Origin of the sequence: Kribbella sindirgiensis (assembly GCF_004331435.1) — a bacterium.
Classification (GTDB): Bacteria; Actinomycetota; Actinomycetes; order Propionibacteriales; family Kribbellaceae; genus Kribbella; species Kribbella sindirgiensis.
Genome location: NZ_SJKA01000028.1, coordinates 1 through 57,671, shown reverse-complemented (window position 1 = coordinate 57,671; position 57,671 = coordinate 1). Strand labels below are relative to the sequence as shown.

44 protein-coding genes (1 of these 44 running past the window's edge) are annotated in these 57,671 nt (G+C 67.2%); 18 read left to right on the top strand and 26 right to left on the bottom strand.

The features are described 5' to 3' along the window. The 5 genes in view from E0H50_RS40405 to E0H50_RS40385 are tightly spaced (at most 54 nt apart) and all read right to left on the bottom strand, a layout consistent with a single transcriptional unit that may run on beyond the window. Nucleotides 1-1,015: the 5' portion of an ADP-dependent glucokinase/phosphofructokinase gene (locus tag E0H50_RS40405; protein WP_131296456.1), read on the bottom strand. 239 nt of this gene lie to the left of the window's left edge; 1,015 of the gene's 1,254 nt are visible here — the first part of the coding sequence; its start codon is at nt 1,013-1,015; the stop codon falls past the left edge of the window. A 1-nt stretch (nt 1,016) separates the two neighbouring features. Beyond that, nucleotides 1,017-1,877 carry a ketose-bisphosphate aldolase gene (locus E0H50_RS40400; RefSeq protein ID WP_131296455.1) on the bottom strand — a complete coding sequence of 287 codons (861 nt, stop codon included), beginning with the start codon at nt 1,875-1,877 and terminating at the stop codon, nt 1,017-1,019. 33 nt (nt 1,878-1,910) lie between these two features. After that, nucleotides 1,911-2,753: a carbohydrate ABC transporter permease gene (locus tag E0H50_RS40395; RefSeq protein ID WP_131296454.1), complete on the bottom strand. Its 843-nt coding sequence runs from the start codon at nt 2,751-2,753 to the stop codon at nt 1,911-1,913. 6 nt (nt 2,754-2,759) lie between these two features. Then, entirely contained in the window at nt 2,760-3,722 is a 963-nt protein-coding gene (locus tag E0H50_RS40390) for a carbohydrate ABC transporter permease (RefSeq protein WP_131296453.1), read from the bottom strand. 54 nt (nt 3,723-3,776) lie between these two features. Continuing rightward, nucleotides 3,777-5,087: an ABC transporter substrate-binding protein gene (locus tag E0H50_RS40385; RefSeq protein ID WP_202868548.1), complete on the bottom strand. Its 1,311-nt coding sequence runs from the start codon at nt 5,085-5,087 to the stop codon at nt 3,777-3,779. Between the two features lie 178 nt (nt 5,088-5,265). On the opposite strand from E0H50_RS40385, the gene E0H50_RS40380 reads away from it, so the two are divergent. Next, a complete protein-coding gene (locus E0H50_RS40380) occupies nt 5,266-6,096 on the top strand; it encodes a DeoR/GlpR family DNA-binding transcription regulator (protein ID WP_131296452.1) in 831 nt (276 codons plus the stop codon). On the opposite strand, the gene E0H50_RS40375 is transcribed toward E0H50_RS40380, so the two are convergent. The 4 genes from E0H50_RS40375 to E0H50_RS40360 form a co-directional block, all read right to left on the bottom strand. Then, nucleotides 6,089-8,515, bottom strand: coding sequence for a S8 family peptidase (locus E0H50_RS40375; RefSeq protein WP_238151680.1), 2,427 nt, complete (start codon nt 8,513-8,515; stop codon nt 6,089-6,091). The two genes, E0H50_RS40380 and E0H50_RS40375, sit on opposite strands and share 8 nt — an antisense overlap. 641 nt (nt 8,516-9,156) lie before the next feature. After that, nucleotides 9,157-10,410, bottom strand: coding sequence for a right-handed parallel beta-helix repeat-containing protein (locus tag E0H50_RS43340; protein ID WP_165547462.1), 1,254 nt, complete (start codon nt 10,408-10,410; stop codon nt 9,157-9,159). Nucleotides 10,411-10,414: 4 nt separating this feature from the next. Beyond that, nucleotides 10,415-11,815, bottom strand: coding sequence for a glycoside hydrolase family 6 protein (locus tag E0H50_RS40365; RefSeq protein WP_131296450.1), 1,401 nt, complete (start codon nt 11,813-11,815; stop codon nt 10,415-10,417). Between the two features lie 52 nt (nt 11,816-11,867). Continuing rightward, nucleotides 11,868-14,096, bottom strand: a complete 2,229-nt coding sequence (locus E0H50_RS40360) for a glycoside hydrolase family 9 protein (protein ID WP_131296449.1) — start codon at nt 14,094-14,096, stop codon at nt 11,868-11,870. A 187-nt stretch (nt 14,097-14,283) separates the two neighbouring features. Here E0H50_RS40360 and E0H50_RS40355 point away from each other — a divergent pair, with 187 nt between their 5' ends. The 5 genes from E0H50_RS40355 to E0H50_RS40335 all read left to right on the top strand — a co-directional run bounded on the left by E0H50_RS40355 (nt 14,284) and on the right by E0H50_RS40335 (nt 19,434). After that, a complete protein-coding gene (locus tag E0H50_RS40355) occupies nt 14,284-15,594 on the top strand; it encodes an ABC transporter substrate-binding protein (RefSeq protein ID WP_131296448.1) in 1,311 nt (436 codons plus the stop codon). Continuing rightward, nucleotides 15,591-16,553, top strand: a complete 963-nt coding sequence (locus E0H50_RS40350; protein ID WP_238151679.1) for a carbohydrate ABC transporter permease — start codon at nt 15,591-15,593, stop codon at nt 16,551-16,553. Before E0H50_RS40355 ends, E0H50_RS40350 begins: the two co-directional genes overlap by 4 nt. After that, entirely contained in the window at nt 16,550-17,395 is an 846-nt protein-coding gene (locus tag E0H50_RS40345; RefSeq protein WP_238151678.1) for a carbohydrate ABC transporter permease, read from the top strand. Before E0H50_RS40350 ends, E0H50_RS40345 begins: the two co-directional genes overlap by 4 nt. Then, complete coding sequence (locus tag E0H50_RS40340; protein WP_131296447.1) at nt 17,392-18,423, top strand: LacI family DNA-binding transcriptional regulator; 1,032 nt, start codon at nt 17,392-17,394, stop codon at nt 18,421-18,423. The genes E0H50_RS40345 and E0H50_RS40340 overlap by 4 nt, the downstream gene beginning before the upstream one ends. Before the next feature lie 72 nt (nt 18,424-18,495). Continuing rightward, entirely contained in the window at nt 18,496-19,434 is a 939-nt protein-coding gene (locus E0H50_RS40335; RefSeq protein WP_131296446.1) for an aldo/keto reductase, read from the top strand. Between the two features lie 21 nt (nt 19,435-19,455). Here E0H50_RS40335 and E0H50_RS40330 read toward each other — a convergent pair whose 3' ends face one another. The 8 genes from E0H50_RS40330 to E0H50_RS40295 form a co-directional block, all read right to left on the bottom strand. Further along, nucleotides 19,456-19,836 (bottom strand): MerR family transcriptional regulator, encoded by a 381-nt coding sequence (locus E0H50_RS40330; RefSeq protein ID WP_131296445.1) that lies wholly within the window; start codon nt 19,834-19,836, stop codon nt 19,456-19,458. A gap of 323 nt (nt 19,837-20,159) precedes the next feature. Next, a complete protein-coding gene (locus tag E0H50_RS40325; RefSeq protein WP_131296444.1) occupies nt 20,160-20,801 on the bottom strand; it encodes a choice-of-anchor M domain-containing protein in 642 nt (213 codons plus the stop codon). Continuing rightward, nucleotides 20,798-21,442, bottom strand: a complete 645-nt coding sequence (locus E0H50_RS40320) for a choice-of-anchor M domain-containing protein (RefSeq protein WP_131296443.1) — start codon at nt 21,440-21,442, stop codon at nt 20,798-20,800. The genes E0H50_RS40325 and E0H50_RS40320 overlap by 4 nt, the downstream gene beginning before the upstream one ends. Before the next feature lie 10 nt (nt 21,443-21,452). Further along, the gene (locus E0H50_RS40315) at nt 21,453-22,328 is read right to left on the bottom strand and encodes an anchored repeat-type ABC transporter permease subunit (protein WP_131296442.1); all 876 of its coding nucleotides are present in this window, start codon (nt 22,326-22,328) and stop codon (nt 21,453-21,455) included. Then, nucleotides 22,325-23,071 (bottom strand): anchored repeat-type ABC transporter ATP-binding subunit, encoded by a 747-nt coding sequence (locus tag E0H50_RS40310; protein WP_131296441.1) that lies wholly within the window; start codon nt 23,069-23,071, stop codon nt 22,325-22,327. The genes E0H50_RS40315 and E0H50_RS40310 overlap by 4 nt, the downstream gene beginning before the upstream one ends. After that, on the bottom strand, nt 23,068-23,823 hold the full coding sequence (locus E0H50_RS40305; RefSeq protein ID WP_131296440.1) for a choice-of-anchor M domain-containing protein: 756 nt from the start codon (nt 23,821-23,823) through the stop codon (nt 23,068-23,070). The genes E0H50_RS40310 and E0H50_RS40305 overlap by 4 nt, the downstream gene beginning before the upstream one ends. Continuing rightward, entirely contained in the window at nt 23,820-25,361 is a 1,542-nt protein-coding gene (locus tag E0H50_RS40300; protein ID WP_131296439.1) for an anchored repeat ABC transporter, substrate-binding protein, read from the bottom strand. The genes E0H50_RS40305 and E0H50_RS40300 overlap by 4 nt, the downstream gene beginning before the upstream one ends. Next, entirely contained in the window at nt 25,358-27,829 is a 2,472-nt protein-coding gene (locus E0H50_RS40295) for a TIGR03773 family transporter-associated surface protein (protein ID WP_131296438.1), read from the bottom strand. The genes E0H50_RS40300 and E0H50_RS40295 overlap by 4 nt, the downstream gene beginning before the upstream one ends. A gap of 185 nt (nt 27,830-28,014) precedes the next feature. Here E0H50_RS40295 and E0H50_RS40290 point away from each other — a divergent pair, with 185 nt between their 5' ends. The 3 genes from E0H50_RS40290 (at nt 28,015) to E0H50_RS40280 (ending at nt 30,616) form a co-directional block, all read left to right on the top strand. Then, complete coding sequence (locus E0H50_RS40290; protein WP_131296437.1) at nt 28,015-28,941, top strand: metal ABC transporter solute-binding protein, Zn/Mn family; 927 nt, start codon at nt 28,015-28,017, stop codon at nt 28,939-28,941. A 62-nt stretch (nt 28,942-29,003) separates the two neighbouring features. After that, complete coding sequence (locus E0H50_RS40285) at nt 29,004-29,753, top strand: metal ABC transporter ATP-binding protein (RefSeq protein WP_131296475.1); 750 nt, start codon at nt 29,004-29,006, stop codon at nt 29,751-29,753. A gap of 5 nt (nt 29,754-29,758) precedes the next feature. Next, nucleotides 29,759-30,616, top strand: a complete 858-nt coding sequence (locus tag E0H50_RS40280; RefSeq protein WP_202868552.1) for a metal ABC transporter permease — start codon at nt 29,759-29,761, stop codon at nt 30,614-30,616. Here the strand turns inward: E0H50_RS40280 and E0H50_RS40275 are convergent. After that, nucleotides 30,553-31,374, bottom strand: a complete 822-nt coding sequence (locus E0H50_RS40275; RefSeq protein WP_131296435.1) for a hypothetical protein — start codon at nt 31,372-31,374, stop codon at nt 30,553-30,555. The two genes, E0H50_RS40280 and E0H50_RS40275, sit on opposite strands and share 64 nt — an antisense overlap. A gap of 26 nt (nt 31,375-31,400) precedes the next feature. After that, the gene (locus E0H50_RS40270; RefSeq protein WP_131296434.1) at nt 31,401-31,907 is read right to left on the bottom strand and encodes a MarR family winged helix-turn-helix transcriptional regulator; all 507 of its coding nucleotides are present in this window, start codon (nt 31,905-31,907) and stop codon (nt 31,401-31,403) included. 114 nt (nt 31,908-32,021) lie between these two features. On the opposite strand from E0H50_RS40270, the gene E0H50_RS40265 reads away from it, so the two are divergent. The 4 genes from E0H50_RS40265 to E0H50_RS40250 all read left to right on the top strand — a co-directional run bounded on the left by E0H50_RS40265 (nt 32,022) and on the right by E0H50_RS40250 (nt 35,376). After that, nucleotides 32,022-32,960: an NADP-dependent oxidoreductase gene (locus E0H50_RS40265; protein WP_131296433.1), complete on the top strand. Its 939-nt coding sequence runs from the start codon at nt 32,022-32,024 to the stop codon at nt 32,958-32,960. Nucleotides 32,961-33,075: 115 nt separating this feature from the next. After that, a complete protein-coding gene (locus E0H50_RS40260) occupies nt 33,076-33,984 on the top strand; it encodes an NADP-dependent oxidoreductase (RefSeq protein WP_131296432.1) in 909 nt (302 codons plus the stop codon). Nucleotides 33,985-34,106: 122 nt separating this feature from the next. Further along, nucleotides 34,107-34,928: an endonuclease/exonuclease/phosphatase family protein gene (locus E0H50_RS40255; protein WP_131296431.1), complete on the top strand. Its 822-nt coding sequence runs from the start codon at nt 34,107-34,109 to the stop codon at nt 34,926-34,928. A gap of 16 nt (nt 34,929-34,944) precedes the next feature. After that, nucleotides 34,945-35,376 (top strand): SRPBCC family protein, encoded by a 432-nt coding sequence (locus E0H50_RS40250; RefSeq protein ID WP_131296430.1) that lies wholly within the window; start codon nt 34,945-34,947, stop codon nt 35,374-35,376. On the opposite strand, the gene E0H50_RS40245 is transcribed toward E0H50_RS40250, so the two are convergent. Beyond that, entirely contained in the window at nt 35,357-36,328 is a 972-nt protein-coding gene (locus tag E0H50_RS40245; RefSeq protein ID WP_131296429.1) for a TIGR03557 family F420-dependent LLM class oxidoreductase, read from the bottom strand. The genes E0H50_RS40250 and E0H50_RS40245 overlap by 20 nt on opposite strands. A gap of 118 nt (nt 36,329-36,446) precedes the next feature. Between E0H50_RS40245 and E0H50_RS40240 the strand changes: the two genes are divergently transcribed. Together E0H50_RS40240 and E0H50_RS40235 are read left to right on the top strand one after the other, a co-directional pair. Then, the gene (locus tag E0H50_RS40240; RefSeq protein ID WP_131296428.1) at nt 36,447-38,234 is read left to right on the top strand and encodes a thiamine pyrophosphate-requiring protein; all 1,788 of its coding nucleotides are present in this window, start codon (nt 36,447-36,449) and stop codon (nt 38,232-38,234) included. A gap of 9 nt (nt 38,235-38,243) precedes the next feature. After that, a complete protein-coding gene (locus tag E0H50_RS40235; RefSeq protein ID WP_131296427.1) occupies nt 38,244-39,260 on the top strand; it encodes a DNA topoisomerase IB in 1,017 nt (338 codons plus the stop codon). Here E0H50_RS40235 and E0H50_RS40230 read toward each other — a convergent pair whose 3' ends face one another. From E0H50_RS40230 to E0H50_RS40205, 6 genes are all read right to left on the bottom strand, one after another. Then, a complete protein-coding gene (locus E0H50_RS40230) occupies nt 39,261-39,815 on the bottom strand; it encodes a GNAT family N-acetyltransferase (RefSeq protein ID WP_202868546.1) in 555 nt (184 codons plus the stop codon). After that, nucleotides 39,799-41,283 carry an ABC transporter ATP-binding protein gene (locus E0H50_RS40225; protein ID WP_131296426.1) on the bottom strand — a complete coding sequence of 495 codons (1,485 nt, stop codon included), beginning with the start codon at nt 41,281-41,283 and terminating at the stop codon, nt 39,799-39,801. Before E0H50_RS40225 ends, E0H50_RS40230 begins: the two co-directional genes overlap by 17 nt. Next, nucleotides 41,280-42,062, bottom strand: coding sequence for an ABC transporter permease (locus tag E0H50_RS40220; protein ID WP_131296425.1), 783 nt, complete (start codon nt 42,060-42,062; stop codon nt 41,280-41,282). Before E0H50_RS40220 ends, E0H50_RS40225 begins: the two co-directional genes overlap by 4 nt. Next, entirely contained in the window at nt 42,059-42,997 is a 939-nt protein-coding gene (locus tag E0H50_RS40215) for an ABC transporter permease (protein WP_238151677.1), read from the bottom strand. The genes E0H50_RS40220 and E0H50_RS40215 overlap by 4 nt, the downstream gene beginning before the upstream one ends. Then, the gene (locus E0H50_RS40210; protein WP_131296424.1) at nt 42,994-44,535 is read right to left on the bottom strand and encodes an ABC transporter substrate-binding protein; all 1,542 of its coding nucleotides are present in this window, start codon (nt 44,533-44,535) and stop codon (nt 42,994-42,996) included. Before E0H50_RS40210 ends, E0H50_RS40215 begins: the two co-directional genes overlap by 4 nt. A gap of 136 nt (nt 44,536-44,671) precedes the next feature. Beyond that, nucleotides 44,672-46,906: a N,N-dimethylformamidase beta subunit family domain-containing protein gene (locus E0H50_RS40205; RefSeq protein ID WP_131296423.1), complete on the bottom strand. Its 2,235-nt coding sequence runs from the start codon at nt 46,904-46,906 to the stop codon at nt 44,672-44,674. Nucleotides 46,907-47,306: 400 nt separating this feature from the next. On the opposite strand from E0H50_RS40205, the gene E0H50_RS40200 reads away from it, so the two are divergent. The 3 genes from E0H50_RS40200 to E0H50_RS40190 all read left to right on the top strand — a co-directional run bounded on the left by E0H50_RS40200 (nt 47,307) and on the right by E0H50_RS40190 (nt 57,327). Then, nucleotides 47,307-55,967 (top strand): DNRLRE domain-containing protein, encoded by an 8,661-nt coding sequence (locus E0H50_RS40200; protein ID WP_131296422.1) that lies wholly within the window; start codon nt 47,307-47,309, stop codon nt 55,965-55,967. Then, nucleotides 55,964-56,317 carry a DUF6086 family protein gene (locus E0H50_RS40195; RefSeq protein ID WP_131296421.1) on the top strand — a complete coding sequence of 118 codons (354 nt, stop codon included), beginning with the start codon at nt 55,964-55,966 and terminating at the stop codon, nt 56,315-56,317. The genes E0H50_RS40200 and E0H50_RS40195 overlap by 4 nt, the downstream gene beginning before the upstream one ends. A 371-nt stretch (nt 56,318-56,688) precedes the next feature. Beyond that, nucleotides 56,689-57,327: a hypothetical protein gene (locus tag E0H50_RS40190; protein WP_131296420.1), complete on the top strand. Its 639-nt coding sequence runs from the start codon at nt 56,689-56,691 to the stop codon at nt 57,325-57,327. The last annotated feature ends 344 nt before the right edge of the window (nt 57,328-57,671 follow it).

The following is a 57,671-nucleotide window of genomic DNA, read 5'->3' as shown; positions in this document are numbered from 1 at the left end:
GGGTTTGCATGCGGGTGTAGTCGTCGTGGGTGGAGTTGTCGCCGTGGGCGTAGCGGGTGCTGGCTACGACGATGCCTTCGTTCAGGGCCTCGGTGTGGTCGCCTTCGCCTAGGGCTGCGGACCAGTACTTCGTGTGTACGACGAGGGTTGGGCCAGGGATGAAAGCTCGTAGGGACTCGAGGGCGTTGGCCACCTCGTTGACCGAGAGCAGGTTGACGGTGCGGCCTAGGTACGTCTGCATCTCGTCTTCGTTGAGGCCGTAGATGTTGATGCGGTCGAGCAGGGCCTCGCGGACGCGTTGGCTGAAGGCCGGCTGGTGGAAGCCGGCGTCCTCGTAGTAGACGATGGCCGCTTCCGGCAGTTGTCGGAGGTGGTCTTGTAGGGAGGACAGGCGCGCGTCGAGCAGTTGTTGGTCGCGGAGTGAGTTGAAGCCCGAGATGAGGAAGAGGCGCGCGCCGCTGAGCAGAGGCCCTAGTTCGGGGCTGAGCAGCATGGAGCTGTTGGCTGGGTCGTTGGCGTAGATCAGCCGGTTCGGGAACGGGGCGCAGAGGTCGATGTCGCCGGCGCGGACCTGCAGGTCCTGGGCGTACTGCACGATCACGTTCGGGTTGAAGGTGTCCTTGTCGTCGCTACAGATGTAGTCGGTGTCCGCCGGAAGCAGGCGGCGTACGACGTCGTTGATGCTGACCAGGTGCAGCGTGGAGGGGACGCCGAGCCGGCTCAGCTCCTTCGCCGCCCGGACGGACGTCCCGCCGAGAGTGGTGCGGATCGGGAAGCGTTGCGTGAACTGTCGCAGGGTGGCGGCGGAGGCGACGTAGTGCTCGCCTCCACCGCCCTTCTGCAGGTAGGTGAGAACCGAGATGACCAACTCGCGCTCGTCGGTGATCGCGACCGGTGCGGTCAGCTCGTCGGCGCGGATCCGGTACTCGCGGATGAGCTGCTCCATGACGGGCGCGGACAGCGTGAGCTCATGGTCGACGCATCCACCCAGTCCCAGAACTACGGTGCCGTCCATATCAGTACAGGGATGCCTTTCCGGTCGTCTCGAAGAGGTCGATCTTGTGCGCGGCCACGGCCTTCATCGCCTCGAGGCAGGGCGGCTGGATGCTGAGCGGCTCTCGCAACCCCGTGTCCGCGAGCACCTCCCGCATCTTCGCGTGGTAGGCCACCTTGATGTCACTGGAGATGTTGATCTTGTTGATCCCCAGCTTGACCGACAGCGCGATCTCGTCGTCGGGGTTGCCGGAGCCGCCGTGCAGGACGAGCGGGATCTGGACGCGGTCCTTGATCTCCTTGAGCAGGTCGAGCTTGAGCTCCGGCTTCAGGGTCTTCGGGTAGAGGCCGTGGTAGGTGCCGATGGCCACGGCCAGGCTGTCGACACCGGTGGCCGCGACGAACGTCACCGCATCCGCCGGGTCGGTGTAGATGATGGCGTCGCTCCCGTCCTCGGCCTCGTCGTCGGTCTTGCCGATCGTGCCGAGCTCCGCCTCGACCGACAGGCCGACCGCGTGCGCGGTCTCGACGACCTTCCGGGAGATCGCGACGTTGTCCTCGAAGGACTGCAGTGACGCGTCGATCATCACCGAGGTGAAACCGGCCTGGATCGCGACCAGCATCTCCTCGTACGTCGCACCGTGGTCCCAGTGAATCGCGATCGGCACCGTCGAGCGGTGCGCTCGTTGCGTGATGGCGGCGATCGCGTCGACGCCGAGGTGCTTGACCTCGTCGGGATGGATCCCGATGAACAGCGGGGCGTGCTTCTCCTCGCTGATCTCGACGATGCCGTTGAACATCGCGTAGTCGCTGATGTTGAACGCGGGCACCGCGAAGTTGTTCTCGTGGGCGACGTCCAGGATCGCCTTGCCGGTCGTCAGCATATGGCTGCTCTCTCTTCTCGGGGTTGCGGGTGGTCAGGCCTTGACGGCGCCGGAGGTGAGGCCTCCGATGAAGCGCCGCTGGAACAGCAGGAACAGCACGAGCACCGGGATGGAGCCGAGGATGCTCATCGCCATCATCTGGTTCCACTCGTAGGAGTGCTGGCCCATCAGCAGCTGGATGCCGATGGGCACGGTGCGCATGTTGTCGGTGCGGGTGAGCGTCAGCGCGAACAGGTACTCGTTCCACGAGATCATGAACGTGTAGACGCCGACCGCGATCATCCCCGGCACCGAGATCGGCACCAGGACCCGCCACAACGCCGTCCAGCTCGAGGCCCCGTCCACCTTGACGGATTCGTCGAGTTCCTTGGGCAGCGTGTTGAAGTAGGCGGTCATCATGATGATCGCGTACGGCAGGGTGAAGACGATGTGGGTGAGAATCAGCCCGGGATAGGTGTTGTACAGGCCGAGCGCCACGACCAGACCGAAGTACGGGATCACGAGGGTGATCGGCGGCACCGCCTGGACGCTGATGATCACGGCGTTGACGGATCGCTTCAGCGGGAACTCGTACCGGCTGAAGCCATAGGCCGCGAGGATCGCCACGAACAGCGTGAGCGCGGTGACCGAGAGCGCGACGACGTAGCTGTTGACGAAGAACCTGAGCTTGTCCGGGTCGCCGAGGATGCTGCGGTAGGCCTCGAGGGAGAAGTTCTCGGTCACGAGCCGGGGCGGAACCTGGAAGACCTCGCCGTTGGCCTTGAACGAGGTCGACAGCATCCAGAGAACCGGCAGGCCGGCGAACGCGGCACCGAGGCAGAGACCGGTGAAGACGGCGATCTTCGCGCCGAGGCGTCGTCTCTTGCGCGTGTGCACGGTCGGTCACCTCTCCTTTTGCAGACGGACGTAGAAGAAGGCCAGGACCAGCGAGAGCAGCAGGACGATGACCGCGCTGGCCGATGCGGTGGCGAACTCGTAGCTGCTGAAGGCCTGCTTGTAGGTGTAGGTGCTGAGCATCTCGGTGGCGTTCAGCGGGCCGCCGCCGGTCGTCATCCAGATCAGCGCGAACTGCTGCGACGTCCAGATGAGATCGAGCACGGCCATGCTGACGAGCACCGGCCGCAACTGCGGGATCGTGACATTGAGGAACTGCCGTACGGCGCCGGCGCCGTCCACGGACGCGGCTTCGTAGAGGTCCGAGGAGATTCCCTGCAGACCGGCCAGGATGCTGATCATGAAGAACGGGAAACCGGCCCAGATGTTGACGAAGGTCAACGCCCACAGCGCCGTCCCCGGGTCGGACAGCCAGTCCACCCCCTGCTGCATCCGACCGACCGTGGTCAGGAGGTAGTTGACCACCCCGGACGGGTCCAGCAGCAGGCGCCAGATCACCGCGATCACGGCGACCGTGAACAGCCACGGCAGGATGTAGATGATCCGGAAGACCGCCTTCGTGACGCCGCCCAGCAGTGACGTGTTGAGCATCAGCGCGAAGGTCAGCCCGAGGACGAGGTGGGCGACGGTGCTGACGGTGATGAAGACGAACGTGTTCTTCAGCGCCACCAGGAAGTCGGGGTCGGTGAGGACCTTGGTGTAGTTGGCGAGACCGACGAGGACCGGGTTCTCCTCGACGATCACGTTGTCCTTGAACGAGTAGCTGACGACCATCGCGATCGGGACGATCATCAGCACCGAGATCAGGATCACCGTCGGCGAGAGATAGGCGTACGGGACCAGGCCCCTCGCGAAGAACCGCAGCTTCCCGCTACCGGCGGCGGCCGGGGTTTGCGATGCCACCTTCGTGTCCGGTGGAGCGGCGGTGGGATTCAGGTTCGCAAGTTTCATCGATATCTCCTTGTCCGGGGCCGCGACGGCGATCCGCCGCGGCCCCGGACTGAGCTAGCTCAGATCGGACGACCAGGACTCCTGCGCCTTCTTCAGCGTGTCGTCGACGCTCTGCTTGCCGGTGAGGGTGAGCTGAAGCTGCTCGTCGAAGCTGCGCATCAGGTCCTCGGACTTCGGCAGGCCGACGAACTCGTTGGCCGGATAGCCCGCCTGATAGATGCCGAACGCCGTCTTGAACAGCGGGTCGCTCTTGGTGAAGTCCGGCGTGGCGGTCTTGTTGCCGGGGAACCCGTTCGCCAGCGTGCTCAGCTGGGCGTTCGTCTGCTTGCTCATCAGGAACTCGACCAGCTTGAACGCCTCGGCCTTGTGCTTGGAGGAGTTCGAGACGCCGATTCCCCAGGACGCGTACGGGATACCGCGTTTGCCGGTGTAGCTGTCCTCGGCCGGGATCGGGGTCACGGTGAAGTTGAGCTTGGGGTTGTTCTTCTTGATCAGCGTGATGTGCGCCAGGGAGTCGATCACCATGCCGACCTGACCGGTGGTGAACTTCTCGACCTTGTCCTGCTCCTTCATCGTGAGCGAACCAGGCGCGATCACGTTGGCGTCGTTCAGGCTCTTGACGAACTCGACGGTGCCCTTCACCTGGTCGCTGGTCAGGTTGGCCTTGCCGTCCTCGGTGAGCATGCTGCCGCCCGAGGCCCACAGCCAGGACATCACGTCGTTCTGGACGCCGTTCGGTACGGCGGTGTCGAGGGGGAGTGCCCAGCCCTTGACGTTCCCGCCGAGTGCGCTGACCTTCTTCGCGGCTTCGAGGAACTGCGTCCGCGTGGTCGGCGGGGTCGTGACGCCCGCCTTCTTCAGCAGGTCGTTGTTCACGAACAGGGGATACACGAAGTTGACCACGGGGACCATGTAGGTCTTGTCCTTGATCTTGATCTGACTCGCGAGCTGGCCGGAGTCGTACTTCGCGTCGGCCATCAGCTCGGTCAGGTCGGCGATGGCTCCCTGCTTCGCGAAGTCGCTGACCCACGCGCCGTCCAGGCCGACCACGTCGGGCAGCGTCTTCGAGGCGGCTCCGGCCACCAACTGCTGTTTCGTGGAGGCGTACGGCCCGCTCAGCAGCTTGACCTTGATGTTCGGGTTCTGGGCGGTGAACTCGGTCATGAGCTTGTCGAACGACCCCTCGGGCAGCTCCGGCGCCCACCACTGCGCGAACTCCAGCGTGACGGTCCCGCCGCTGCTGGATTCTTCGTTCGAGCCCCCGTCCGAACCACACGCGACCGCGGTGGCGGCCATCGCGGTCACCGCCGTCACCCCGATCAGCTGCCTCAGCCGGTTGCGCACCCGGGTGCCGCTTCCGCTCATCGCGACCTCCTTCATGTCAAGGTCTTACTGCTCTTTGCAGGATTTCGCCACGTTAACAGCAGGTTACACAGCCTACAAGAGCGAGAGCTGCAGAATCTCGCTAAAGACGGCAGAGTCGTGCAGTTCTGCGGCATCTGTGTGAGAGTAGGGCGCAGAACCGCACGCAACTACCGCAAAGATGGGAAGATCTGTGGCCGTGGACAACGAGGACAGGCAGCGCCGCCTGCCGGCCGGGCGCAAGGCCAAGCTGGCCGCCTACGTCGCCGAGACCGGCGAGGTCACGGTCACCGATCTGGCCGAGCGCTTCGGCGTCTCCATCGACACGATCCGACGCGACCTCGACCAGTTGAGCGCGGACGGCGTCCTCGTGCGCACCTACGGCGGAGCGGTCAGCCAGTCGAGCATCTCCCGGGTCGACCGGACCGTCGACGTCCGGCTCACGCTCGAGAAACACGAGAAGGAGCAGATCGCGAAGCTGGCCGCGGCCCTGGTCAAGGACGGCTCGGTCATCATGATGAACGGTGGTACGACGACACTCGCCGTCGCGAGGAATCTCCGCGACCACCGCGACCTCACCGTGGCGACCAACAGCCTGCTCGTGCCGCCGGCGCTGCCGGAGTCGACGATCCGCGAGGTGTATGTGTTCGGCGGTGCGGTCCGGACGCTCTCGCTGACCACCACCGGCCCCATCAGCTTGCCGTCGGCCGGCGGGGCCGACCTGGACGTCAGTTGCGACCTGGCGCTGATCGGGGTCGGGGCGGTCTCGGTCGAGGGTGGATACACGACCAGCAACCTCGCCGACGCGGCGATGATGCGGGAGATGATCTCGCGGGCCGCGCGGGTGGCCATCCTGGCCGACTCCTCCAAGTTCGGTCGCCGTCTCTTCGCCCAGGTGGCCGACCTCGCGGCCGCCGACTATTTCGTCACCGACACGGCACCCCCGCCCGACCTCGTCCGTGCCCTCCGCGAGAACGAGGTCGAGCTCATCACCCCCGACGCCACTACCTGAGCGTCAGGGTTTCGTACGTCGTGGTTCCTGCCTCGTACTGGCGTGGCTCCGGCCTGACCTCGCCGAGGGCCTGCTGCCAGTCGGTCTCAGGTTGCAGGTACTGGTGCACCGCCTGCGGGAGCTTGGACGGTGCTCCGATCGGGAGCGTGTTGACGCCAGGCTGACGGCCGACCAGTTGCCAGTCCTCCTGTGCGCCGGCCGGACCGTTGTACTTGACGACCACATGTGCCAGCTGGCGATCGGAGTACACCCTGCGCTGCAGGCCGTTGAGGAAGTGGCCGCGTTGCGTGTCGATCAGGCCGTAGAGGTACGGGGTGCCGGTGAGCGTGCCGTCCGCGGCGAGGCGACCGACGTACGACGCGACGAAGCCCTGGAACTGCTCAGCCGGGACGGCGGGTCCCATCCGGCCGAGGTACAGCTTCTCGCCGCGCGGCTTTAGGTTGAACGTCAGCACCGAATCGCCGGCCTTGTTCTTGAGCTGGTAGCCGAAGAAGACCACGAAGGTCTGGGCGTCCTTGCGAGGCACCGTGACTGTTACGGGCTTGGCCTTCCGTGCGTCAACGACCAGCTTCAGGTCGCGTCGTACGTCGACCTCGGGCTGGACGATCCGGTAGTGCTCGCCCGCAGGACCGAACAGCGTGACATCGAGCGCGTACCGGCCTTTGGGCACCCGGCCGGGCTCCTCGGACGCGAAGGTGTCCAGGTTCTGCAGCGACGGCATCGCGCGATCGGCCGGGAGCGGCTTGCCGTCCGGGCCGAGGGCGGTCAGCGCGACGTTGTAGCTCTCGACCTCCTTGTCGACGACCAGGGGTACGCCGATCTGCTGGCTGCCCGCGGTCGCGGTGAGCCGACCGGTGTAGAGACCGTCAGGTCCGTCGTGCGCGGTCTCGGACGTCACCTTGACGGACGCGCTTCCCTTGGCCGGCACGGTCAGCTGGTTGGTGCTCAGCTGCAGCACACCGGCCGTGGCGCCGTTCTTGAGCTCGGCCTGGAGGCTGAGCGTGACGGGCGTACTCGCGGTGTTCTCGAAGGTGACGTCCTTGGTGACAGGCTTGTCGTCGGCATGCGGCCACAGCGCCCTGCCGAAGGACACGTTGGTCGTGGTGGCAATGACCGTTCGCTGGACGGCGCGGGCGGCGTCGACACGGCCGGAGCCCTGCTCGTAGGGCTTGAGTGCGGGGTTGGCCTTCGCCGACGACGTGATCGCGGCCTTCAATTCGGTCGCCTTCCAGCTGGGGTGCTGCTGGGCGAGAAGGGCCGCGGTACCGGCCACGTGGGGAGTGGCCATCGAGGTGCCGGTCATCCGGGTGTACTTGTCGCCGACCGGGTCCTGAGGGTGCGAGGCAGCTGACCTGGCCGCGACGATGCCGACGCCCGGGGCGGTTACGTCGGGCTTGATCGCGCCTTGGTCCGTCGGGCCGCGGCCGGAGAAGCCGGCCAGCTTCTCGTCCCGGTCGACTGCGCCGACGGTCAGCCCCGAGGCCGCCGTACCGGGCGATTCGACGACGCCGAAGTTGCCGGCGGCAATGACGAACAGGGTGCCGGTCTGCTGGGTGATGCGGTCGATGGCCTGGTCGAGCGGGCCGCCTTCCTGCGATCCGCCGAGGCTGAGGTTGACCACTTTCGCCTTCTGCGCGACGGCCCACTCGATACCTTCGAGTACGTCGGACTCGGCGCAACCGCCGGTGTCGTCGCAGACCTTGCCGTCGAGCAGCGTGGCGTCCGGAGCGACGCCCTTGTACCCGTCGGCACCCCGGCCGGCGACTGTGGCGGCGACGTGCGTGCCGTGGCCGAACACATCCGCCGCCGGGGCGGTGGTGAAGTTCTTCGCGGCGACGACCTTGCCGGTCAGGTCCGGATGGTTCGCGTCGATACCGCTGTCGAGGACGGCGACGGTGACGCCCTTGCCGGCATAGCCGGCCTTCCAGGCGGTCGGGGCGCCGATCTGCGGGACGCTCTTGTCGAGGGAGGTGTGGAGTTTGGCGTCGAGCCAGACTTTCGTGCCGGCTGTCCGCGCCCGCAGGAAGCCGGGCGCGGTGGTCTTCGGCAGTTTCAGTTCGGCGGGTTTCCGGGTCGGAGCGCCGGTGACGATCAGCGGGATGTCGCCGCGGGCCGAGTCGTCGTACCCGTCGCGGAGGAGAACGTCGAGATCGAACAGCCGACGGTCGAGCTTGCCGGTCGCGACGTCGCCGCGGACGTCCACCGGGATCACGGTCCATTCGTCCGGCGTACGGCGTACCTCGAACCCGATCTTCTCGCGGCCCGCCGGGCGATCGACCGTCACGGCGTCGCCCTTCACGACGACCTTGTCACCGGTGATGAGGGTGACGGTTCGAGCCTTGGGGGCAGCGTCCGCCTGCTGCTGCATCGGTATGAGCGCCAATAACAGTGCCGCCGCAGCCAATCGTCTCTTCCGCACGTGTCTCTCCTTCGTCATCGGACCTCACCCCACAGATGTCCGGTGCCGCAGGCAACATTTCACCCGCTCGGAGAAACGCGGCTCTTGTGGCTGTCGTGGTGGGGATAGAAATGGTCGCTCCGCGCAACTTTGTTTCCCCGCACTTGGGGTGCTGCGCCGGTCCCGAGCAGCGATCCTGCCCTCCGGACGACACACCCAGACGGCGCGGCGTCCTTCGTGGGGCCGGGATGGCAGCCGCCAGTGTTTGTGCTGCCTGCCGGCATCGCCACCGCGGCTCCGGCGGCAACCGACCCGGACGATCTCTTCACCGCAGGGAAGTTCGCGGCCGCCGACCGGGGATACACCCGGGTCCTGTCCCGCGATCCGCGGAATGCTCGCGTGCTCGCGCAGTGCGGCCGGATCGCCTTGTTGTCGAACAAGTTGGCCAGTGCCGAGAGACCAGTACGACGCTGCCCTCGCCACGCAGTACCGCGCACTCCGGGGTACGCCGTACCGGATCAGCGGACCGCAGCGGACGCGTGTGCCGATGTTCTGCGTGGACCCGCTGCCCGGCGTACGAGCCGCGATGAAGGGCCTGCCCGGAGCGAGCTGGGGTCGACGGTCGGGCGTGGGGGTGGCGGTCTGCCACCCCCACGCCGGTTTCAGTGTTGGTAGGCGCCGGAGTCCCAGCTGATCAGGGTGGTGAGGGGTTTGTCGGCCAGGTCGTACGGGTAGCCGGAGTTCTCGGCGCGGCCGATTGCGGGGCTTCCTGCTTTCAGTCGGAGGTCGGTGGCGCTGGTGTAGAGCGGGTCAGCTTTGACCGAGTGTGCGCCGAGCGTGAACTGGTAGACGCTGCCTTGGTACACGCCGCGGTCCTCGTCGGCGGCGTCGGCCGGGTTGCCGGTGTCGAAAGAGTCGTCGTACCCGACCTTCTTGCCGACCTTGACGATGTTGTTGCGCAGCTTGAGGATGTCCGGCCCGCAGCCCGCGTCGCAGCTCCAGCCGTCGCCGTTCGGGAGATTGACCGAGTTGTTGATCGCGAGCGTGCGCAGGACGGGCCCGATGGTGCTCTGCGCGCCGCGCGTGATCAGGAAGGTCCCGGACGGCTGGTTCGACGTGACGGTGTTGTACGCGAACACGTTGTCGTCGGAGGTCTGGCCGGACTCGTGACCGAGCTCGGTGAACGTGTCGTTGTTCGCGGTCTTGTTGTATTCGATGTGGTTGCGGTCGCCGTTGAAGATCTCGACCGCGGCGCCGTCGTAGGTGTAGTCGATGCTGGTGGCGAAGCTGCCGCTGATGGTGTTGTGGTGGATCTTGTTGTCGTCGCCGTTCACCAGGACGCCGAACGCACCGGAGTCGTTGTCCGGATCGGTGTCGTTGACGCTCATCTTGTTGTTGTCGACGAGCGTGCTCCAGCGGATCTCGTTCCAGTCCGAGCCGTCGACGATCGAGACACCGGCGACGTTGTTGTCGGCCTGCACCGTGTCCATCACGATGCCGTCGCCGACGAGCTCGAACCCGGCCCAGTTGCAGCCACTCGCGCGCAGGTCGCCGATGAAGATGTCCGAGCCGGTGACGTGCACACAGTTCAGCACCGGACCGCCGATCTTCGGCAGCGCGCCGGAGCCGTAGGCCCCGACCACGATCGGGTGATCGGTTGCGCCGGACGACGACAGCTCCAGCGTGCCGGTCCAGGACCCGCCGCGCTTGAACAGGATCTGGTCATCAGGCCCGAACGCCGATCCGTTGACCTTGGCGAGACTCTTCCAGGGCTTGTCGATGGTGCCGGCGTTCGCGTCGTTCCCCGCGGCCGAATCGATGTAGTAGGTGGATGGATCGTCCGGGGCGGCGTACGCGACTCCGGCAGCGGATGTGAGCAGCAAGGCAGCCGTCAGGGCTGCAGCGGTCTTCTTCACGAGGTCAGTTTCCGTTGATCAGGCGGGTTGCCAGGTCAGGGCTGAAGGTGCCGGCCGGGATCCCCGCGCCGATGCCGCAGGAACCGTCCGAGTCGCCGGGCACCTTGATCCACAGCTGCATCTCGGGGCCGCCGCCGAGCTGGGACGTGGCGCCGAGCTTGCGGCCGGGTGGGTTGCACCACTCGCCGTTCGCCCCGTTGCCGTTGCGGCTGGTGTCGACCACGAAGGGCTTGCTCGCAGCGAGGTTCCCCTGCACGGAGTTGCCGTAGGCAACCGTCTCCGCGGTGGTGTAGTAGTTCGACACGTTCAGGGAGAAGCCGTGCGCATCGGCCAGTCCGGCGCCGGTCAGGCGCTGGGCCATCACGTTCGCCGCGACCCAGCCGGCGTTCCCGCCGTCGAGATAGGCCCACGTGTTCGGCGCCGAGTTCTTGAACTGCTGTACGGCGTAACTCAGCATCCCGTTGCGCTCGTCGATCTGCGCCTGGCTCATGCAGTTGAAGTCGCCCAGGGAGTCGGGCTCGATGACCACGATCGCGGGCCGCGCGCCGATCGCACTCGCGAAGCTCTGGATCCAGGTCCGGTACGCCGCCGGCGAACCGGCGCCACCACCGGAATGGCCGCCGCACGCGTCCCGGCCGGGGATGTTGTACGCAACGAGGACCGGGAGCTTGTCCGCGGCGTCCGCGGCACCGACGAAGCCACCCACCGCGGCGCCGATGTCGCCGCTCCAGTTACCGAACCAGCGCGCCATCGGCTTGGTCGCGATCGACGACTGGATCGCCGCCGCGCGCCCGTCGCTCGGGTTGTTCTGCACCCAGGTGGCGGGGTTGGAGTTCGGGTCGACGTAGAAGCCGCTCGTCATCTGGGTGGGGTCACCGGCCGCGGTACCGGTGGAGTCCGTCAGCGAGACGTTGTCGAACCAGACGGTGAAGGCGCCCCCGGCGAGACCCCCGAGCTGGAACGTGAGTTCCGCGTTCGCGGTCTCGAGCGATCCGGTGAAGGGGAAGCTGAAGTGCCGGGTGGTCGTGTCGACGGTGAACAGGGTGTCCAGCGTTGCGGGATAGGGATCGGTGTTCTGCTGCACGGTTGTCCGCACTTGCCGGCTCGCGCTCGCTGAGGCGTCGAACGACAAGGTGTACTGACGGCCTTGGTGAATGGCGAAGGCCGGCGTCTTCTGGCCGAGCATCGCGTCCCACTTGTTCGCGGTTCCCCCTGGTACGGCGGCCTTGAGGCGGCCGGCGTCGACGCTGAGAGGCGTGTTGCCGGTGCTCCACCAGGACGTCGTACCGGAACTGAAACCACCGTTCTGCAGAAGCTCGGTGGCGGCGACGGCGCCCTGGATCGCGGGTATGACGGCCGCGAGTGTCAGGGCGGACGCGACCAGGCCTCGGAGGATCCATCTCATGCTGCTTCTCCTGTCTCGGGTACGGGGCGGTGATCCGGGAAAGCGTGCAGGTTCAGCTGGCGTCGGCGAAGGCCGCGGCCCAGGCGAGGGCCGAGTTCCAGTTCACCGCGACCTCGTTGGTGGAGTAGGAGCCGATCTCGTCGATGTAGCACTTGGCCGGGGCGCAGCCCTGGAGGTCGCGCTGGGCAACGGGATCCTGGAGGCCGGAGTTCGGGCCGCCGGCGATCGATCCGGGGTACGGCGACGGCAGCGCCGGGTTCAGGGAGTGCGCCCAGAAGCGGTGGTGCTGGTTGTGGCTGTACCGCGTGCCGTATCCGGTGACGTACGACGTACCGACGGCGTTGCGTCCGAGCAGATAGTCCATCGACTCCAGTGCGGCGTCCCGATAGCTCCGGCGGCCGGTGAGGTTGTGAGCGATGGCGAGGATCATCGCGCTGTTGGTCACCGCGCTGTTGGAACCCCAGACGTACTGCCCGTCGGTGGGTTTGTACGGGTTGGCATAACCCTGCGATCTCACGTTGGCGACGTACGTGTCGGCCGCCTTCGCGATCCGTTGAACCAACCTCAGCCGGTCGAGTACCGGCAGTCGCCACGGTGTCCGCGCCAGGGCGAGGTCCGCGAGGCCGCCGGCGTCCCTCCAGGAGAAGCCGTCGGCGGTCAGCGTCGTGGTGATGAACTTCTTGTACGACGGGGCGCCCGTGGTCGCGAACAACTCCGCGGCGGCCCAGGACAACTCGTCGGTCGCATTCGTGTCGTCGTATGCGCCGCCACCCTCGCCGCCAGGTGGCGCGTAGAGATCCGGGTGCTGTCGAGCGGCAGTCCATGCGGTCTGCGCCGCGGACAGGCAGCGGGCCGCGAACGCCTTGTCCCACTTCGCGTACACCCGCGCGCAGCGGGCGCCGACCGCGGCGACATTGAGGGTCGCGGCGGTGGACGGGGGATAGAGGTACCGCGGTTGCGGATCCGCCGACGGCAGCAGCGGAAGGCCCGTCCACTTCTCGTCGTGGATCGAATGATGGACCATTCCCGCCAGCGGCTGACCGGCCGGAACCTGCATCCGGAGGACGAAGTCGAGCTCCCACTTGGCCTCGTCGAGCACATCCGGTGTGCGGTCGCCCGCCTCGGGGATCTTCAGGCTGACTCCAGGACCGGTCTCGTCGTACAGATCGAGCAGTTGCCACGCAGCGAGGACACCGTTGACGACGTACTTGCCGTGGTCGCCGGCGTCGTACCAGCCGCCGCTGACGTCGAGGCTGTAGTCGCACGTGCCCGGGAAACACGGCACGGAGACGTCACCCTGGTTGGGCGCGACGCCGACGTGACCGGCCGGTCGCGCATAGGCGTCGCCGACGTACTTCGCCTCGATCGGGAGGCCGCTGCGGTTGTTGTAGAAGTACTCGAGCGCATCCTTGCGCAGGGTCGAGTAGATCCGGTCGCCGATCGTGAACGGGTCGCTGACCGCGTCACCGACCGCGAGCCGGAAGCCGGTTCCGCTGCGGTGGTACCGGCCGAAGTCGATCAGCTGGACGCTGTCGCCGGACGGTGCGTCGGCGCCGTACGGCGAGGTCTTGCCGGTGGCAACGACCTTGTTCGCGTTGTCGAGCAATCGCCAGTCGAGTGCCGTCGTCTCGGTCGTGACGAACGTCGCGCGTTTCGGGCCGGTCGTGAGGTAGCCGACCTGGTTGACGCGCACCGGCGGGCCGAAGTCTCGTACCCCACCAGGTGGCACCACACCGCCGACAACCGAGACGTTGTCGATGCACAGCGTGTAGGCGTCGGTCGCACCACCGGCCTGGAAGGACACCTGGCCGTGCGTGTCGGTGACCGGCGAGGTCGCGGTGAACTCGACAGTCTTCGGCGTGGTGTCCACGGACACCGGCTGATTGAGGACCGTCCCGTAGGGCGCGGCCGCCTGTTGCAGTGCGGTGCGGAACTGGACCGGCCGGCTGGCCGACGCCTCGAACCGAACCGTGTACGGCTGCCCGGACTCGAGCGGTACGTCGTCCTGGCCGATCATCGCGTCCCAGGGATTCACCGTGCCGGCCGGGATCTGCGCGCAGAGCTTCCCGTCGGCCACGTCGGTGGGGATGTTGCTCCACCACGGATCTTTGCCGGTCTCGAAGGTTCCGTTGAGGACGCGCTCGTACGGCGGACCGTCGGCCGCGGCGGGTCGTGCGGCGATGAGGCCGGCCGGCAGGAGCAAGGCCAGAGCGATCAGGCCGGCGGGAGCGCGCCGCCGCCTGCGGGGGAGTGTCGGTGCCGTGGGGCGGTTGATGGGCATGGACGGCCTCCGGCGATGGGAGCGCTTGCAATATTCGACCGATCAACGGTCATCTGCGTCAGCATGCTGCCGACCGCGGCGAGGCGTGTCAATGCCCAAACTCGGGTGAATTGGGGTCTTCCCAGTGAAACCGTCGGTCCTCTATCTTCGACCGGAAGCGCTCCCAGTTTCCGCCCAAGGAGGGTCCATGTCGACACGGTGGTTTCCAGGAAGACCCGGCCTGTTGAAGATTTCCGTCGCCGCGCTGGCGGTGGCGGGCCTGATCGCAGGATGCGGTGGCGGGGACAAGGACGGTGCCAGTTCGGAGGGCGGCACCATCACGCTGACCGTGAAGACCTTCAGCCAGTTCGGGTACGAGGACCTGTACACGCAGTACGAGGCGAGTCACCCCGGGATCAAGATCAAGCAGGAGAACATCGCGCAGCTCGGCGACTACACGCCCAAGCTGCAGCAGTGGCTGACCGCGGGCAGCGGGGCCGGTGACGTCGTCGCCCTCGAGGAAGGCATTCTGGTCAAGCTGATGGCGAAGCCGGACCAGTTCGTCAACCTGCTCGACTACGACGCCGGCAGTCTGAAGAGCAACTTCCTGGACTGGAAGTGGAACCAGGCACTGACCACCGACGGCAAGAAGCTGATCGGGCTCGGGACCGACGTCGGCGCCCAGGGGATGTGCTACCGGACCGACCTGTTCGCCAAGGCCGGCCTGCCGACCGAGCGGGACAAGGTCGGTGCGCTGTGGCCCAGCTGGGACGACTACCTCGCGACCGGCAAGAAGCTCACCGCCGCGAACACCGGCGCCAGCTTCTACGACAGCTCGGGCGCGCTCTACCAGAACATCCTGATGCAGCAGGGCGACACGACGTACTTCGATCGCGACAACAAGCTGATCGTCGACAGCAACCCCGGCGTCCGGAAGGCGTGGGACCAGACCGTCGCGATGATCGACGCGGGGCTGTCCGGCAAGCTCACGACCTGGAGCCCGCAGTGGAACGCCGGGTTCAAGAAGGGCACGTTCGCGACGATTCCCTGTCCGGCGTGGATGCTCGGCATCATCCAGGACCAGGCCGGCCCGGGGAACTCGGGCCAGTGGGACGTCGCCCGGGTGCCGGGGGAGGGGGCGGTCCGCGGCGGGTCGTTCCTCGCCGTACCGACGCAGAGCAAACATCCGAAGGAGGCGGCCGAGCTGGCCAAGTTCCTGACCAGTCCCGACGGCCAGACCGCGGCGTTCAAGGCGAAGAACAACTTCCCGTCGTCGCCGGCGGCCATCGACAGTGCGGCCGTGTCCGGCGCGGTGAACAAGTACTTCAACAACGCGCCGGTCGGCAAGATCTTCGGCACCTCGGCGAAGAGCCTGAAGCCCGTCTATCTCGGGCCGGACAACCAGGTCGTCGGCGACGCGATCGGCGACGCGCTGACCGCGATCGAGCAGGGCAAGCTGAAGCCCGGCGAGGCCTGGGACAAGGCACTGTCCGACGCGAAGCGGGCGGCCGGTAAGTGACCACACTCGAGCACGAGGCCCGCGGCGAGGGCACGGTCGTCGACCGGCGCCGGCGCGCGCGGGCCGGTGCTTGGAGCCGGCTGGATCTGCACGGGTCGCCGTACCTGTTCGTCGCGCCGTTCTTCGTGCTGTTCGCGGCGTTCGGCCTGTTCCCGCTGGGCTACACGGTCGTGGTGTCGCTGCACAAGTGGGACCTCACCGGCGACGCCGGCCTGATCGGGTTCGAGAACTACTCGACGCTGCTGGCCGATCCTGATTTCTGGAACGCGCTGCTGAACACGCTGGGGCTGCTCGTCCTCGCCACGGTGCCGCAGTTGCTCGGGGCACTCATTCTCGCGGCGTTGCTGAACCGCCCGATCCGGGCGCTGCTGTTCTTCCGCCTCGGCGTACTCATTCCGGTCGTGACGTCGGTGGCCGCGGTGGCGATCGTCTTCGGCCAGTTGTACGGGCGCGACACCGGACTGGTGAACGGCCTGCTGCACCTGTTCAGTGTCGGCCCGGTCGACTGGCAGGCGAGTCGCGGGGGCTCCTGGGTCGCGGTCGCGAGCATGGTGAACTGGCGCTGGACGGGGTACAACGCGCTGATCTACCTCGCGGCGATGCAGTCGATCTCGCGCGACCTCTACGAGGCGGCGCAGATCGACGGCGCCGGCCCGGTGCGGCAGTTCCGGAGCATCACGGTGCCGCTGATCCGGCCGGCGCTGATCTTCACCGTGGTGATGTCCACGATCGGCGGTATGCAGTTGTTCACGGAGCCGCTGTTGTTCGGTCAGGGGGATGTGTCCGGTGGCAGCTTGCGGCAGTTCCAGACAATCGCGATGTACATGTTCGAGCAGAGCTTCCAGAACTTCGACTACGGCTACGGGTCGGCGGTCGCGGTGGTGATCTTCCTGCTGACGGTGATCGCGGGTGTCGTGAATGCTGTGGTCGGCCGGATGGTTCGGGGAGGGACGCAGTGAGGCGCCGTACGCCCAGTGGACATGGCAACAGCCTGGTCTATCTCACGCTGGTCGTCAGCCTGGTGCTGTCGGTGTTCCCGCTGTACTGGCTGTTCGTGGTCGCGACCCGGTCCAACGATGTCGTGGGCGAGTTCCCGCCGCCGCTGCTTCCGGGCGGCAATCTGATGGACAACCTGCAGCGGCTGTTCGGGCCCGAGGCCGCGGAGGCCCATTTCGCGCGCGGTCTGCTGAACTCCGCGATCGCCTCGGTGTGCGTGACGGTGTCGGTGGTGTTCTTCTCCTCACTGGCCGGTTTCGCGTTCGCCAAGCTCCGGTTCCGCGGGCGCAACGTGCTGCTGCTGTCGGTCCTGGCCACGATGATGGTGCCGGTCCAGATGGGCATCGTGCCGCTCTACATGGTGATGGTGAAACTCGGCTGGCAGAACCACCTCCAGGCGGTGATCGTCCCGTTCCTGGTGTCGGCGTTCGGTGTCTTCCTGATGCGCCAGTACGCCGAACGCGCCGTACCGGACGAGCTCATCGAGGCGGCGCGGCTGGACGGCTGTACGACGTTCGGCCTCTTCCTCCGCGTGGTGTCGCCGGCGCTGCGCCCGGGCGCGGCCGTCCTGGGGCTGTTCACCTTCATGGGAACGTGGAACGAGTTCCTCTGGCCGCTCGCGGTCCTGGAGGCCGACAACCCGACGGTGCAGTTCGCGCTGAGCCAGCTCGCGACGCAGTACTACACCGACTACACGCTGATGTTCGCCGGCACGCTGGTCGCGATCGTCCCGTTGCTGGTGGTGTTCGTGCTGTTCGGCCGGCAGCTGATCAGCGGGATCATGGACGGAGCCGTCCGATCATGAACCCCAGGCGGCCGGTGACGCTCGACGACGTCGCGCGCCGGGCCGGTGTGTCCCGGTCGGCCGCCTCGCGGGTGATCAACAACGCTCCCCATGTCAGCAAGGCCAAACGTGACGCTGTCCTCCGCGCGGTGCAGGACCTCGGGTACGTGCCGAACGCGTCGGCGCGGGCGCTGGCGACGAACCAGGTCGGCGCGGTCGTGCTCGCGCTCTCGGCCGAGGACCCGCAGGTGTTCGCGGGCCCGTTCTTCGCCGAGGTGATCGTCGGCGTCACCTCCGTCCTCGAGGAGACCGACCTCGAGTTGATGGTGATGCTGGCGACCTCGGCGCGCGGCCAGACCCGGCTGGAGCAGTTGCTCCGAACCCGCCAGGCGGACGGCGTGATGCTGATGTCCATGCACGGTGACGACCCGATCGCGCGGTTGGCCGAGCAGTCCGACGTACCCGTGGTGTTCGGCGGCCGACCCGTGAACTTCGAGCCGCGGTACTACGTCGACGCCGACAACCGGGGTGGCGCGCGGTTGGCCACCGAGCACCTGGTCGCGATCGGGCGGAGGCGTATCGCGACCATTACCGGCCGGATGGACGAGGGGGCGGGCACCGCGCGGTACAAGGGCTACCAGGAGGCGCTGGCGGTGGAGGGCCTCGACGCGGGTCGCGTGGTGCACGGCGACTTCACCGAGGACGGCGGCGGCCGCGCGATGGCCGAGCTCCTGGCGCGACATCCGGACCTCGACGCGGTGTTCGTCGCGTCCGACCAGATGGCGATCGGCGCGCTCCGCGTGCTGAAGGACGCCGGCAAGTCGGTCCCGGGCGACGTGGCGGTCGTCGGCTTCAACGACATCGCAACGGCCCGCCACACCGCCCCGCCACTGACCACGATCAGCCAGCCCATCCAGTCCCTCGGCCACGAAATGGCCCGCATGCTCCTGACCCTGACATCCGGCGAAACCCCAAGCCCGCTGATCCTCCCAACCCGCCTCGTACAACGCGCCTCAACCACCTCCACCGTCACGGCCTGCTCGGCCTGATGCGATCGAGTCTCGTGCGCCGGGCCTGTGAGGGCTTGACCTGGAGCGCGCTCCAGCAATCAGGGTGGTGGCATGAATACACCCACGATGGCCCTCGGGGCGATGTACTTCGGCACGAGGGTGGATGAGCGGACTGCGTTCTCGATTCTCGACCGGTACGTCGAGCTGGGCGGAGCCTTCATCGACACGTCCGACAACTACAGCTTCTGGACCTCCGACACCGGCTTCGGCGGGCAGAGCGAGGCGCTGCTGGGGCGCTGGCTGGCGTCCAACCCAGGTGTTCGCGTTCGCCTCAGTACCAAGGTCGGCGCTCAGCCCACGCGGGTCGGCGGGTTCCCCGACCACCTCGAGGGGCTGCGCAAGGACGTCGTACGCGAAGCCATGACGCAGAGCCTGGAGCGGCTGGGCGTGGACGGTGTGGACCTGTACTGGACACACGTCGAAGACCCGGCCGTTCCGCTGGAGGACCTGGTCGAGACGTTCGGCGGCCTGGTCGGTGACGGATTGACCGCCCGCTGGGGCGTGTCCAACCACCCGTCCTGGCTGCTCGAACGGATCCGGGCCACCGCCGAAAACGCGGGCCTCCCGCAACCAACCGCGTATCAGGAGCGCTACTCCTACCTCCAGCCCGCCGGCGGCATGGACGTGGAGGGCCAGCCGATCCCGCTGGGGATGCTGTCACCCGACGGCCTCGACTTCCTGCGACGTAACCCGTCGTTCGACGGCTGGGTCTACACAGCAACCCTCCAGGGCCGGTACGACCGCAACGACCGCCCGCTGGAAACCGAGTACCGCCACCCCGGCACCGAACGGCGACTGGAGGCACTGACCCGGGTCGCCAAGGAGCGCGGACTCCGACCGGGGCAGGTGGTGCTCGCGTGGCTGGCCTCCGGCAACCCGGCACTGACCCCGATCGTCGGAGCTAGCAGCGTCGAACAGATCGAGCAGGCCGTGGAGGGCGTGTCCACCACCCTCACCGAGGATGAACTGGCGACGCTGAACGACGCCTAGACAGCCCCTTGCCGGAGCGGGTCAGGACGCCCCATCTCCCGTACGGCGAAGTTCGCCGCGGTACCAGTCCACCTTCTCCTCGACCCGTACGAGGGTCGCGTCGAGCTCGGTGATCCGGGCCCGGATCGACGCGGCGTGCTCCTCGAGGAGAGCGACCCGCTCCGGCATCGTGGTGTCGTCACGGCTCAACTCGCCGTACCGCCGCAACTGTTCGATCGACATCCCCGTGTCCCGCAGGCACCGCAGGAACCCGAGCATCCACAGATCGCCGTCGCTGTACACGCGCCGGCCGCCCGCGCTGCGCTCGATGCGCGGGAGGATCCCTTCCCGCTCGTAGTAACGCAGCGTGTCGATGCTGAACCCGGACTGTGCGGCCGCCTCGGCCGGCGAGTAGGTCGTCATACTCCGAACGTAACAGCCTTCCTGGAGCCGACTCCAGATCCTAAGGCTCCATCGAACCGATTCGGCCGATCAACCGATCGTCGTCGAGGGCGGTCGGCGGGCGGCTGAGTGAGTCCTGCACGGCATGCAGCAGCGCCAGCAGACGCACAGTGACCACGTCTACTTCGCTAGGCGTTCGTTCGCCGTCTGGACGGCAGCACCGACATCGCACGACATCCCTCCCACCCTCCTATCGCGTCGGCGCTCCCCGGCGTTTCATCGAATCCGGTGCCTGACCACTGCTGAGGCCGGGAACCTCAGCAGTGGTCAGTTGCCGCCGAGCCCTACGGCTGGACGGTGAAGGTGTAGGTCTTCTGGCCGGTGGTGATTGCCGTGCCGCCGGACGTGGTGGCGGTGACCTCGAAGACGGCGGTGTAGGTACCGGCGGCTTCGAAGGCCCAGTTGGCGTGGGCGTGGGTGTTGATCGCGATCGACCGGGTGTCCGGGAGACCGTTGCCGCTGTCGAACCAGATCGTCGGTGTACCGAGCGAGTTGGTGGTGTAGACGCTGACGTCGGCCGGTCCGGTGACCGAGACGAGCTTCACCGTGACGGCGTTGCCCGACAGCGCCCCGCTCGGGACGTCCTCGGTGTTGAACCCGGGCCAGACAATTCCACTCGCCTGGGTCTGCGGCAGGATCCACACCGGCGATCCGGCGGTGCCAAGGAACGAATAGGCGGAGTTGGACGGGACGGTGGTCTTGCTGGCCGACACCGCATTCAGTACGACGTCCGCCGGGGCGCGATCGACAGCGGGCGTGACCGTGCTGTCGCGGAGGTCGAACGTGAGTGCGGAACCGGTCCAGTCGACGTCGATCGCGTCCACGTGACCCGACGAGATCGTCGTCGCCGCGTGCGCCGGGGCAACGGTGAGGACTGCGGCCACGAACCCGGCGATCAGGCTGCCGGCGAGCCGTCGCGTCTTCACAGGCCCACCTTGAAGCAGTAGGTGGCGATGCCGGAGGTGACCTTCTCGCCGGTCGCTGCGAGGGTGCCGCTGACCTGGACCTTCAGCGTGTAGTACCCGGGGGCCTCGAACGCCCAGTTGGCGTGCAGATGTCCACCCGCGCTGGTGTCGATCCGGTCGGGCAGGCCGTCGCCGCTGTCCGCGAGGACCGTCGGCACGCCGAACGCGTCGGTGGTGAAGATGCTGACATCGGCCGGACCGCTGACGCCGACGAGGTCGACCTTCAGCGCGTCATCGGTGAAGACGCCGGGCTCGATCTCCTCGGCGCCGATCCCGGGCCAGAGCAGCGCGGGGTCCTGGACCTGGGGGAGTACCCAGGCACGGCTGCCCGCCGTACCGAGGAATCGGTACGCCGCGTCGTCGGGTACGGCGATCTCCGACGAGGGCTTCGCGACGAGCTGGACCTCGGCGGGCGAGTACTCGACCCCGTGCTCCTCGTCATGGACGTGGACGTCGAACGCGCCGCTCTCGAAGGCGATGCCGACGACGTCGACATGACCTTGATCCAGCACCACTCGCGGTGCCGCATCGGCCGGCGCCGCGACGCCGGTCAGCGCGAGAACTGCCGCGATCGGCAGCACCACGCGGTAAGGCTTGCGCATGGAGTTCCTTTCAGGGTTGGCCAAACTGGCTTGATTGCACCCGAGCCGCCGCTGGGCCGCGGCGGGAGAGCAGGCCGTGCCGGGGCGCGAACACCCAGCACGCGATGAAGACCGCGGTCGCGGTGAGCACGATCAACCCGCCGGCAGCGAGGTTGAGCGCGTAGGACAGGTACAGCCCGGTGAGTCCGGAGACCGCGCCGATCAGCGGCGCGAGGATCATCATCACGCCGATCCGGTCGGTGAGCAGCCGGGCGCAGGCGGCCGGGGTGATCAGCAGCGCCAGCACGAGGATGTTGCCGACGGCCTGGATCGAGATGACGATCGCGACGGTCACCATCGCGTAGAGCGCGAGATCGAGCCAGAAGATCGGCAGGCCGGCGGACCGCGCGGTCTCCCGGTCCAGACCGACCGTCACGAACTCCTTGTGCAGCGCACCGGTGGTCAGCAGCAGGACCGCGCCGGCGACGCCGACGGTGACGACGTCGTTGCTGCTGATCCCGAGGACCGAACCGAACAGGAAGGATTCCAGCGATCCGCCGTACCCGGGCGCCGTGCTCATCACCACGATGCCGAGTCCGAACGCTGCCGCGAAGAACACACCGATGACGGTGTCCTCCTTCAGCCGGCGGTTCTGGGCGAACACGGCAACGGACAGCGCCGTGACCAGGCCGGCGACGATGCCGCCGAGGACGAGGCTGGTCTTGAGAACGAACGCGATCGCGATACCGGGGAAGACCGAATGCGCCACCGCGTCGCCGATGAACGCCATGCCGCGCAGAGCGACGTGGGTGCCGATCACGCCACAGACCACGCCCGACATGAGGACGACGAGGAACGCGCGCTGCATGAAAACGTGTTCCCAGGGCTCGGTGAAGAACTCGATCATCGGGAAACCCCCAGGCTGTGCAGCAGTTGTTCGGACCGTGCGACGCCGAACGCGCGCAGCCAAACGGCCGGGTCCCGTAGCTCGTCCGGTGAACCGTCGGCGACGACCGTGCCGTTCAGCAGGCACAACCGGTGACAGGTTTCCGCGGCCGCCGGCAGGTCGTGGGTGGTCATCAAGATGGCTGTGCCTTCGGCGGTCAGTTCGCGGAACAGCCGCGTGAGAATCTCCTGGGTCGGTACGTCGAGACCGGTGAACGGCTCGTCCAGCAGCAACAACTTCGGCCGCAGCGCGAGCGCCCGCGCAACGAGAACTCGTTGCCGTTGGCCACCGGACAGCTCACCGATGGGTCGACGCGACAGCCTGGTGAGGTCGACTCGTTCGAGAGCTTCCTGTACGGCGTTGCGATCCTCGGACCGCGGCCGCCGGAGCCAGCCGATGCGGTGCGTCCGGCCGGTCATCACCGCCGTACGGACCTGGACGGGATAGTCCCAGACGAACTCGTGCCGCTGTGGCACGTAGCCGATCGTGCCGCGGGCTTCGGCCGGGGTCCGGCCGTCGATCTCGATCCGGCCGGTTCTGACCGGCAGCAGCCCGAGGAGCGCGCGGAGGAGGGTGGTTTTGCCGGCGCCGTTCGGGCCGATCAGGCCGACATGTTCCTTGGCAGCGACAGTGAGGTCGACGTGGTCGAGGACCTGGCGGCCGGCGAGATTCACGCCGAGGTCGCTGACGTGCAGGACGGTCATCGGCGTCTCCTGATCACCATGACGGCGGCGGTCGCGAGCAGGACGGCTCCTGCGCCCGCGAAGAGCCACCAGAGCTGGACACCGTCGGGTTCGGTTCGTGGTCGGTCGTCCTGGAGGGCGAAGGCCGCGCGGGCGTCGCCGTCCCCGGCGTAGATGCGCAGCGTCCGGCGGTCGGTGACGTGCTGCCCGTCGGTGAGCTCGGCGGTCATCGCGACGTCGAGCAGATAGATGCCTTCGGCATCGAAGGTCCAGTTGCCGTGGACGTGCGTGTTCACGTCGATCCCGGTCTCCTGGGGGAACGGCTTGCGGCTGTCGAAGACCGGTGCCGGCTTGCCGAAGTCGGAGTTGAGGAACAGCGTGAAGCTGCCCGGTCCGTCAACGCCCTCGAGCGTCCAGGTCACCTCGCGATCGACCCGGCGGGCGACTTCGGGGTCCTGGGTGTTCCAGCCCGGCCAGACCACGCCGTCCTGCTGTACCTGAGGGATCACCCAGATCTGCTGCCCGGGCTCGCCGAGAAACCGATAGACCGGGTCGTTGGGAACGGCGATCCTGGCCCGGCTGGTGGCCTGCAGGACGACGGTGTCGAGCGGGCGCCAGGTGGGTGCGGCCGAGGTGTCGTCGCGCAGCTGGATCGTCCACCGGCCGTCGGCGAACCGCGGCCCGAGGTCGACGTGGCCGTTGCTGATGACCACTTGTTCGGAGGGCGCGGCGATGGGCACGAGTACCAGGAACAGGGCGGCGAGCAGTCTCATCGGGCTTCTCCGAGGCAGCGCTTCAGTTCGTCGGCGTTGTGCCGCATCATCGCGACGTACGTCCGGGCGTGATCGTCGAACGAGTCGCCGTACAGCGAGCAGACCTGAACGCCTTGGTCGTGCGCGACCTGGACGAGTACGGACGCGCGCTGTGCGAGGTTCGGCTCCGTGAAGACGGCCGGGACCTCGAGGTTGCGGATCGTGTCGGACAGCTTCCGCACCTGCTCCACGCTCGGTTCCTGGGCCGGGTTGGGGACGACGAAACCGGCGACGGTCATGCCGTAGGCCGAGGCCAGGTAGCCGAACGCGTCGTGGGTCGTGATCAGTTGCCGACGGCCGGCCGGGATGGTGGCGAGCGTCGTACGGACGTAACCGTCGAGCTCGTCGAGTTGCCGCAGATAGGCCGCGGTGTTGTCCTGGTAGAGCTGTTTGCCTTCGGGATCGGCGGTGACGAGGGTGTCGCGGATCAGTTGCACGTAGGCCTTCGCGTTCGCGACGTCCTCCCACAGGTGCGGGTCGATCTCGCCGTGGACGTGTTTCCCGAGGACGGCCTGCGGGAGTTGATGAATCTGCGTTCCGTGCTTGCCGAGGAACGCGAACCGTGAGTCGTCCGGGATCGGGACCAGCGCCTTGTTCGGTACGTCGATGACCACCCGCCCGGCCGGCACCTGGGACTGGGCGGCACCGACCTTGTGCGCATCCGAGTACGCGTACACCTGTCCGGAGTCCAGATCGACTGTCAGGTCGGTGTGGCCGTCGCCGAGGACCGTTGCGGTGCCGCCGTCGGCAGGCTCGACGGTGTGCGGTTCGACGCCGACGGCGAACGTGAACGTTCCAGAACCCAGTGGCGTGCCGTCGTCCAGGCTGCCGGTCAAGGTCAGGCGGTAGACGCCGGGCTTGGTGAAGGCCCAGTTCAGGTGTGTGTGGGCGGCCGGCGGGAGCGTCGTGCTGTCGGCGGGGCCGAGGCCGTCGGTCGAGTCGAAGTACTTGTCCGGTTGTCCGAGCGACTCGGTCAGGTAGGCGACCAGTTGGCCGGGACCGTCGAGTTCGGTGGCGGCGAGCTTGACGGACGACGTACGGGTCACGCCGCGTGCCTTGCCGGTGCCGCGGACTCGGAGACCGAGCCAGAGGACGTCGAGCCCGATGTTCTCCACGAGCGGGATGACGTGCGCGCCGTACGACTCCGCCGCCTCGGCCAGCGAGACGTTCGGGGCGTCCTTGTCCGCGTTCGCGTCGATGGTCTTGATCAGCGACTGCGGCTCGAGCAGCAGATGGTTCGTGAACGTCACGTCCGCCTTCGCGACCCGCTTGGCGTCGGCCGGTGTCGGCTCGTACGAGTGCGGATCGCCGCCGGCCGGCACCAGCGAGGTCGCGACGACGCGATCTCCGCCGACCTGCTGCACCAGGTCGGCCAGGATCTCCGTGGTGGTGACGACGTTCAGCCGACCGTCGTCGCCACCCGCCGCCTGTCCCGAGCATCCCGCGAGGAGAACCGCCATGGCCGCCCCGGCCGCGACCCAACGAGCGGGCGGCTTCATCGGGTCCTCCGGCGGGAGGCGACGAGCAGGACGACGCCGAGTACGGCGAAGACCGCGGCCGCGCCGATCCACCAGACCCCGACCGAACCACCGGTCATCGCCAGCTTGCAGTCGCCGCCGGCGCTCCCCGTGCTGCCTGTGCTGCCTGTGCTCCCTGTGCTCCCGGTGCTTCCGGTGCCGGTCGACGCCGTGTCGACGGATCGCGCGCCGCCGGACGGTCCGACGACGAAGGTGAGGGTGGCGGTATCGGCCGACTGCTTGCCGGCGGCAAACGTCGCGCTGTGCGTGAACGTGACGCGGTAGGTCCCCGCCTTCGTGAACGCCCAGTTGCCGTGCGCATGCGTGCCCAGCGGAATGCGATACGTGTCGGGCAGACCGTCACCGGAGTTGAAGATGACCTTCGGCTGACCGAACGAGTCGAACTCGAAGACGGCGACGCGGCCGGGACCGGTCACCTTGTCGAGGCGCCAGTCCACGCCGCCGCCGTACACCTGCGCGGCGGTCAGCTCCTCGGTGTTCCAACCGAGCCACACGACCCCGTCCTTCTGGGTTTGCGGGATCTGCCAGATCTGCGTACCGGCCGCTCCGAGGAACGAGAACGCGCCACCGGGCACCGTCGTACCGGCCGCTGAGCCGAGCCGGACGGTCACCGACGCGGGATCACGCCAGACCGGATCACCGCCCTTGGTTCCGTCCTTCAGCCGCGAGGTGAGTGCCCCGTTCTCGATCCGTACGGCGTAGTCCGCGTGGCCACTGGTGAGAGTGGTCGTGGACGGGGTCGCCGTACGTGGGGCTGCCGACGTGCTGGTGCGGGGCGATGTGTTGCTGCTTGTCGGAGTCTGGGTGGTGACGCAGGGCTTGAGCGTTGGTCGCGGGCTTGAGGTGGGGGACAGGTTTGGAGCGCTCGGTCGCGCCTGGGTCGGCTTCGTCGTAGGTGCGGCCGTAGGCGTTCCGGTGGTCTGGGTCGGTGTGGTCGGTGTGGTCGGCGTGGTCGGCGTGTGGGTGGTCGGTGGTGCGGTGGTTGGGATCGGGGCGCCTGGGCAGAGGGCGGCGAGGTCGGTTCCGACCACGACCGGGAGGGTGGCGGTGTCGCTCAGGTGCCGTCCTGTCTTGGTTGTGGCCGAGTAGGTGAAGGTGAGCTTGTACAGGCCGAGTTGGGTGAAGGCCCAGTTGCCGTGGGCATGGGTCGGCTCGGCCAGCGTGATCGACTGCGGCAATGTCTTGCCGCTGTCGAACGAGATCAGCGGTGCGCCGAACTGGTCGAACTGGTAGACCGCGAGCTTGCCCGGACCGACGACCTTGTCGAGCGACCAGCGCACCGGACCGGCCAGCGTGCTGTAGTCGACGGACTCGGTGTTCCAGCCGGCCCACAACAGGTCCTCGGCCTGCGTCTGCGGGATCTGCCAGATCGTCGCTCCGGCAGCCCCGAGGAAGCGGTACGCCGCGGCCGCCGGGACGACCTCGTCCGCGGCCGGCCGCACCTGGAACGCGACCGTTCCGGGATCCCGCCAGACCGTCGTACCCCGGGTGCCGTCCTTCACCTGGAACCGCAGCCGGTCGCCGACCGTCCGCGCGGCCACATCCACGTGCCCGACCGACAACACAGCACTGACACACGCCGGCCGGCTGCTGGTCGGGCTGGCGGTCGGCAGCGTGGTGGGAGGCGTCACCGGCGGCGTGGGTGTGCCGGGTGGCGTGGTCGGGGGACTGGTGGGTGGCGTGGTGGGGGGACTCGTAGGCGGTGTCGTTGGTGGTGTTGTTGGCGGTGTCGTTGGTGGGGTGGTGGGTGGCTCGTACGGGCCGACGACGAAGGTGTATTCGACCGGTCCGGAGGTCACGGGTGCGCCGGCCGTCGTGGTTGCGGTCGCCTGGAACGTGAGCTTGTAGGTGCCCAGGGCACCGAACGACCAGTTCGCGTGAACATGCCGCCCGACTGCCTGCCGCAGCGTCCGGTACGCCGGGTCCACCGAACTGAACAGCCGCGGAACCGCGCCGGTGAACGCGTCGTAGTTGAAGAACACCTCGACGGCTCCGGGTCCTTCGGCGCTCAGCAGCGTCAGGTCGACGAGATCGTCCTTCAGCATCCCGGCGGGGATCGCCTCGGTGTCCCATCCCGGCCAGATCAGCTCGGGGTCCTGTGACTCCGGGGCGATCCATACGGTCGCACCCGGCGTACCGAGGAACGCGAACGCCGGCGCGTCCGGAACCTCGAGCCTGGCGGCGCCCCGGTCCTCCAGGTTGAAGATCAGGCCGGCCGGGTCGGCGTCCCGGACGTCACCGGTCCCGATCCGGGTCCTGAGCTGCAGCGAGCTGCCGTCGTACGTGGTGTGCAGTACGTCGGTGTGCACGGCCTGCAGCACTTCTGGCGTTGTCGACGCGCTGACAGGCCGGCTGAGCAGGAGCGGCAGGCATCCGAGGAGCACCGCGATCAGGGCAGCGAGACGCGATCGAGCGTGAGTGGCGGTCACGACCCGGGACTCTATCTGAATCGACAATCATTTTCATTAGTGCAGTTGTGCATCCGCCGTCACGGCGCGCAAAAGTCGTGCGGCCGGCGCCGGTCCCGGGTGGCGGGACTTGTGCTGACGGCCGATCTCTTGATAATGATAACGGTTGTCATTTCATCCGCTCGAATTGTCAGGTTGGTCAGCTCGTGAACCGCAGACTGCTTGCCCTGCCCGCTGCCGTCGTCGCCGTGACCGTGGGACTGTGTGGTTGTTCCTCCGGCGACTCGCCCGGGGCGTCAGGCAGCACTCCGGCCGCCGCCGCCTCGATCAAGGTCGTTGCCTCGACCAACGTCTGGGGCGATCTGGCCGGCGCCGTCGGCGGCGACAAGGTGCAGGTGACCTCGATCATCACCAGCCCGGACGCCGACCCGCACGAGTACGAGGCCAGTACGCGCAACCAGCTGTCGCTGTCCGAGGCGACGGTGGTGATCGAGAACGGCGGCGGGTACGACGACTTCATCGACCGGATGCTGAAGAGCGCCAAGAACGGTTCGGCGACCGTGCTGAACGCCGTCACCATCTCGGGCCGGAAGGCCGCCGCCGGTGCGGAGCTCAACGAGCATGTCTGGTACGACTTCCCGACGGTCGTGAAGGTGATCGACCAACTCGAGCAGGCCTACGCGAAGGCTGACCCTAGCGCCGCGACGACGTTCCAGCAGAACGCTGACGCCTTGAAGACGAAGATCGACGGACTCGTGCGGCAGGAAGCCGCGTTGAAGCAGAAGTACGACGGGCAGCCCGTGGCGATCACCGAGCCGGTACCGGTGTACCTGCTCGACGCTGCCGGACTGCGGAACAAGACGCCGGACGAGTTCAGCGAGGCGATCGAGGAGGACAGCGACGTACCGGCCAAGGTGCTGAACGAGACGCTGGAGCTCTACAGCAAGCACGAGGTGAAACTGCTCGCGTACAACGCGCAGACGACCGGGCCGGAGACGGAGAAGGTGCTGGCCGCGGCGAAGCAGAACAACATCCCGGTCGTGCCGGTGACCGAGACGCTGCCGGCAGGTAAGGACTACGTCGGCTGGATGTCGGCGAACCTCGCGGCGCTCGGCGCAGCGCTGGGCCAATAACCGTGAGCTCTGCCGAGCCGCTGCTGACGCTGGAGCGCGCAGCACTGGGCTTCGGATCCCGGATGCTCTGGGAAGACCTCGATGTGGAGGTACGGCGTGGCGAGCTCATCGCCGTACTGGGCGCCAACGGGTCCGGCAAGTCGAGTCTGCTGAAGGTCGTCCTCGGCCAGCTGCGGCTGCGGTCCGGCAGCGCCAGGGTGCTGGGTACGCCGGTACGTCGCGGTGATCGGCGGATCGGCTACATACCGCAGCAACGACTGGCCGATGACGGTCTACCGCTCCGCGGCCGGGATCTGGTGGCGCTCGGCGTCGACGGTCATCGGTGGGGTGTGCCGCTGCCGTCACGCCGGCGCCGTCAACGGGTCAGCCAGTTGCTGTCTTCGGTCGGGGCCGAGGCGTACGAGTCCGTCCCGGTGGCCTCGCTGTCAGGTGGCGAACAGCAGCGGTTGCGGATCGCTCAAGCGTTGGCTGCCGAGCCGCGGTTGCTGCTCTGCGATGAACCGCTGCTGTCGCTGGACCTCCCGCATCAGCGGCTCGTCTGTGATCTCGTCGACGACGCCCGCCGTCGCCTCGACCTCGCCGTGCTGTTCGTCACCCACGACATCAACCCGATTCTCGACAAGGTCGATCGTGTGCTCTACATCGCCAACAATCGCTGTCGAATCGGGACACCGGACGAGGTGATGACCAGCGAGGTGCTCAGTGACCTGTTCGATGCGCCCGTTGACGTGATCCGGCATCGCGGCCGGATCCTGGTGGCCGGCGTACCCGACGATCAGCTGTATCACCACCCTGAGCAGGTTCCGCTGTGACCGGTCTGGACACTCTCTGGTCCGAGATCTTCAACTTCTCCGATTACGCGCAACTGCTGCCCCTGTTGAAGAATTCGGTGATCGCCTGCGTCGTGCTCGGGGTCATGGGCGGCCTGATCGGTGTGTTCGTGATGACCCGCGACATGGCCTTCGCGGTGCACGGCGTCAGCGAACTGTCCTTCGCCGGTGCGGCGGCCGGCCTGCTCTTCGGGGTCAGCGTCGTCGCGGGCGCCCTGGTCGGCTCACTTGCGGCCGCCCTGCTGATCGGCGTCCTCGGGAGCCGGGCCCGGGACCGCAACTCGGTCACCGCGGTCCTGATGCCGTTCGGTCTCGGGCTGGGCATCCTGTGCCTCGGTCTCTACCACGGCCGGGCGGCGAACAAGTTCGGCCTGCTGACCGGGCAGATCGTGGCGATCGACGACCCTCAGATCAAGTCCCTGATCAGCATCGCCGCCGTGGTGATCGTCGGCCTGCTGGTGGTGTGGCGGCCGCTGCTCTTCGCCAGTACCGATGCGGACGTGGCAGCTGCCCGTGGTGTCCCGGTGGGCGTTATGTCGCTGGTCTTCATGACCCTGCTCGGTCTCGCGGTCGCGGTCTCGGTGCAGATCGTCGGAGCGCTCCTGGTGCTGTCGCTGCTAGTGACTCCCGCGGCCGCCGCCCTCCGCATCTCCGCTTCTCCGTTTCGAGTGCCCCTCCTGAGCACGCTCTTCGCCCTCGTCGCAGCAGTCGGCGGTGTCCTCCTGGCCGCGGGCAGCTCCCTCCCGATCAGCCCTTACATCACCACGATCTCCTTCATCATCTACGTGACGTGCCGCGCCGTCGGGCCGAGTAGAGGCCGGGCGCGGGCCCAATCGTCGACGTGAAAGATCCCGTCGTACTGCTCGCCGTCGACACTGGCAATGAGGGCGCGGAGGCCATCGGGGAGCCGGCCGTCTTCGAGGCCCAAGCGCGTCCGATAGTCCGCGCGGAACTCGTCCACGACCGCGGAGGGATTGACTGCCGGGGCGAAGTCCGCGAGTCCGGCGATCGAGGAGACGCGGAGCGGATAGCCCAAGGCGTCGGACACGCCGATCAGAACCTGTCGCACCCGATCGGGTACGACGACCTGGATGACCGTACTGAACAGCGCGGCGCCTGCGGTGATGCGCTGGGCCGAGCCAAGGACCTTGGCGCTGCCCGCGACGTTGATGCTGAACTCGCCGGGGCAGTACTCGTTGTCGACCTCCCCGATGCGGAGGTCCGCGCCGGACAGGGAACGCAGTACCTGCAGGTGATGGGCCGCGTTCGAGGCGAAGACACTGGGGCCGCCACGGAGCGTGGCGGTGATGTGGTCGATGACGACCGCTCCGCTGTCGTAGGCAACCATTCGACCGCCTGGTGAGCGAACGACGCACGTGAAGCCGGCGTCGCGGGCGATCTGCGCCGCTTCGGCGATACTAGGGGAGCGGAGGTCCCGGGCGCTGAACGCGACGGTGGGGTTCTGGGCTTGGTAGACGTGGACAAGGTCCGTGGTGCCGGCGGCGAGTTCGCTCCGGAGGACCACCGCCGGCGTGAGCAACTCGACGAGCGCACTTCGTCGCTGCGACGCATCGTCACCGATGAGGAGCTGGTGGGACTGCACCCGCCCATTCTGACGCGGTCCTGCAGTTACTCGGCGGCTGAGGTTGGTTTTCTGCGGCGGCGTGGTTCTGCGGAGCGGGGTGGGGTCTGGCGCATGTGATCTCGGGTGCGGGTGAGGATGTCGGCGAGGGTCTCGATGTCGGCGCGGGACAGCGGCGCGAACAGGAGGTCGCCGAGGACCGCGATGTGACCGGGGAAGACCTTCGCGAGCACGGCGCGTCCCTCGTCGGTGATCGTGACGGTGATGCTGCGTTCGTCGTCGGACGACTGCGTCCGGGTCACGAGGCCCCGCTTCTCCAGCGTCTGGGCCTGGTACGTCAGTCCGCTGCGGCTGTAGACGACGCCGTCGGCCAGGTCGGTCATCCGCCGGCTGCCCGTCGGGGCGTCGCCGAGGGTGGCCAGGAGCTGGAACTGCACGTAGCTGAGATCCCCGGCCTCCCGCAGCTGCTGCTCGACGGCGTGCTTGAGCAGACTGCTCGCCTCGATCAGTGCGAAGTACGCGCCCAGCTGCGTGGCATCCAGAGACGGCGTCATGGCCGGAGCCTATCAGTGCTTCTAACTCGAAGTACTTGCTTCGACTTCGAAGCAGAGCTACAGTGATGATCAGTTGCTTCGAATCCGAAGCACATTGCGGCAGGAAAGGACACCATGAAGGCAGTGCGGTTCCACGAAACGGGCGGCGCGGACGTTCTGCGGTATGAAGACGCCGACCTGCCGGTCCCCGGCGCCGGTGAGGTGCGGATCGAGGTCGCCGGGTCGGCGTACAACCCGGCCGACGGCGGTATCCGCGGCGGCTTCCTGCCGATCCCGGTGACACTGCCGCATGTTCCGGGCTACGACGTCTCCGGCACCATCGACGCACTCGGCGACGGGGTGGACGGCCTCGCCGTGGGTGAGAACGTCGTCGGGTTCATCCCGATGAACGCCGACGGCTCCGCAGCGCAGTACGTCGTCGCTCCGGCGAACGTGCTGGTGAAGGCGCCGGTGCGCATCCCGCTGGCCGATGCCGCTGGGTTGCCGTCGGTCGGGCTCACCGCTTCACAGGCACTCTTCGAAGCGGGCCGGCTCACAGCCGGTCAGCGGGTGTTGATCAACGGCGCCGGCGGTCCCGTGGGCGGGTACGCCGTACAGCTCGCCAAGCGCGCAGGTGCGCACGTCATCGCCACAGCGAGCCCGCGCAGCAGCGAGATCGTCAAGGCGGCCGGGGCGGACGAGATCATCGACCACACGACCACCACCGTGCTCGATGCGGTCACCGAGCCCGTCGACGTACTGCTCAACCTGGCCCCGATCACGCCCGACGGGTTCACCGCCTTGGTCGTACGGGTCCGTGACGGTGGCGTCGTCGTCTCCACGACCCCGACCGTGCCGACACCCGGCGACGAGCAGCGGAGCGTGCGCGCGGAGACGATCTTCGTCCACCCCGACACGGACGTGCTCTCGAACCTCGTGGCCCTCGTCGACAGCGGCGACCTGCACGTCGAGATCGCCCGGCGGGTGCCGCTGAGCGAGCTGCCCGCGATCCACCAGCAGGGCGACGCGGGAGAGATCCACGGCAAGATCGTGGCCCTCCCACCTGCTGTCTGACGGTACTGGGCTCGGTGGCCCACCGAAACAGGACCGGAATGGACCAGGGTTTGCGGGCCGCTTCTGCCTACGGTCGAAGAGAACCATCCCATCGACCCCTGCAAAGGATTCTTCCATGCGTGCCATCACTGTCCGGGATCCCGAGGCCGACGGCTACGGGCTGGCCCTGACCGAGCTGCCTCATCCCCGTGCCGCCGAGAACGACGTCATCGTGCAGGTCCATGCGGCCGGCTTCCTCCGAGGTGAGCCGGAGTGGCCCGGCACCTGGGTGGACCGCGCCGGCCGCGACCGTACGCTGAGTGTGCTCGGCCACGAAGTGTCCGGTGTGGTCGTCGAGCTCGGCTACGGTACGACGGGTCTCACGGTCGGCCAGCAGGTCTTCGGGCTGACCGACTGGGCACGCAACGGGTCGCTCGCCGAGTACGCCGCGGTGGAGGCGCGGAACCTGGCTCCGCTACCTGCCGACATCGACCATGTCACCGCGGCCGCTGTGGTGATGCCGGGTCTGACCGCGTGGCAGGCGCTGTACGACCATGCTCATCTGCAAGCGGGACAGAGCGTTCTCATCCACGGCGCGGGCGGTTCCGTAGGCTCGGTCGCCGTACAGCTGGCCCGCGAGACCGGAGCGCACATCATCGGCACCGGCCGGGCTGCCGACCGGGAGTTGGCGGGCAGGCTGGGTGCCCACGAGTTCCTTGATCTGGGCAACGATCGCCTCGAGGACGCCGGCGAGGTCGACGTGGTGTTCGACGTGATCGGCGGCGAGATCCGTGATCGCTCGACCGCGCTGCTGCGCCCCGGCGGCACCCTCGTCACGGTCGCCGACCCGCCGACCGTCCAACCGAGCGACGGCCGGGCAATCTTCTTCGTTGTAGAGCCCCACCGCGACCAAACGACCCAGCTCGCCGCACGCCTCCGCGACGGCAGACTCACCCCCCTCGTCACGGCAGTCCACGACCTGGCCGACGCCCCCGCCGCCTTCACAGACCGCACCCGCAGCAGGATCATCATCAAAGTGAAGTAGCGGGGACGGTTGCTCGGCTGTGACCGGGGGTACGTCTTCGGCGCCCCTGCCCAACCGCTCGGCCCTGGCTATAAACAGCCGTGCTGTGGGTACCAGGCAGCTGCGACGGAGAGGAGCTGCGGATGGTGGACCATCAGGTTCGGGCGATGACGTGGAACATCTGGTGGCGGTTCGGTCCGCGATGGCGTGAGCGTCAGCCTGGCATCCTCTCGACCATCGATCGCTTCACCCCGGACGTCGTTGCCCTGCAGGAGGTCTGGAGTGCCGAGGGGACGACGCAGGCGGAGCAGTTCGCGGCGGCGCTCGGCTATCACTCGACGTTCGCAGCCCCTTCGTATCCGTGTGCTCCGGATCCGGCGCTGGACCCTGAGCACGTCGGCGTCGAGCTCGGAGTGGCGCTGCTCAGCCGATGGCCCATCGTCAGCGTGGAAGCGGTCGCCCTGCCGTCACGCCATCGTGCCTGGGACCCGGTGGCCCTCAAGGCATCGGTTGCACATCCCGCCGGGCCCCTCCCGATCGTCGTGGCGTGTCTGGAGCACGCGACGACGTACAGTGACGACCGTTTGGCGCAAGCAGCAGTCCTGGCGGATCTTGGCACAGATCCGGTGACGGACGGCCCTTGTCCCTCGGTGGTCATGGGAGATCTGAACGCCGCCCCGGACAGCGCCGTACTGCGGCCGTTGCGAGACGTGCTGATCGACGCCTGGGTGGCAGGTCAGGGCGCGGCGGATGCGATCACGTTGCCGTCGACGCGCCCGTCCGCGCCGCTCGAAGCCGGCCCGGAGCTGGTGGATCAACGGATCGACCATGTGTTCTATCGGCCGGGACACGAGGATCAGCTGGTTACGGTGGAGTCGGCGATGATCGGGGGAGAGGCTGTGGACGGCGTGTTCCCGTCCGATCACCGGCCGGTGATCTGCGACCTTCGGTGGCACGATCGGTGATGGGTACCGCATCAGTGTGAGCGAAAACGAGTGTCTGATCGAAGCCAGCGTCGAGGATGTGTTCGCGATCCTGACGGACGGGTGGTCGTACGCCGCGTGGGTGGTGGGCGCCTCGAGGATCCGGGACGTCAGCGCGCCATGGCCGGAGCCTGGTGGCCGGATCCATCATTCGGTGGGCGCGTGGCCGTTCCTGCTGGACGACACCACGATGGTCCTGGAGTACGAGCCACTGCACCGGCTGCGCCTGCAGCTCCGGGTGTGGCCCGTGGGAAAGGGTGAGGTGGAGTTCCAGGCGACGAAGACACCGACCGGGTGCCGCCTGGTGATGACCGAGAAGGCCACCAGCGGCCCGGTCTCACTGCTACCGGACCGACTGGCCGATCTGATGCTCCACCCCCGCAACGCCGAGACTCTTCACCGCCTCAAACTCACCGCCGAGAGACGGTAGCGCGGAGTTCGGGGAGGATCTCGGTGCGGTAGAGGTTCATCATGTCGACGGTGTGCGGGCCGATGTTGGCGACGTACACCTCGTCGAACCCGGCCTCGGCGTACGGCGTGAACGCGTCGACGTGGACGTCCGCCTTCGGACCGCAGGCGACCGACTGCGCCGTGGCCTCCTTGGTCACCAGCCGGCTTGCCTGCTCGAAGTGCCGGGGTGAGGGGAGCACCTGGGCGAGTTCGCCCGGAAGGCCGGAGTTGCCCCAGATCCGGTGGGCCTGTTCGACACCTTCCGCCTCGGTCGGCGCATAGCTGACCTTGAACCCGGCCTGGGTCGGCTTGTCGAGGCCGCCGTGGTCACGGAACCGCCGCAACAGCTCCGCATCGGGCGATGTCGTCATGTACCCGTCGGCGATCCGCGCCGCGACATCGGTTGCCTCCGGCCCGAATCCGGACATGTAGATCGGCAACGGTTCCTGCGGCCGGGTGTAGATCCGCGCGGTGTCGACGGTGTAGTGCTTGCCGTGGTGGCTGACGAACCCGTCCTCGGTCCACAGCCGGCGCATGATCTCGACGGCCTCCTCGAGCATCTCCAGCCGTACGTCGAGCGTCGGCCAGACCGAACCGAGGATGTGCTCGTTGAGCGCCTCACCGGTTCCGACGCCGAGGGTGAACCGTCCGTTCAGCAGTACGGCGCTGGTCGCGGCGGCCTGCGCGATCACGGCCGGGTGGATCCGCACCGTCGGACACGTCACGGCAGTGGTCACCGGCAGCTCGCACACCTGCGAGATCGCGCCGATCGTCGACCAGACGAACGCGCTCTGGCCCTGCTCGTCGTTCCAGGGATGGAAGTGGTCGCTGATCCACAAGCCGTCGAACCCGGCCTCCTCGGCCATCCGGGCCTGCTCGATCAGTTCGGCCGGCGTGTATTCCTCACTGGACAGGAAGTATCCGATCTTCACACGCACCTCCGCGTCAGTCGCTTACCCATCGGGTGCCCCATGTCGCGTTGCCCAATCAGCAGGCCGGTTTGCTGCCGAACACCCCGGGTACCGGTCGGGTCTCGTCGGGAGGATGGACATGGGTACGACAGTCGGCGACTACGTACTCCAGCGGCTGCGGGAGTGGGGTGTCGAGCACGTCTTCGGGTACGCCGGGGACGGCATCAACGGACTGCTCTCGGCCTGGCAGAAAGCAGGCGACGAACCGCGGTTCGTGCAGGCCCGGCACGAGGAGATGGCGGCGTTCGAAGCGGTCGGGTACGCCAAGTTCACCGGCCGCGTGGGCGTGTGTACGGCGACCAGCGGTCCGGGCGCGATCCACCTGCTGAACGGGTTGTACGACGCCAAGCTCGACCACGTTCCCATGGTGGCGATCGTGGGGCAGACGGCGCGGAGCGCGATGGGCGGCAGCTACCAGCAGGAGGTCGACCTGCACACGCTGTACAAGGACGTCGCGTCCGACTACTGCGAGACGGTGATGGTCGCGGAGCAGTTGCCGAACGTGCTCGACCGGGCGATCCGGATCGCGGCGTCCCGGCGTACCGTGACCGCCCTGATCATTCCCTCGGACGTGCAGGAGCTGGAGTACACACCGCCGTCGCACGCGTTCAAGATGGTGCCGTCGAGCATCGACCTGACGTGGTCGGCGCCCGTCCCGGCAGCCGACCAGCTCGAGCGGGCGGCGGAGATCCTGAACGCGGGGTCGCGGGTCGCGATCCTTGTCGGCCAGGGCGCGCGCGGTGCCGCCGGCGAGGTCACGGAGCTTGCCGAGCTCACCGGTGCCGGTGTCGCGAAAGCCCTGCTGGGCAAGGACGTGCTGCCCGACGAGCTGCCCTGGGTGACTGGCTCGATCGGGTTGCTCGGGACGCGGCCGTCGTACGAGCTGATGATGGACTGCGACACCTTGCTGGTCGTCGGATCGAACTTTCCCTATTCGCAGTTCCTGCCGGAGTTCGGGCAGGCGCGGGCGGTCCAGATCGATCTCGATCCGACGATGGTCGGGATGCGGTACCCGTTCGACGTGAACCTCGTCGGGGACGCGGCCCGGACGCTGCGGGCGCTGATCCCGTTGGTACGCCGCAAGGACGACCGGTCGTGGAGGTCGGGGATCGAGGACAACGTCGGGCGCTGGTGGGAGGTCATGGAGCGCCGCGCGTTCACGTCCGCGGATCCGATCAACCCGGAGCTGGTGTTCCACGAGCTGTCGCACCGGTTGCCACAGGACGCGATCCTGGCGGCGGACTCCGGCTCGGCGGCGAACTGGTACGCGCGGCACATCCGGATCCGCGGCGACATGCGGGGATCCCTGTCCGGGACGCTTGCCACGATGGGTCCTGGGGTGCCGTACGTGATCGGGGCGAAGTTCGGGCTCCCGGACCGGCCCTGCTACGCGCTGGTGGGTGACGGCGCGATGCAGATGAACGGGATCAACGAGCTGATCACGATCGCGAAGTACTGGCAGGAGTGGGCGGATCCGCGGCTGGTGGTCGCCGTGCTGCACAACAACGATCTGAACCAGGTGACGTGGGAACTGCGGGCGATGGGAGGCTCGCCCCAGTTCCTGCCTTCTCAGGAGCTGCCGGAGTTCCCGTACGCCGGGTACGCGAGGCTGCTCGGTCTGCACGGGGTGACCGCCGAGAAACCGGAGGAGGTCGGGCCGGCCTGGGAGGAGGCGCTGCGGGCGGATCGGCCGTGCGTGGTCGAGTTCCGCACCGATCCCGCCGTACCGCCGATCCCGCCGCATGCGACCTGGGACCAGATCGAGAAGGCGCTGGAGTCGATCGTGCGCGGCGACAGCGATCGTTCCTCGATGATCAAGCAGGGCTTCAAGTCCAAGGTCCAGGAGTTCCTGCCCGGCCGGTCCTGAGGTGCTGTCATGCGGTTGCGGCGTAGTCACCCGGAGCAGGCGGGGTACACCCGCGTACGGCGCGGGCGTGGGTTCAGCTATGTCGATGCCGACGGCAAGGTCATCGACGACACGGATGTGGTGGAGCGGATCCGGACGCTGGCGATTCCGCCGGCCTGGCAGGAGGTGTGGATCTGCCCGTTCCCGAACGGCCACATCCAGGCGGTCGGGACCGATGAGGCCGGGCGCCGGCAGTACCTCTACCACGACGACTGGCGCTCGGCGCAGGACGCGGACAAACACGACCGGGTGCGGCAGCTGGCGCGCAAGCTGCCCGCGTTCCGGGAGGCGGTCGACGAGGATCTGTGTGTGCGGGGGTTGCAGCGGCGGCGGGTGCTCGCGGTCGCGTTGCGGATGCTGGACTACGGCGTCTTCCGGACCGGGAACACGGAGTACGCCGAGGAGTACGGCAGCCGCGGTGCGGCCACATTGCTGCGGGACGACGTACGGGTCAGTCACGGGAAGCTGGTGTTCGACTTCCGCGCGAAGGGCGGGCAACGGCGGACGATCGAGCTGGACGACGCCAACCTGGTGGCGGCGGTGCGGTCGCTGAAGCGCGGGCGGCACAAGTTGCCGCAGCTGCTGGTCTACCGCGACGGCGACGACTATCACGAGATCGATGCCGGGATGATCAACGACCGGTTCCACGAGTTGGTCGGTGACGACTTCACCGTGAAGGACCTGCGGACCTGGACCGCGACCGTCCACGCCGCGGTGGATCTGGCCGAGGCGGAGCCGCCGACCACGAAGCAGTCGCTGAACGAGGCGGTCAAGGAGATGCTCGACGAGGTGTCCGACCACCTCGGCAACACCCCGGCGGTCGCGAGGGCGTCGTACGTCGATCCACGCGTCGTCGAGCAGTACGAGCACGGGCACACCATCGCCGACACCGTCGACCGTGTCGGCGACGACCTCGACGACGAGAAAACCAGAGCAAGCCTCGAACGCTCGGTGAACAAGGTCCTCGACCAGGGCGCCCGGGAGTAGTCAGGTGCTGGGGATAGGGATTTCGAAGTGGACGGCAGGGCTGTGGTGGGGGTCTGTGCGGCCGTCGTGGATCTCGTGGGCGACGGTGCGCCAGAAGGGTTCGGCGCCTTCGACCGCGGCGTTGGTATGTAGGTAGATCTTGTCGTAGCCGGGGGTGTCGGCCACGAAACGGCAGGCGAGGTCCACGAGGGCGCGGGCGAGGCCGTGGCGGCGGTGGGTGGGGCGGACGTAGACGCGGAAGAGCTGGGCGGTCGTCCCGGACGGATACCGTTCGGCGATCCAGGGCGCGTGGGGCGGACTGTTGGGGCCGTCGGCGCGAATGGCAGCGGTTCCGACGACCTCCTCGTCGAGTACGGCGACGAACAGCCGCTGGCGGGGGTTGTCGAAGTACGCCGTCGCGGGGTCGATGACGTCGGCGTGCCAGCGAGGGATGTAGCCGTGCCCGAACACGTGGTAGAAGGTGTCGAGCATGACCGATCGCGCGCCGTCGATGTCGGCCCGCGTCGCCGCGCGGACGACGTACTGTCCGAGACGCCGTTCAGGCGATGGGATCAAGGGTTTCCTCCAGACCTGAGGCGGTCACCAACGCGCGGGTGACCGGATGCTGTGGCTCGGCCAGCAGGCCGGCCGTGGCGCCGTGTTCGACGATGCGGCCGGAGTCCAGTACGGCGACCCGGCCGGCGAGGGACGCGACGACCGCCAGGTCGTGCGTGATGATCAGGAGCGCGCAACGGGTCGACTCCTGGACGGTCCGCAGTACGTCGATGAGCTCGGCCTGGACGACGGTGTCGAGGCCGGACGTGATCTCGTCGCAAATCAGCACGTCCGGCTCGGCCAGGAGAGCACGAACGAGCGCGGCGCGCTGCAACTCACCACCGGACATTGCTGCGGGCAAGCGGTTTGCGTCGGGAATGCCGAGGCGGTTGAGGCCGTCGACAGCACGTTGCCGCGCCTCGTCACGATGAACGCCGCGCAGTCGCTCGGCGGTCCGGGCGACCTGCTCGAGTACGGGCGTGAACTCGTTGAACGAGGCCCGGGTGTCCTGGTGGACGTACTGGACGCGGGCCAGTTGTTCACGGGTCCGTCTGCGCAGGAGCGGCGACAACCGCACGTCGCCGAGGAGAACGTCGCCGCTGCGATGGGGATGAAGGCCGGCGATGCAGCGAGCCAATGTGGTCTTGCCGCTGCCGGACCGGCCGACGATCGCGAGCGTGTCTCCGGCATCGACGGTCAGAGAGACCTTGTGCAGTGTCTCGGTCCGGCGATGGCCCGCGACCAGGTCGTTCACCGTGAGAACCGCCTCGCCGGACGGCGGTGACGAGGGCAGTGTGCTCAATCGCTGGGCGTCGACCAGACGCCGGGTGTAGGGGTGCTCCGGTGCATTCAGTACTTCTATGGGCGGACCGGCCTCGACGATGCGGCCGCCGTTCATGACCAGCACGTGGTGCGCGAGGCGGCGGACCAAGTGCAGATCGTGGGTGAGGACGAGGATCGCAATGCCCTGCTCGGCGACGGCGCGCAGCTCGTCGATCAGGCCCGCGCGGATCACAGCGTCCTGGCCGGTGCTGGGTTCGTCGGCGATCAGGAGCCCGGGGCGGCCGATCAGCTCGTGAGCGAGGACGACCCGCTGCTGTTGCCCGCCGGACAGCTGATGCGGGTATCTGCGCAGCAACTGTTCGCCATCGGGAAGCTGAGCTTGGTGCAACGCGTCCAGGACCCGCTGCCGAACCTGTGCCCGCGGTGCGTGGAGTCGCGCGATCTCCTTCAGTACGGCGCCGATCCGTCGTACCGGGTTCAACGCTCCCGACGGCTGTTGCGGCAGGTAGCCGATCGACCCCGCGATCTGCAGATGCCCGGTGACCGGCCGCTCGCCGAGAAGCGCCAGAGCGGTGGTGGTTTTGCCGCTGCCGGACTCTCCGACCAGCGCGGTGATGCTGCCGGCCGCGAGGGTGAACGAGACGCCCGACACGATGTCGCGCTCGGCGATCCGCACGCCGAGGTCGCGTACTTCGACGACGTTCATCGGGCCGTGCCCCGGAGCATCCGGTCGAACACGAGATTCGCGCCGACCGCCATCATCACGAGCAGCAACGCCGGTACGACGACCGCCCACGGCTGGACGAACAGGCCGCCGCGGTTGCGGTCGACCATCGCGGCCCAGTCACTGGCCTGCGGCGAGATACCGACGCCGAGGAAGCTGGCCGAGGCGATCAGGTACGTCGCGCCGGTGAAGCGCGTGCCGACGTCCGCCGCGAGAGTACGGCGCATCGACCGGGCGACGTACCCGAGGCCGATCCGGATCCGGCTCTCGCCCTGCAGCCGCATCGCCTCGACCGCCGGTCGCGCGGACAGCGACAGCGCGGCGGCCCGGCTGATCCGGATCACGTCCGGAAGGTTGATGAGGGCAACGACGCCGACGAGGAGCCAGACGGACTGCGGCGCGATCGACACGAGCAGCAGGAGCATCAGCATCGACGGGACCGCGAGCAACAGGTCGAGCGGACGCATCAACACCTCGTCCAGGCCGCGGCTTCGCGTCATTCCCGCGATCAGTCCGATCGGTACGGCGACGACGTACGTGCAGATCGTGGCGGCGACGGCGACGAGGATCAGGGACCGTCCGCCCAGCAACACCTCGTTCCACACGTCACGCCCCACGAAGTCGGTTCCGAGGCGGCCGTTGGCGTCGAACGGCACGTCCTTGGTCGTGTCGCCGGACGCGAAGAACGGGCCGATCAGGGCAAGCAGGAGCGGTACGGCGAACAAGGTCACCGGAAGGAGGTAACCGCGCGCTGTCTTCATCGGACGCCCTCCGCCGCGGGCGCGAGCGCACGGGCCGCGATATCCGCCAGGAGGTTGACCAAGACTGTGGTGGCTGCGAGCAGCACGGCCAGGCCCTGCACCACAGGAAGGTCGCGCGCCGCGACCGCCGCGGCCAGGGTGGTGCCGAGGCCGGGAACGACGAAGATCGCCTCGACGACGATCACCCCACCGACGAGCCAGTCGACCGTGCGCGCGAGTTGCTGCACTGATGGTGCGAGCGCGTTGGGCAACGCATGCAGCAGACGGATCCGCACCGGCGACAGTCCGATCCTCCGAGCGTGCTGAACATAGTCCGACCGCTGCGCGTCGATCATGCCGGCGCGCACCAGGCGGCTCAGCGAGCAGATCGGGCGGAGTAGGAGGACAAAAACCGGCAGTACGAGAACGGCGGGGTTGCCGGCGAGCGACGTACCGACGGCTGTTGGCGGGAACCAGCCGAGCTGGACCGCGAAGACCGTGACCACGAGGATTCCCATCGCGAACTCGGGCGCCGAGTACAGCCCGATCGTGCTGCCCGTGATCAGGCGATCCCAGCGACTGCCCTCGCGGTGTGCGGCGAGCAGACCCAGCCCCAGGGACAGCGGAATGAGTAGCACGACCGTCAAGCCGGCCAGCAGGACAGTCGGCGCGGCTGCGTCCGCCACGATGTCCGCCACCGAGCGGGGACCGATCAACGAGTGACCGAGATCGCAGTGCAGCGCCGCGGCCAGCCAGTCGCCGAGCCGATGCCAGGCCGGCTCGTTCAGGCCGAGACGGTCCCGGAGCGCTGCGATGATCGCCGGGTCCGGATTGTCTCCGGCGATCGTCACCGCGGCGTCCCCGGGCAGCGCTTCGGTGAGGAAGAACATCCCCGTCATCACCACGAGGACCTGGACGACACCGAGCAGCAGACGTTGAGCGACGTACCGTGTCACGCGATCCAGACCTTGTCGAAGCGCGCCCAGTTGAGCGTGTTCGCCGGCGCGTTCGCGTCGACGCCCTGCACCGTCGGCGCCGACGCGACGATCCAGTCCGACACGCCCCACCAGAGGAAGCCGCCCTCGTCGTACAGCTGCTCCTGCATCCGCAGGTAGAGGTCGGCGCGCCGCTTCTCGTCGGTGGTCGACTGGGAGTCGTAGTACAACTTGTCGAACTCCGGCCGGCGCCATTGCGTGTTGTTCGTCGTGGAGCTGGTCAGCAGGCGCTGCGAGATGTGCGACTCGAGCGGCATCGCCCCCGATCGGTAGCTGGCCAGTACGCCGTTCTTCGCGATGTCGGCCCAGTACGTGTCCTTGTTGCCGAGCTTGACGTTCAGGTTGAGCCCGACCGCCCGTGCCTGGTCGCTGATCGCCAGTGCGGCCTCCTTGAGGCCGGTCGAGGCGTCGGAGGTGTCGAAGTCGATGGTCAGGCCGTCGGCTCCGGCCTGCTTCACCAGCGCCTTGGCGCGCTCCGGGTCCCGGCTGCGCTGGGCCAGACCGTCCGCGTAGTAGCGGTAGTTCTTGCCGTAGAGATCGTTGCCGACCTCACCCGATCCGTGCAGCACGGAGCGGATCAGCTCGTCGCGATCGACCAGGTGGAACAGCGCTTGACGGAGCTCGGGCCGGTTGAACGGCGGACGGTCGATCTTCATCGCGAGCCCGTGGAAATTGCTCAGCGGCAGCCGATGGATCTGCACAGTCTTCTCGTGCGTGCGGGCGCTGGTCGGCGTGAGGTCGTGTGCGTATTCGACCTGTTTGCCGAGCAGCGCGTTCACGCGAGCGGCCTCGTCGTTGCTGATCACGAGGTGCAGCTCGTCGATGTACGGCGCTCCGTCCCAGTAGTCGGGGTTGCGCTCGGCAACGAAACTGCGCCCGGGTTCGAACGACCGGAACCGGAACGGCCCCGACCCGACCGGCTTGGCCGGATCCGGGGCGCCGCCGGGGACGATGTACGTGCCGAGCGTGGCGAGAGCGTTCGGGAATTCGCCGTACGGGCGCTTGAGCCGGAACTCGATCGTCCGCTCGCCGATCGCACGGCTGTTCGCCAGATCGATCACCGACAGCGCCGACTTGGCGCGCCGGGTCGATCCCGGCTCGACGATCCGCGCGAAGCTCGCCAGTACGTCCGCGGGCCGCACCGGACGACCGTCGTGGAAGCTTGCCGCACGCAACGTGATCCGCCAGGTCCGCAGATCGGCGCTCGGCTCCCACCGCTCCGCGAGTCGCGGCTGCGGCGCCATGTCGGACCCGTAGTCCGCAAGCTTGTCGAACAACGCCTTCGCCCGCGCGATCTCGACGTACAGATTGGTCTGATGCGGATCGAGCACCTCCGTCGCCCCACCCCCGGAGAACACCGCCCGCAACCGCCCACCACCCCGCGGCGCCCCGGCAACAGGCGCCGCGTCACCACCCGGCGCACACCCCGGCACCGCCACAGCCGCCACCCCAGCCGAGGCCAGCCCGAGCAACCCACGCCGACTCAACGACAAACCCATCTGGAGACCTCACTCCTCACGACACCGACAGACAAGCGAAAACGATAACGGTTTTCATCTCACCTGACCAACTGCGGGTCTCCAAAGGAACCGGCCGGGACCCTGTCGGGTCCCGGCCGGCGGAGCGCAAACTCGCTCAGGGTTGGGTATTGGTCTGCAGCGGGTGTTTCGGTACGGCGACACGGATCTTCGCCGCCGTGGTTTCGGCCGGGACGGCGATGGTGCCGCGGGAGACCCACTCGGCGATGTTGGCGACCATGGTCGCGACCGTCTTCTGCGAGGCCGCATCGGGGGAGGGGACGGTCCAGTTCGAGGGGCAGCGTCCGACGAGGAAGCAGCCGTAGGCGAAGGTCGACCCGTTCAGCACGCGGGCACCCGACGGTGCGGTGTACGCCGTGACGTGCATGGGTGCGGCGCGGCCGTTCGACCGGCACGCTCCGGTGCCGCTGGCGACTGTTGTCTGGCCGGGTTGCTTGTAGAGGTCGGGCCAGACGTAGTCGACCTCGCCGGCGATGAAGCCGGGCAGCGCCGTACCGTTGGCGACACCATCGAAGATCCATCCGCCGCCGGTGGTCAGCGTGTTGCCCATGACCGGGCAGATGTAGTCCGCGCCGAGCAGCGGCTGCGACGCGTAGGCGTCACCCAGATAGCGCCACGTCGTCGAGTTGTAGCCGTCGGTGTACCGGTCGATGTCCCAGGCCCGCCGCGTCTCGTCGGTGAAGGTGATCACGCGGTACGCCGTGTTCGCGCCGAGGTTGGCGACGTTGACGCCCCGGGCGATCGCCTGGCTGAGCGCGGCCCGCATCCGTAGCGAGTAGTACTCGTCGTGCCCGGGCAGGAAGAGTGTCCCGGCTCGTGTCGGCAGTTGACCGCCGTACTGGTCGAGGTCGTTGTCGGTCCAGTAGGTGACGTCGAGTCCCTTCGACTCGGCCCAGAACACCAGTCCCTGTTCGAGGGTGAGGTACTGCCCGGAGCCCTGGCCCTCGTTGTACGGCCGGTCGAACGTCAGCCGGCCGGAGCCGCCGTCGACTCCGCCGGTGTAAAAGCCCGATCCGCCGTAGCTGTTGTACGCCTGCCAGGTCGTGGTCGCTTGCTGGATCATCAGGGCGTGCTTGGTGCCGGTGTCGTCGCGGACCGTCAGTGGCGCGTACGTCGCGGAGGTGCCGTCGCTGACCTTGATCAGGTACGTTCCCGGCGCCCAGTCCTTGTCCACGGGGATGGTGAGCGTCTTGGACCAGCTCGCCGCCGACGTCATCCGCAGCGGTTTGCCGTCGGCCGACGCGCCGCCGGTTGTCGGTGCGTCCTGAACGACAGTCGGTACGTCGTCCCGCCGCCAGATCTCTCGCGCGCCGAGTCCGGCGTAGTACCCCATGCGGTAGGCGACGACGCTGACCGGGTTGCCGGACGTGACCTTGAGGTCGACGGAGTCGCCACAGCTGGCCGAGACCTGCGTCAGGTAGGCAGCGAGCGTCCCGTTCATGCTGGTCGGGATGACCCAGTCACCGGTGCCCGACTTGGCGTTCTCGGCGGTTGTCGTCGGCCAGGCGTCCGGACATCCGGTGGGAGGTGCGGCGAAGCCCGCGGCCGCGACGGCGGGCATCTCGGCGGGTGGCGCGATGAACGCGATGCTTCCGGCGCCGGTGCTCAGGACGGTGCCGGTGGCGGTAGTCGCGGAGACGGTGAGGCTCATCGTTCCGCCGAACCGGGAGAGTTGGACGTTGTTGACCGGGATCGCCAGGCGTGCGCCGACGGCGACGTTGAGCGGTGACTTCGGTTTCCAGGTCGCGTAGCCGCCGCTGACGAAGAGCGTGCCGTTGACGGTGCCGTACGTGCCGGTGGCCCCGGTCGGCAACTGCATGCGCACGGCGCCGAGGGTGCCCGCCTTGGTGATCGTGGCCTGGTAGGTCAGATTCGTTGTCTGGGCGGGAATCGGGTTCGTCGCCTTGACCGCGACGGCGGCGGTGTAGGTCTTCAACGGCTGCAGCACGCCGGCGCCGGAGGTGATCACCTGGCCCGCCGTGCCGATCGACTTGAATCCCAGCGTCCACGGACCGCCGGCGGGCAGCTTCAGGCCGTACAGCGGGATCGCGAGTCGCGCGCCGACGGCGACGTTCGTGACGCGGGCGGGTCGCCAGCGCAGCACCGTGCTCGTGACGGAGCTGACCGTGCCGTTGATCGAGGTGACCCGCCCGGTGGTCCCGGCCGGGATCGCCATCGTGACCTCGCGGATCGCGCCCGCTTTGAGCACGGTCGCGCGGTACGTCAGCGTGGTCGTGCCGTTCGACGCCTGCGTCGCGGTGATGCTGACACCGGCCGCGGCGGCATCGGCCGCCCGGTCGATGAACACGATCGCCGCCGCTGCGACAGCCAATGCGGCAGCCGAGGCCAAAAGCCTCCGAAACATGGGTCCCCCCAGGTCGTACGAATGAATCCCCGGACGGAGAGTACGAGATGAATCGCCGGGTCAGTGAAAATGTTGCCGATCAGTGATGAATTGGCCTAGATCACAACTTTGCGTGGTCACCCGGTCGCTGTGAGCAGATCGCGAGGGCCGAACAGCGGTTCCACACGCCGGGACCATACACGCTACTCGGCGGTCATGTGGGACTCGCCAACGAAAGAGCGGTTTGCCCTTGTTGCTAAGGGCTTCCTAACTTTGCAACAAGCTGCAATCGAGTTGCGCCGGTGGGTGTTGGAAGGATAAAACTCTCCTGACTTTCTTCGCCGGTGTCACTCGGGGTGCGCCGGATCCGCCCGATCTTGGAGTGTCGATGCGCCGCACCCGCAGGTGGCTGACGTATGCCCTCGTACTGTCCCTCCCGGCATCTCTGGGAGTTCCCGCGACCGCTCTTGCGCACCCGCAGGAGGTCGCGCAGGTCGCCGCACCGCAGGTGGCTCGTGCGGCGGCTGGTCCGTTGGCGGCGCCGTTGCCCGCGCGGGTGAAGAACGCGTCGACGGTCGCGACCGTCGACGGGACGCCTGCGCGGGTGCGGGAGCTCGAGGAGCGGCGTACGGCGTCGTCGACTTCGTATCGCATGTCCGACGGGACCACGCAGGTCGAGCTGTCGACGGAGCCGGTGCACTACAAGGACACCAAGGGCAAGTGGCAGGACATCGACACCAAGGTCACCGCCGGCAGCGGTGAGGACTCGTTCGAGAACGCGAAGAACGCGTTCCGGACGCGGTTCGGTAAGTCAAGCGATCGTTTGCTGACGTTCGAGGCGGACGGGGAGTCGATCGGGCTCGGTGCGGCCGGTGAGAAGCGGGCGCTGACGCCGGTGGTGAAGGACTCGTCGGTGGCGTTCCCGGACGTGTTCGGTACGGCGGACGTGCGGTACTACGTGTCGCGCACCGGCGTGAAGGAGACCGTCGTACTGACGGCTGACGCGGATGTGGCGGGTGAGTACGCGTTCGAGCTGCACACCAGTGGGTTGACGGCGAAGGCGCAGCCGGACGGGTCGATCGGGTTCTTCAAGAAGAACGGCGACGAGCGACCGAAGTACGTGATCCCGGCGCCGAACATGTACGACTCCTCGGCGACCAACCAGCTCGGTCAGCCGGGGTACTCGGACAAGATCACCCAGACGGTGACGCAGCAGGGTGGCAAGACGCTGCTGACGCTGAAGCCGGATCAGGCGTGGCTGGCAGCGAAGGAACGGGTGTTCCCGATCGTCATCGACCCGACGATCGTCGTCGTACCGGACCCGACGGCCGCCCAGGACACGTCGATTTCCGAGGCGAACGCGGGCGTCAACTACGGCACGAACCCGACGGTGCTGGTCGGCGATGACGCGAGCCACAACACGTGGCGCGGCCTGCTGAAGTTCGACACGTCGATGATCCCGACCACCACGACGATCCGCTCGGCCGACTTGAACATGCACTACGGGGCGGGCTTCGGTGCGGATGTGACGCTGCCGTTCGCGGCGGTGAAGGTGACGTCCGCCTGGTCGGAGTCGACGGCGACGTGGACGTCGATGAACACGGCGTTCAACGGCACCTACGCGTCCAACACGGTGCAGGTCGATGACCAGGACACGTTGTCGGCGACGTACGAAGGGCCGTGGAAGTACCAGAGCAACGCGAGCGCGGTGAACGGGTCGTTCTCGTACGCGCTGACGGGATCCGCGCCGGACACGTTCACGTGGAGCGCGCGGGTGCCGAGCGAGGGCGACTATCAGGTGCAGGGGCACTACTACCCGAACAGTGTGCGGGGCATCCTGCCGACGACGCTCGTCGGTGCGACGTCCGCCGGCGTGCCGACCACACAGACCGTCCAGTGGAACCAGACGGCCGGTACGCCAGGTCCGGGAGGTGACCTGTGGTACACGCTGGGCACCATCCATTCCCGTCCGGGGAACACGACGCAGGTCAAGGCCACGCGGCAGCAGTCGCCTGTGGCGTTGACCATTCCGATCGCGGACGCGATGAAGTGGACGAAGTACTCCACGGCGACGAAGCAGGCCGGTGACCGGGACGGGTGGCACTCGTACGGGCTGGGCAGCTATGTGCAGTCGTGGGTGAGCAACCCTGCACAGAACTTCGGTGTGATGCTGAAGGCTGTGGACGAGGCGCCGGCGACGGCGCCGGCCGGTGGTCTGTACTACAGCGCGAGCGAGGGGACGTACGGCGGGGAGACCGCGGCTCGGCCGAACCTGGTCGTCACGTACGACGAGCCTGGCGTGACGCTGAACCCGCCGTCGACGATCAACGCCTCCGGTGCGGAGCTCACCTGGAACAAGTACATCGACCCGACGCCGGCCGATGACGACGACCTGGTCGAGTACCAGATCTTCCGCGGTTGCCGCGACCTGCCGTTGGACGGCTGCACCACGCCGGTGGGCGACTACTTCTCGACGACATCGCCGAGTGCAGTCGAGCTGGTCGGGACCGTTGCGCCGGAGGTGACGTCGTTCACCGATGCGACTGCGAAGCCATCGACTGCAACCGAGGCCGCCACCTACAGCTATTGGGTTGTGGCGCGGACGGTCGGTGACGGTACGTCGAACGGCAAGGCCGCGTCGAACGTGCAGACGGTGACGATGCCGCGCGAGGGCCGGGTCCTGCAGTCGTTCGGCGGCGACATCTCCGACACCACGTTGAGCAAGACGAAGGCGACGGAGAACGTGTCGCGTCCGGACGGCGGCACCGGAAACACGCGGTACTGGGTGCAGGTCGGCAACAACCACCCGACGTACGGCGTCGAGCGCGGGGTGTTCAAGTTCGACACCTCGGCTGTCAAGCAGGGTACGAAGGTCACCGACGCGCGGGTCGAGCTGTTCTCGAACTACGGCTCCGGTGCCGGCAGCGCAACGCTTGATCTGCACGGGCTGACGCGGGACTTCGTCGAGACCGAGGCGACGTGGAATCAGGCGGCGTCGACGATCAACTGGACCGGTCCGGGTGGTGACTACGACCCGGCGGTGCTGACCAGCCTGACGTCCGACAACAACCCGAAACGGTTGACGTTCACGTCGACCGCGCAGGGAAGTGTGCTGCTGCCGAAGATCCAGTCCTGGGTGGACAACCCCGGCAACAATCACGGCCTGCTGCTGAAGACGCACGACGAGACCGTGCAGCAGCAGCTGTTCAGCATCACAAACGGCGAGTCCCCGGACAGCTTGTTCCGGCCCCGCCTGTGGATCGAACACCTGGCCAAGAACGAGGCCGAGACCTACCAGGCCGACCAGATTCCCGAACGATTCCAGCCGAACACCACGATCACCACGCCGGTCACGCTGACCAACACCTCGAAGGACCCTTGGGACGGCGATTTGCTGGTGTCGTACCGGTGGACGGACCCGGGCAGCACCGTCGATCTGACCACCGAGGGCGAGCGCCTCAGTGTCCCGCTCGGACGGGCCTTGGCACCGGGCGAGTCGCAAACCGTGGATCTGCCCGTCAGGGCGCCGATCAATTCTGACACCGGTACGAAGCGGCAGTCGTACGACCTGCATCTGGATCTGAGGAAGCCGGACAAGACCTGGTACGACGGTGACAATGCAACGTCTCCGCCGGCCCGGCCTGCTCAAGGCTGCGTGATGGAGACGGCCGGCTTGTTGTGCGTCGACCGCTACGTGGAGTCGGCGACGTCGGGTGGGTTGGGGCTGGAGAAGTTCATGTCCTACACCGGTGAGGAGACCGGTGGCGGTTCGCAGCTGCTGACGAACCTCTACAACGGCAACGTCGTGTGGTCGTACGACGCCTTGTCGAACCCGTCGATCGGCCCGTCGGCGTTCGTCAGGCTGGCGTACAACAGCCAGGACGACACGGCGGCGTCGGCGCCGGGGTACGGGTTCTCGGTGCAGCCGGCGACGCTGACCAGGCTCGGCAGCGGGTTGTCGGTCGCCCCCAACGTGGTGTCCTTTGTGGACGGCGACGGCACGACGCAGATCTACAAGGCCGATACGCCGGATCCGCAGAAGCCGAACGAGGTTCCGTACACGCGCCCGGCAGGTGTCGCGCTCGAGCTGAAGGAGGACCTGGCCGCTGACACCGCACATCGGTGGGTGTTCACACGGCCGGACGGCACCCGGTTCTACTTCGACTCTGGCACCAAACGTCAGACGTCGGTCGTGGACCGCAACGGCAACACGATGTCGTTCAGCTACGACACCGACGGCCGACTGTCGATCGTCACCGATGCCCGGAACCGGCAGGTCCTGACGCTGGGGTACGAGTCGGGTGGTGCCGGCAAGCTGGTGTGGATCCGTGACATCTCGGGGCGGGCGCTGAAGTTCAACTACAACACCTCGTCACAGCTGATCAAGCTCGAGGACGGCGGCCCGTTCAACAACGGCGCGTTCGACCCGGGTGCGGTGGTGAAGTCGTTCCAGTTCGCCTACACCGACACGTCGAACAACAGCAACACGAAGCTGATCTCGGTCAAGGATCCGCGCAACGCCGAGACCAAGGTCCAGTACTACACGTCCAACGAGGACTCGACGTACGCGAAATGGCCCAAGAGCTACACGGACCGCCGGAACAACAACACCACGTTCTCGTACGCCCAGCCGGACCCGTCCGCGCTGGACCGGCTGACCACGGTCACCGACGTCAACGGCAGCACGCCGTCGGTCACGACGTACAAGATGGACGCGTTCGGGCGCACCACGAGCATCGTGGACGCCAACCAGAACGCGATCGGTGGCACGAAGGCGACGTCGTTGGCCTGGGATCGGGATCACAACGTCATCCGATTGCAGGAACCCAATGACGCGGTGTCGACGTGGGAGTACGACCCGAAGACCGGCTACCCGCTCGTCGTGAAGGATGCGATGGCGGTCAAGAACGGCCTGCCTGGGGTGGTCCTGACGTATCAGGAGCTGACCACAGGCGCGAAGCCGACGGTGTTGCTGTCGAAGAAGAGCGCTGCAGGGCGGACGAACACGTTCACCTACGACGCGAACGGCAACATCAAGACCGTCAAGAACGGCCTCGGTTTCGGGCCGACGTACAGCTACAACTCGAACGGGACTCTGGCGACGGTCACGGACGCTCGGGGCAACGCGACGCAGTACGGCGACGACTCGAAGTACCACGCCAGCGGATACCCGCTGTCGATCACCGATCCTGAGCTGGCGAAGACCGAGTTCACGTACGACGACCGTGGCAATGTGCTGCAGGTCAAGGACGCGTTGCTGCGGTTGACGACGGCGGAGTACGACGCGTTCGGCCGTCCGACGAAGATCACCAAGCCGTACGACGGGGCAGTGGTGCGGACCACGGCGACCGACTACGACCTGAACGACAACGTGACGAAGGAGACGGCGCCGAACGGTGCGCAGTCGGTGTCGACGTTCGATGCCGCGGACAACTTGTTGACCAAGACGCTGCCGGACAACAACACCACCGGGCGCCAGCTCGCCTACACCTACGACGTGCTGGGCCGCAAGGTCACCGAGACCGCGCCGAAGGGTGTCGCGACCACGACGGACCCGAACGACTTCGTCACCAAGTACAGCTATGACCGGGTCGGTCAGGTGCTGAAGGTCGAGACGCCGTTCGTCGACGGTGGTACGACGAAGACGCCGACGACGACGTACGAGTACGACCTGGTCGGTAACCAGGTGACGGTGATGGATCCGCTGCGGAACGCGTCTCCTGCGACGGACTACACGTCGAAGACGGTCTACGACCTGAACCACCGGCCCACCGCGGTCACCGACGCGGCCGGATACACGTCGAAGACGGTCTACGACGCCGACGGCCTGGTCACGTCAGAGATCAACCAGACCGGGAACACGAAGACGACCAAGTACGACGACGCCGGCCAACCGATCGAGATCCACGTCCCGCATACCCCGATCGGCGGCCATCAGGAGGACCGGGTCACGAAGCTCGCCTACGACCAGGCCGGCAACGTCACCCGCCAGACCCGGCCGAGTGGCCGGTACTCCGAGACGGTCTACGACAAGAACAACCGGCCGGTCCAGAACAAGTCCGCGTTCGACACGTCGACCACGTTGTACAAGACGCCGTCGAGCACGTTCATCACCTACTACCCGACCGGCGAGATCAAGGCCCAGTCCGATCCGACGTTCGAGAGCTCGGGTACGCAGTGGACGAACTTCACCTACTTCGGATCCGGTGACATCAAGACGTCGACGGACCCGTGGCAGATCACCGCGACGTACGGCTACAACCAGCTTGGCCAGCAGACCGACCGCACGTTGACCGTGCCGGGCGACGACGCGAAGCGGACCCAGGCCTGGGGCTACTACCCGGACGGTGCGCTGCAGTCCCGATCCGACACCGCCGCGCAGCAGCCGGTCGACATCGTCGACAACGCCGACACCTGGCAGACCACCTCGACGGGCACCTGGGCCACGGTCCCGGGCGGCACCAACACCCAGGGCGCCAACTACCGCACCCACCTCGCCGCGGCTGTGGGTACGCCGGAGGCCAGCGACACGTTCAACTGGCGAGTGCTGCCGGATGTCGCGGGCTCGTTCGACGTGTACGCGTCCTGCCCGGTGCGCGCGGATGGGTCGACAGCGGCGACGTACACGATCAACCACTCCACCGGTGCCGCGACCAAGACGATCGACCAGAAGGCCTGCACCGCAGCCACCCCATGGGTCAACCTGGGCAACTACTCGTTCCCGAACGGCGTCGCCAAGACGATCACGCTCAAGCCCTCAGCAACGGGTGTCGTCAGCGCGGACGCGATCAAGCTGGTCTCGACCAGCCCGGTCGAGTCCCGGTCGTTCACCCATAACTACGACCTGAACGGCCAGCAGACCGAGGTCAAGGACAACAACCCGAACGCCGCGTCCGACACGTTCAAGATCACCACCGACGGCCTGGGCCGCACCACGCAGGTCCAGGAGTTGAAGGCCGGCGCGACCAAGGCGACAACCGACTACACCTACGACCTCGACTCCAACGTCCTCTCTACCAACGCCCAACGCCCGGCCGACTCGGGTGCCGGCACCCCCAAGGTCGGCCGCTACACCGGCTACACGTGGGATGTCCGCAACCTGGTCGACACGGTCAAGGCTGGCGACTCGCCGACCGGGACGCTGGACACCTGGTCCTACACCTACGACGGCCGCGGCCTGCGCTCGACGATCACGAAGCCGAACGGCAATGTCGCGACGTTCACGTATCACGAGGACGGCCTGCCCCGGATCCAGACCGAAAAGCACGCCCAGCAACTCATCTCGTCCCATGCGCTGCGCTACACCCCCGACGGCGACCGCTCCCAAGACGTCGAAAAGCTCCTCAAGGCGAACAGCTCGGACTATCTGGACCAAGCCTCGAACTACACCTACACCCCGGCCCGCCAGCTCGAGGCAGTCACAAAGACCGGTGTCGAGAAGGGCGACAACGAGTCCTACGAGTACGACGCAGCCGGCAACACCACCAAACAGACCATCGGCGCCACCACGTCGACGATGACCTACGACCGCAACCGCCTGACCAAAACAGTCACCGGCGGCACGACCCTGAACCAGCGCTACGACCTGTTCGGCCGCTCGACTACCGCCGACGTAGGTAGCCAGGTCGTCGAACAGAACGCCTACGACGGTTACGACCGCCTGGTCCGCCAGCAAAAATTCGACACCGCTGGCACCGCAACGTTCACCCGCAACCAGACCTACGACCCGTTCGACCGCGTGGTGAACCAGTCCGAAAAGGTCGGCGCCGCCGCCTCGATCTCGACCCGCTACACCTTCGTCGGCCTCGCCGACCAGGTAGCAATCGAGGAGGAGAAGGACACCGCAGGCACCTGGAAGACCTCGAAATCCTACGCCTACGGCGCCAACGGCGAAAACCTCTCGTTGGTCGACTCCCCGGTCAACGGCACCACGTCGAAGAAGTCCTTCTACGGCACCAACCCCCACGGCGACGTCGAGACCCTGACCGACGCGTCAACCGGCGTCACGACGTCGACGTACCGCTACACCGCCTACGGCCAGCCCGACAAGGTCGGCACGACCGGTGACGACGCGATCGTGGACGGCGACCCGGCCAAGAACGCCGACATCGTCAACCCCTACCGCTTCAACTCCAAACGCTTCAACGGCGCCACCAACACCTACGACATGGGCTTCCGCGAGTACAACCCCGGCCTCAACCGGTTCCTGTCCCGGGACATGTACAACGGTGCTCTCAGCGATATGGCCCTCGGCACGGACCCATGGAACGCGAACCGGTACATGTTCGCGGGCGGCAACCCGATCACCGGTGTGGAAGGCGACGGTCACTGTGCCTTCGATCCCGAAACCGAGTCAGCCTGCGGCAGGCCGGTGGAACGGACTCTCAACAGCGGCTCGAGTCCACCGCCCGAGCCTGAGGCCCGCCCGCACCCCGACCGCTTCTTCGAGATGGCCGGCTGTAACGGCGGCCCAGGCTGCGTGCTGCCAGAAGGCTTCAAAGGCAAGTACGGCCCCTACAAGCCGATCCCGGGCGAGGAATTCATGCCCGACATCATCCTTGGCGTGGTGCTCCTCTTCGTCCCCGGTGGTGAGGCGGCGATGGTTGGCAGAGCCGGCACCGTTATTAAGATCGGATCGCGGGCGGCCCGTACCGCAAGGGCCGAGGCCGGAGCGGCTGGTGCTGGATCTGAGGCAGGCGCGGCGACGAGAGGCGCGCTTGAGGGAGTGCGAGACTATCAAGTCATGGATCCGCTCAATGCCGGGCGAACCATCACTGATATCGATCGAATCCAAGATGGGGTCCTCTGGGAGATGAAGTCTGCATCTGCGGCGAAGGACCCGAGTGGTTGGATTGCCAAGCATATCGACGGGAAATTCTCCAGGTACCTTGAGGCACGGCAACACATGCCAGGGTACGAGAATGCGCCGATTGGGTTCGACTTCTCCTCGCCGATGGACGCTGGCTTCCGATCGCAGGTCGAGGCCGCGATCGACGGTCTACGCAGTGCGCACCCTGGGGTGACTATCGTGACAAGATTTGCCCAATGAGCTACATCTTTGACATCCACGGAACCACGGTCTGGTCGCCCGCACTCGAGGTCGGCGATGCGTACGTTCGATGTGCCGATGCTCTCGGTGGCGCGTTCGGAGCGCCGCCGGGTTTCGACTTGATCAGTGAGGACATGGTTGAAATAGATGTAGACGTGTTCCAGACATTCGTCGGTCGACTGAGGCTCGTATCTGCGGAGGCTCCTGGGCAGATTGTCCTTCAAGATCTGATAGATGCAATTCTTGCGCCGTCTCTGGTCATGCTCGAGCGCGCAGGAGTGTCGCTGGATCTCCTGCAAGACGCGCGGGTCGCAGATCGCGTGGCGCGTCTGAGAGGTATGCCGCGATGAGTTGGCCTGTCACAACCGCAGTTCTCGACCGTGATTTCGATGGGGAAGCGACGTGATGGTCGAAGTTCCGAGCGATGCCAAGTTGGCGGGTCTGCCCGTTGAGGTCGCGCACGGTGACGAGCCATTGGTGTCGACCGCGTCCACACGTGCTGTGTGCTGGCGGGTGCCAAGTCCGTCCTGGTTCACAACTCCAACGAATGCCGGACCATCGGGTTCGTTGATGCGCTCACAAATAGTCTCGGCGATGACGTGACTTTCCACTACACGGACCAGTCGTCTCGACTCGGGGAGTCGATCACTTCCGTAGGATCCTGGCCAACGATCCGGACGCCGAGATCTGGCTGATTCATGATGAACTGACGTGGAGCGCCATGATATCTGAACTGCCTGTTCCCGGCCGTGGCATGGGCTTCTTCAAGGTGAACGTGGCGGTCGCCGCTGAGGCGTTGGAGCGGTGGCGGCGGTCGCACGCGTGGTTCGCGGAGCGGCCACAGGGCCTCGTCGTGGAGAAGGTAGCAGGACCGCTCTCATCTGGCATCGAGCGGCTGCTGCCGTTCGGTCCCGGACGTGACCGTGAACTGCTGTGGGACTGCGGCGGGGAATGGACGGCGTACTTCGACGACATGCCCGCATCCGACGCGGTAACAGCAGTGAGTAGCCTGTGCATGAGGGCTGGATTCGAGGGCGTCGTCCTCGTGGACGGCACGTCAGAGTGGGATGGTGGCCGGGATCTTCAGTTCGTTGTCCATAGGGGCGCAGACACGGTAAGGGTCATTCAGTCGACCTGGGAGGGACGTCGAGCGTTCGACACCTACGGCGATCCGCTGCCGTTTGAGGAGACCGAGCGGTACACGCGACGACTAAAGCGTGAGCGGCTCACGTCGGAGATGCTTGAACGGTACTGCGCGCATCTTGGCCTGTACCCTTACGACCCCGCGTTCTATGGGCAGTTGGGTTACCTCCTGAGCGATGTGAGAACGGAATTTCAGCGCCAGTCGTTCAGATTCTGATGTGCTTGCACTGCTCCTCGAGTTTGTTTGGCTGGAGGCTGCTAGGGGTCGCAGATGACCTCGCGGGTGAGGTTGATGTCTTGCGCCCCGACGCAGCCGCGAGCGGGCATACGGTCTTGGTCCTGTGACGGCTAGTAGTGGCGGCGACGTGGTGAGCCTGCAGCGTTACGGCTGCGGCGCGAGCCGGGGACCAGCGAGGGCTGGCCTGGCGGTGAGCACTTGAGGGTGCCGGTCGTGACCGACGTTGAACCACCCCGGGTTTGATGCACACCTCCTTCGTTGGGAAGGTGGCAGTCATGCCGAGCAAGTACGACGAGCAGACCCGGGCCAAGGCGGTTCGTCTG

Bases quoted from the DNA above. Each gene is read 5' to 3' on its own strand.
- E0H50_RS40400 (WP_131296455.1), bottom strand. From the start codon at position 1,877: ATGCTGACGACCGGCAAGGCGATCCTGGACGTCGCCCACGAGAACAAC.
- E0H50_RS40390 (WP_131296453.1), bottom strand. From the start codon at position 3,722: ATGAAACTTGCGAACCTGAATCCCACCGCCGCTCCACCGGACACGAAG.
- E0H50_RS40385 (WP_202868548.1), bottom strand. From the start codon at position 5,087: ATGAGCGGAAGCGGCACCCGGGTGCGCAACCGGCTGAGGCAGCTGATC.
- E0H50_RS40380 (WP_131296452.1), top strand. From the start codon at position 5,266: ATGGGAAGATCTGTGGCCGTGGACAACGAGGACAGGCAGCGCCGCCTG.
- E0H50_RS40365 (WP_131296450.1), bottom strand. From the start codon at position 11,815: ATGAGATGGATCCTCCGAGGCCTGGTCGCGTCCGCCCTGACACTCGCG.
- E0H50_RS40360 (WP_131296449.1), bottom strand. From the start codon at position 14,096: ATGCCCATCAACCGCCCCACGGCACCGACACTCCCCCGCAGGCGGCGG.
- E0H50_RS40355 (WP_131296448.1), top strand. From the start codon at position 14,284: ATGTCGACACGGTGGTTTCCAGGAAGACCCGGCCTGTTGAAGATTTCC.
- E0H50_RS40340 (WP_131296447.1), top strand. From the start codon at position 17,392: ATGAACCCCAGGCGGCCGGTGACGCTCGACGACGTCGCGCGCCGGGCC.
- E0H50_RS40335 (WP_131296446.1), top strand. From the start codon at position 18,496: ATGAATACACCCACGATGGCCCTCGGGGCGATGTACTTCGGCACGAGG.
- E0H50_RS40330 (WP_131296445.1), bottom strand. From the start codon at position 19,836: ATGACGACCTACTCGCCGGCCGAGGCGGCCGCACAGTCCGGGTTCAGC.
- E0H50_RS40320 (WP_131296443.1), bottom strand. From the start codon at position 21,442: ATGCGCAAGCCTTACCGCGTGGTGCTGCCGATCGCGGCAGTTCTCGCG.
- E0H50_RS40315 (WP_131296442.1), bottom strand. From the start codon at position 22,328: ATGATCGAGTTCTTCACCGAGCCCTGGGAACACGTTTTCATGCAGCGC.
- E0H50_RS40310 (WP_131296441.1), bottom strand. From the start codon at position 23,071: ATGACCGTCCTGCACGTCAGCGACCTCGGCGTGAATCTCGCCGGCCGC.
- E0H50_RS40305 (WP_131296440.1), bottom strand. From the start codon at position 23,823: ATGAGACTGCTCGCCGCCCTGTTCCTGGTACTCGTGCCCATCGCCGCG.
- E0H50_RS40300 (WP_131296439.1), bottom strand. From the start codon at position 25,361: ATGAAGCCGCCCGCTCGTTGGGTCGCGGCCGGGGCGGCCATGGCGGTT.
- E0H50_RS40285 (WP_131296475.1), top strand. From the start codon at position 29,004: ATGCTCTGGGAAGACCTCGATGTGGAGGTACGGCGTGGCGAGCTCATC.
- E0H50_RS40270 (WP_131296434.1), bottom strand. From the start codon at position 31,907: ATGACGCCGTCTCTGGATGCCACGCAGCTGGGCGCGTACTTCGCACTG.
- E0H50_RS40265 (WP_131296433.1), top strand. From the start codon at position 32,022: ATGAAGGCAGTGCGGTTCCACGAAACGGGCGGCGCGGACGTTCTGCGG.
- E0H50_RS40260 (WP_131296432.1), top strand. From the start codon at position 33,076: ATGCGTGCCATCACTGTCCGGGATCCCGAGGCCGACGGCTACGGGCTG.
- E0H50_RS40255 (WP_131296431.1), top strand. From the start codon at position 34,107: ATGGTGGACCATCAGGTTCGGGCGATGACGTGGAACATCTGGTGGCGG.
- E0H50_RS40240 (WP_131296428.1), top strand. From the start codon at position 36,447: ATGGGTACGACAGTCGGCGACTACGTACTCCAGCGGCTGCGGGAGTGG.
- E0H50_RS40235 (WP_131296427.1), top strand. From the start codon at position 38,244: ATGCGGTTGCGGCGTAGTCACCCGGAGCAGGCGGGGTACACCCGCGTA.
- E0H50_RS40225 (WP_131296426.1), bottom strand. From the start codon at position 41,283: ATGAACGTCGTCGAAGTACGCGACCTCGGCGTGCGGATCGCCGAGCGC.
- E0H50_RS40220 (WP_131296425.1), bottom strand. From the start codon at position 42,062: ATGAAGACAGCGCGCGGTTACCTCCTTCCGGTGACCTTGTTCGCCGTA.
- E0H50_RS40210 (WP_131296424.1), bottom strand. From the start codon at position 44,535: ATGGGTTTGTCGTTGAGTCGGCGTGGGTTGCTCGGGCTGGCCTCGGCT.
- E0H50_RS40200 (WP_131296422.1), top strand. From the start codon at position 47,307: ATGCGCCGCACCCGCAGGTGGCTGACGTATGCCCTCGTACTGTCCCTC.
- E0H50_RS40195 (WP_131296421.1), top strand. From the start codon at position 55,964: ATGAGCTACATCTTTGACATCCACGGAACCACGGTCTGGTCGCCCGCA.
- E0H50_RS40190 (WP_131296420.1), top strand. From the start codon at position 56,689: ATGATATCTGAACTGCCTGTTCCCGGCCGTGGCATGGGCTTCTTCAAG.